Annotated in this window: 55 protein-coding genes and 1 pseudogene (2 of these 56 running past the window's edge); 25 read left to right on the forward strand and 31 right to left on the reverse strand. The window is 71.2% G+C overall.

All coding sequences use genetic code 11. From position 1 onward, the window contains the following. Both RTA_RS00770 and lplT read right to left on the reverse strand, forming a co-directional pair. Positions 1 to 173, reverse strand: the 5' portion of a protein-coding gene (locus tag RTA_RS00770) for an EamA family transporter (protein ID WP_013899456.1). It extends 772 nt beyond the left edge of the window; the window shows 173 of its 945 coding nt (coding positions 1-173); it begins with the start codon at positions 171 to 173; its stop codon lies off the left edge, out of view. Then, a complete protein-coding gene (gene lplT, locus RTA_RS00775; protein WP_013899457.1) occupies positions 166 to 1449 on the reverse strand; it encodes a lysophospholipid transporter LplT in 1284 nt (427 codons plus the stop codon). The genes RTA_RS00770 and lplT overlap by 8 nt, the downstream gene beginning before the upstream one ends. Positions 1450 to 1572: 123 nt before the next feature. On the opposite strand from lplT, the gene alr reads away from it, so the two are divergent. The 4 genes and pseudogenes from alr to RTA_RS00795 all read left to right on the forward strand — a co-directional run bounded on the left by alr (position 1573) and on the right by RTA_RS00795 (position 7393). Then, positions 1573 to 2667 carry an alanine racemase gene (gene alr, locus RTA_RS00780; RefSeq protein ID WP_041674929.1) on the forward strand — a complete coding sequence of 365 codons (1095 nt, stop codon included), beginning with the start codon at positions 1573 to 1575 and terminating at the stop codon, positions 2665 to 2667. Next, positions 2667 to 3080, forward strand: a pseudogene (locus RTA_RS00785) (GNAT family acetyltransferase); the annotation flags it as partial. The gene alr and the pseudogene RTA_RS00785, both read left to right, overlap by 1 nt. 33 nt (positions 3081 to 3113) lie before the next feature. Continuing rightward, the gene (locus RTA_RS00790; protein ID WP_041675850.1) at positions 3114 to 3467 is read left to right on the forward strand and encodes a glyoxalase superfamily protein; all 354 of its coding nucleotides are present in this window, start codon (positions 3114 to 3116) and stop codon (positions 3465 to 3467) included. Between the two features lie 179 nt (positions 3468 to 3646). Further along, the gene (locus RTA_RS00795) at positions 3647 to 7393 is read left to right on the forward strand and encodes a CHASE domain-containing hybrid sensor histidine kinase/response regulator family protein (RefSeq protein ID WP_041674930.1); all 3747 of its coding nucleotides are present in this window, start codon (positions 3647 to 3649) and stop codon (positions 7391 to 7393) included. Between the two features lie 13 nt (positions 7394 to 7406). On the opposite strand, the gene RTA_RS00800 is transcribed toward RTA_RS00795, so the two are convergent. Next, on the reverse strand, positions 7407 to 8990 hold the full coding sequence (locus tag RTA_RS00800; protein ID WP_013899461.1) for a hypothetical protein: 1584 nt from the start codon (positions 8988 to 8990) through the stop codon (positions 7407 to 7409). A gap of 146 nt (positions 8991 to 9136) precedes the next feature. Between RTA_RS00800 and RTA_RS20020 the strand changes: the two genes are divergently transcribed. Continuing rightward, positions 9137 to 9514 (forward strand): XRE family transcriptional regulator, encoded by a 378-nt coding sequence (locus tag RTA_RS20020; RefSeq protein ID WP_193384805.1) that lies wholly within the window; start codon positions 9137 to 9139, stop codon positions 9512 to 9514. Beyond that, positions 9511 to 10821, forward strand: coding sequence for a type II toxin-antitoxin system HipA family toxin (locus tag RTA_RS00810; protein ID WP_013899463.1), 1311 nt, complete (start codon positions 9511 to 9513; stop codon positions 10819 to 10821). The genes RTA_RS20020 and RTA_RS00810 overlap by 4 nt, the downstream gene beginning before the upstream one ends. On the opposite strand, the gene RTA_RS00815 is transcribed toward RTA_RS00810, so the two are convergent. The 17 genes from RTA_RS00815 to hpaR all read right to left on the reverse strand — a co-directional run bounded on the left by RTA_RS00815 (position 10818) and on the right by hpaR (position 25421). Next, positions 10818 to 11732 carry an EamA family transporter gene (locus tag RTA_RS00815; protein ID WP_013899464.1) on the reverse strand — a complete coding sequence of 305 codons (915 nt, stop codon included), beginning with the start codon at positions 11730 to 11732 and terminating at the stop codon, positions 10818 to 10820. The two genes, RTA_RS00810 and RTA_RS00815, sit on opposite strands and share 4 nt — an antisense overlap. Before the next feature lie 13 nt (positions 11733 to 11745). Continuing rightward, positions 11746 to 12180, reverse strand: coding sequence for a type II toxin-antitoxin system VapC family toxin (locus tag RTA_RS19575; RefSeq protein WP_049871193.1), 435 nt, complete (start codon positions 12178 to 12180; stop codon positions 11746 to 11748). Continuing rightward, positions 12177 to 12533 carry a FitA-like ribbon-helix-helix domain-containing protein gene (locus RTA_RS20515; RefSeq protein WP_013899466.1) on the reverse strand — a complete coding sequence of 119 codons (357 nt, stop codon included), beginning with the start codon at positions 12531 to 12533 and terminating at the stop codon, positions 12177 to 12179. Before RTA_RS20515 ends, RTA_RS19575 begins: the two co-directional genes overlap by 4 nt. Before the next feature lie 54 nt (positions 12534 to 12587). Continuing rightward, positions 12588 to 13562, reverse strand: coding sequence for a 2-dehydropantoate 2-reductase (locus RTA_RS00830; protein WP_013899467.1), 975 nt, complete (start codon positions 13560 to 13562; stop codon positions 12588 to 12590). A 13-nt stretch (positions 13563 to 13575) separates the two neighbouring features. Continuing rightward, a complete protein-coding gene (locus RTA_RS00835) occupies positions 13576 to 14319 on the reverse strand; it encodes a class II aldolase/adducin family protein (protein ID WP_049871349.1) in 744 nt (247 codons plus the stop codon). 42 nt (positions 14320 to 14361) lie between these two features. Then, positions 14362 to 15354: a Bug family tripartite tricarboxylate transporter substrate binding protein gene (locus RTA_RS00840; RefSeq protein ID WP_013899469.1), complete on the reverse strand. Its 993-nt coding sequence runs from the start codon at positions 15352 to 15354 to the stop codon at positions 14362 to 14364. A gap of 10 nt (positions 15355 to 15364) precedes the next feature. Further along, positions 15365 to 15592 (reverse strand): hypothetical protein, encoded by a 228-nt coding sequence (locus tag RTA_RS00845; RefSeq protein WP_013899470.1) that lies wholly within the window; start codon positions 15590 to 15592, stop codon positions 15365 to 15367. Then, positions 15579 to 17138 (reverse strand): FAD-dependent monooxygenase, encoded by a 1560-nt coding sequence (locus tag RTA_RS00850; RefSeq protein ID WP_013899471.1) that lies wholly within the window; start codon positions 17136 to 17138, stop codon positions 15579 to 15581. The genes RTA_RS00845 and RTA_RS00850 overlap by 14 nt, the downstream gene beginning before the upstream one ends. Positions 17139 to 17160: 22 nt before the next feature. Then, on the reverse strand, positions 17161 to 18861 hold the full coding sequence (ilvD, locus tag RTA_RS00855) for a dihydroxy-acid dehydratase (protein ID WP_013899472.1): 1701 nt from the start codon (positions 18859 to 18861) through the stop codon (positions 17161 to 17163). 6 nt (positions 18862 to 18867) lie between these two features. Beyond that, positions 18868 to 19683: an aldolase/citrate lyase family protein gene (locus tag RTA_RS00860; RefSeq protein WP_013899473.1), complete on the reverse strand. Its 816-nt coding sequence runs from the start codon at positions 19681 to 19683 to the stop codon at positions 18868 to 18870. Positions 19684 to 19692: 9 nt separating this feature from the next. Continuing rightward, the gene (hpaH, locus tag RTA_RS00865) at positions 19693 to 20493 is read right to left on the reverse strand and encodes a 2-oxo-hept-4-ene-1,7-dioate hydratase (RefSeq protein ID WP_013899474.1); all 801 of its coding nucleotides are present in this window, start codon (positions 20491 to 20493) and stop codon (positions 19693 to 19695) included. Between the two features lie 3 nt (positions 20494 to 20496). Continuing rightward, entirely contained in the window at positions 20497 to 20904 is a 408-nt protein-coding gene (locus RTA_RS00870; RefSeq protein WP_013899475.1) for a 5-carboxymethyl-2-hydroxymuconate Delta-isomerase, read from the reverse strand. An 8-nt stretch (positions 20905 to 20912) separates the two neighbouring features. After that, the gene (gene hpaD, locus RTA_RS00875) at positions 20913 to 21776 is read right to left on the reverse strand and encodes a 3,4-dihydroxyphenylacetate 2,3-dioxygenase (RefSeq protein WP_013899476.1); all 864 of its coding nucleotides are present in this window, start codon (positions 21774 to 21776) and stop codon (positions 20913 to 20915) included. Between the two features lie 328 nt (positions 21777 to 22104). After that, complete coding sequence (gene hpaE / locus RTA_RS00880) at positions 22105 to 23562, reverse strand: 5-carboxymethyl-2-hydroxymuconate semialdehyde dehydrogenase (protein ID WP_013899477.1); 1458 nt, start codon at positions 23560 to 23562, stop codon at positions 22105 to 22107. 10 nt (positions 23563 to 23572) lie between these two features. Continuing rightward, positions 23573 to 24319: a fumarylacetoacetate hydrolase family protein gene (locus tag RTA_RS00885; protein ID WP_013899478.1), complete on the reverse strand. Its 747-nt coding sequence runs from the start codon at positions 24317 to 24319 to the stop codon at positions 23573 to 23575. Continuing rightward, entirely contained in the window at positions 24316 to 24927 is a 612-nt protein-coding gene (locus tag RTA_RS00890) for a fumarylacetoacetate hydrolase family protein (protein WP_013899479.1), read from the reverse strand. The genes RTA_RS00885 and RTA_RS00890 overlap by 4 nt, the downstream gene beginning before the upstream one ends. Further along, entirely contained in the window at positions 24924 to 25421 is a 498-nt protein-coding gene (gene hpaR, locus RTA_RS00895; RefSeq protein WP_049871194.1) for a homoprotocatechuate degradation operon regulator HpaR, read from the reverse strand. Before hpaR ends, RTA_RS00890 begins: the two co-directional genes overlap by 4 nt. A 110-nt stretch (positions 25422 to 25531) precedes the next feature. Between hpaR and radA the strand changes: the two genes are divergently transcribed. The 6 genes from radA to waaF all read left to right on the forward strand — a co-directional run bounded on the left by radA (position 25532) and on the right by waaF (position 30196). After that, positions 25532 to 26911, forward strand: coding sequence for a DNA repair protein RadA (radA, locus tag RTA_RS00900; protein ID WP_041674933.1), 1380 nt, complete (start codon positions 25532 to 25534; stop codon positions 26909 to 26911). Positions 26912 to 26957: 46 nt separating this feature from the next. Continuing rightward, positions 26958 to 27428, forward strand: coding sequence for a L,D-transpeptidase (locus tag RTA_RS00905; protein WP_013899482.1), 471 nt, complete (start codon positions 26958 to 26960; stop codon positions 27426 to 27428). Between the two features lie 25 nt (positions 27429 to 27453). Further along, on the forward strand, positions 27454 to 27876 hold the full coding sequence (locus RTA_RS00910) for a hypothetical protein (protein WP_013899483.1): 423 nt from the start codon (positions 27454 to 27456) through the stop codon (positions 27874 to 27876). Positions 27877 to 27930: 54 nt separating this feature from the next. Continuing rightward, positions 27931 to 28866 carry a branched-chain amino acid transaminase gene (locus RTA_RS00915; protein ID WP_013899484.1) on the forward strand — a complete coding sequence of 312 codons (936 nt, stop codon included), beginning with the start codon at positions 27931 to 27933 and terminating at the stop codon, positions 28864 to 28866. A gap of 10 nt (positions 28867 to 28876) precedes the next feature. Further along, positions 28877 to 29092 carry a zinc-finger domain-containing protein gene (locus tag RTA_RS00920; protein WP_013899485.1) on the forward strand — a complete coding sequence of 72 codons (216 nt, stop codon included), beginning with the start codon at positions 28877 to 28879 and terminating at the stop codon, positions 29090 to 29092. 99 nt (positions 29093 to 29191) lie between these two features. Further along, complete coding sequence (gene waaF / locus RTA_RS00925; RefSeq protein WP_013899486.1) at positions 29192 to 30196, forward strand: lipopolysaccharide heptosyltransferase II; 1005 nt, start codon at positions 29192 to 29194, stop codon at positions 30194 to 30196. Here the strand turns inward: waaF and RTA_RS00930 are convergent. Next, on the reverse strand, positions 30175 to 31035 hold the full coding sequence (locus tag RTA_RS00930; RefSeq protein ID WP_041674935.1) for a LysR family transcriptional regulator: 861 nt from the start codon (positions 31033 to 31035) through the stop codon (positions 30175 to 30177). The two genes, waaF and RTA_RS00930, sit on opposite strands and share 22 nt — an antisense overlap. Before the next feature lie 66 nt (positions 31036 to 31101). On the opposite strand from RTA_RS00930, the gene RTA_RS00935 reads away from it, so the two are divergent. Both RTA_RS00935 and RTA_RS00940 read left to right on the forward strand, forming a co-directional pair. Continuing rightward, positions 31102 to 32325: a YbfB/YjiJ family MFS transporter gene (locus RTA_RS00935; protein ID WP_013899488.1), complete on the forward strand. Its 1224-nt coding sequence runs from the start codon at positions 31102 to 31104 to the stop codon at positions 32323 to 32325. After that, positions 32315 to 32929, forward strand: coding sequence for a carboxymuconolactone decarboxylase family protein (locus RTA_RS00940; RefSeq protein WP_013899489.1), 615 nt, complete (start codon positions 32315 to 32317; stop codon positions 32927 to 32929). Before RTA_RS00935 ends, RTA_RS00940 begins: the two co-directional genes overlap by 11 nt. A 15-nt stretch (positions 32930 to 32944) precedes the next feature. Here RTA_RS00940 and RTA_RS00945 read toward each other — a convergent pair whose 3' ends face one another. The 3 genes from RTA_RS00945 to RTA_RS00955 all read right to left on the reverse strand — a co-directional run bounded on the left by RTA_RS00945 (position 32945) and on the right by RTA_RS00955 (position 36342). Further along, positions 32945 to 34129, reverse strand: a complete 1185-nt coding sequence (locus RTA_RS00945) for a sensor histidine kinase (protein WP_013899490.1) — start codon at positions 34127 to 34129, stop codon at positions 32945 to 32947. A gap of 3 nt (positions 34130 to 34132) precedes the next feature. Continuing rightward, positions 34133 to 34858 (reverse strand): response regulator, encoded by a 726-nt coding sequence (locus RTA_RS00950; RefSeq protein WP_013899491.1) that lies wholly within the window; start codon positions 34856 to 34858, stop codon positions 34133 to 34135. Between the two features lie 119 nt (positions 34859 to 34977). Next, positions 34978 to 36342 carry an AmpG family muropeptide MFS transporter gene (locus RTA_RS00955; protein WP_013899492.1) on the reverse strand — a complete coding sequence of 455 codons (1365 nt, stop codon included), beginning with the start codon at positions 36340 to 36342 and terminating at the stop codon, positions 34978 to 34980. Positions 36343 to 36362: 20 nt separating this feature from the next. On the opposite strand from RTA_RS00955, the gene RTA_RS00960 reads away from it, so the two are divergent. Then, entirely contained in the window at positions 36363 to 37268 is a 906-nt protein-coding gene (locus RTA_RS00960) for a M48 family metallopeptidase (protein ID WP_013899493.1), read from the forward strand. A gap of 8 nt (positions 37269 to 37276) precedes the next feature. Here the strand turns inward: RTA_RS00960 and RTA_RS00965 are convergent, their stop codons facing one another. Then, on the reverse strand, positions 37277 to 38173 hold the full coding sequence (locus RTA_RS00965) for a DMT family transporter (protein ID WP_013899494.1): 897 nt from the start codon (positions 38171 to 38173) through the stop codon (positions 37277 to 37279). Positions 38174 to 38219: 46 nt separating this feature from the next. Here RTA_RS00965 and pyrF point away from each other — a divergent pair, with 46 nt between their 5' ends. Together pyrF and RTA_RS00975 are read left to right on the forward strand one after the other, a co-directional pair. Beyond that, positions 38220 to 39047: an orotidine-5'-phosphate decarboxylase gene (pyrF, locus tag RTA_RS00970; protein WP_193384806.1), complete on the forward strand. Its 828-nt coding sequence runs from the start codon at positions 38220 to 38222 to the stop codon at positions 39045 to 39047. A gap of 101 nt (positions 39048 to 39148) precedes the next feature. Then, positions 39149 to 40318, forward strand: a complete 1170-nt coding sequence (locus RTA_RS00975) for a DUF4382 domain-containing protein (protein ID WP_013899496.1) — start codon at positions 39149 to 39151, stop codon at positions 40316 to 40318. Between the two features lie 22 nt (positions 40319 to 40340). Here the strand turns inward: RTA_RS00975 and RTA_RS00980 are convergent, their stop codons facing one another. Then, positions 40341 to 41354, reverse strand: coding sequence for a metal-dependent hydrolase (locus RTA_RS00980; protein ID WP_013899497.1), 1014 nt, complete (start codon positions 41352 to 41354; stop codon positions 40341 to 40343). Positions 41355 to 41364: 10 nt separating this feature from the next. Further along, positions 41365 to 44334, reverse strand: a complete 2970-nt coding sequence (gene uvrA, locus RTA_RS00985; protein WP_013899498.1) for an excinuclease ABC subunit UvrA — start codon at positions 44332 to 44334, stop codon at positions 41365 to 41367. 152 nt (positions 44335 to 44486) lie between these two features. Here uvrA and RTA_RS00990 point away from each other — a divergent pair, with 152 nt between their 5' ends. From RTA_RS00990 to RTA_RS01000, 3 genes are read left to right on the forward strand one after another with little or no spacing between them, the layout of a single operon-like run. Next, positions 44487 to 45695 (forward strand): MFS transporter, encoded by a 1209-nt coding sequence (locus RTA_RS00990; protein ID WP_013899499.1) that lies wholly within the window; start codon positions 44487 to 44489, stop codon positions 45693 to 45695. Positions 45696 to 45725: 30 nt separating this feature from the next. Further along, complete coding sequence (gene ssb / locus RTA_RS00995; RefSeq protein WP_013899500.1) at positions 45726 to 46223, forward strand: single-stranded DNA-binding protein; 498 nt, start codon at positions 45726 to 45728, stop codon at positions 46221 to 46223. Positions 46224 to 46256: 33 nt separating this feature from the next. Then, positions 46257 to 47084: a YihY family inner membrane protein gene (locus RTA_RS01000; RefSeq protein WP_013899501.1), complete on the forward strand. Its 828-nt coding sequence runs from the start codon at positions 46257 to 46259 to the stop codon at positions 47082 to 47084. 1 nt (position 47085) lies between these two features. Here RTA_RS01000 and mnmA read toward each other — a convergent pair whose 3' ends face one another. Both mnmA and RTA_RS01010 read right to left on the reverse strand, forming a co-directional pair. Continuing rightward, positions 47086 to 48210, reverse strand: a complete 1125-nt coding sequence (gene mnmA, locus RTA_RS01005; RefSeq protein WP_013899502.1) for a tRNA 2-thiouridine(34) synthase MnmA — start codon at positions 48208 to 48210, stop codon at positions 47086 to 47088. Between the two features lie 8 nt (positions 48211 to 48218). Continuing rightward, on the reverse strand, positions 48219 to 48707 hold the full coding sequence (locus tag RTA_RS01010; protein ID WP_013899503.1) for an NUDIX hydrolase: 489 nt from the start codon (positions 48705 to 48707) through the stop codon (positions 48219 to 48221). A gap of 48 nt (positions 48708 to 48755) precedes the next feature. Here RTA_RS01010 and RTA_RS01015 point away from each other — a divergent pair, with 48 nt between their 5' ends. Further along, positions 48756 to 49307, forward strand: coding sequence for a hypothetical protein (locus RTA_RS01015; RefSeq protein WP_013899504.1), 552 nt, complete (start codon positions 48756 to 48758; stop codon positions 49305 to 49307). On the opposite strand, the gene RTA_RS01020 is transcribed toward RTA_RS01015, so the two are convergent. Further along, a complete protein-coding gene (locus RTA_RS01020) occupies positions 49270 to 49992 on the reverse strand; it encodes a hypothetical protein (RefSeq protein WP_013899505.1) in 723 nt (240 codons plus the stop codon). The genes RTA_RS01015 and RTA_RS01020 overlap by 38 nt on opposite strands. Positions 49993 to 50077: 85 nt before the next feature. Beyond that, entirely contained in the window at positions 50078 to 51223 is a 1146-nt protein-coding gene (locus RTA_RS01025) for a metallophosphoesterase (RefSeq protein WP_013899506.1), read from the reverse strand. A gap of 132 nt (positions 51224 to 51355) precedes the next feature. On the opposite strand from RTA_RS01025, the gene RTA_RS01030 reads away from it, so the two are divergent. The 4 genes from RTA_RS01030 to RTA_RS01045 all read left to right on the forward strand — a co-directional run. Then, the gene (locus tag RTA_RS01030) at positions 51356 to 52471 is read left to right on the forward strand and encodes a Re/Si-specific NAD(P)(+) transhydrogenase subunit alpha (protein ID WP_013899507.1); all 1116 of its coding nucleotides are present in this window, start codon (positions 51356 to 51358) and stop codon (positions 52469 to 52471) included. Further along, positions 52471 to 52785 (forward strand): NAD(P) transhydrogenase subunit alpha part 2, encoded by a 315-nt coding sequence (locus RTA_RS01035; protein ID WP_013899508.1) that lies wholly within the window; start codon positions 52471 to 52473, stop codon positions 52783 to 52785. The genes RTA_RS01030 and RTA_RS01035 overlap by 1 nt, the downstream gene beginning before the upstream one ends. After that, positions 52782 to 54206: an NAD(P)(+) transhydrogenase (Re/Si-specific) subunit beta gene (locus RTA_RS01040; RefSeq protein WP_013899509.1), complete on the forward strand. Its 1425-nt coding sequence runs from the start codon at positions 52782 to 52784 to the stop codon at positions 54204 to 54206. Before RTA_RS01035 ends, RTA_RS01040 begins: the two co-directional genes overlap by 4 nt. Before the next feature lie 92 nt (positions 54207 to 54298). Beyond that, a protein-coding gene (locus RTA_RS01045; protein ID WP_013899510.1) for a long-chain-fatty-acid--CoA ligase crosses the window boundary here: on the forward strand, positions 54299 to 54451 show its 5' portion. The gene runs 1524 nt beyond the window's last position; the window shows 153 of its 1677 coding nt (coding positions 1-153); its start codon is at positions 54299 to 54301; its stop codon lies off the right edge, out of view.

Here is a 54451-nt window from a genome sequence, read left to right on the forward strand (position 1 = left end):
AGGAACACCGCGGCCGTGCCCCACAGCGGGTGCACGCCGCGCGCGTGCAGTTCGCGCAACGGCCACCAGGCCACGCCCCAGACGAAGGCGTTGAACACCAGCGCCAGGACCGGGAACAGGACGGCGGGCTCGGGCGTGGCGGGTGCGTTGCGGGCGGGCGCGGGCCTAGCCATGCGCCTTGTCGTGACGCGCGATCGCCAGCAGGTGGTCCACCTCGTCCTTGTGGCGCACCAGGTTGCGTGCGTGCCAGCGCTGGATCAGCCACATCACGCCGGCCACCAGGACGCCGAAGGCGGTGATCGCGCCGAAGGCCGACATGCCGATGCCGGTGGACAGGCTGTAGAACGCGCCCAGTCCCAGGATGCAGGCCTGCTCGTTGAAGTTCTGCACGGCGATGGAGCGGCCCGCACCCATCAGGTTGTGGCCGCGGTGCTGCAGCAGCGCGTTCATCGGCACCACCAGGAAGCCGCCCAGCCCGCCCAGCAGGATCAGGAAGGGCGCCGCCAGCCAGACGTTGTCGATGAAGTTCATGAGGACCACCAGCAGGCCCATGGCGATGCCCAGCGGCATCACGCTGGTGGCCCGGTCCAGGCTCATCCGCATGGAGGCGACGATGGCGCCCACCGCGGTGCCCAGCGCCACCACGCCCGACAGCGCGGAAGCCTGGGTGGTGCTGTAGCCCAGGGCGGCGGCGCTCCAGGCCAGGATGATGTAGCGCAGGTTGCCCGACACGCCCCAGAACAGCGTGGTGGTGGCCAGCGAGATCTGCCCCAGCTTGTCGCGCCACAGGCGGGCGTTGCAGGTCCAGAAATCGGGCACCAGCTGCAGCAGGTTGCCCGGCATGGCCCGCATCTCCACGCCGGTGTGCGGGATGCGCGTGTTGAACCAGGCCGCGATGGCGTAGACGAAGATCAGCAGGAAGATGGCCGCCTCGGGCGCGGTGTCGATGCCGGTGTCCAGGAACGGGAAGTCCAGCCCCAGCATGCGGCCGGCGATGGCCTGGCCCACCAGCTGGCCGCCCAGCAGGATGCCCAGGATGATGGAGGCGATGGTCAGGCCCTCGATCCAGCCGTTGGCCTTGACCAGCTGCGAGGCCGGCAGCAGCTCGGTGAGGATGCCGTACTTGGCTGGCGAGTAGGCCGCCGCGCCCAGGCCCACCACGGCGTACGCCAGCAGCGGGTGCGCGCCGAACAGCATCATCAGGCAGCCCACCACCTTGATGGCGTTGCTGACGAACATGACGCGGCCCTTGGGCAGGGCGTCGGCGAAGGCGCCGACGAAGGGCGCCAGGATCACGTAGAACAGGGCGAACATCGGCACCAGCGCCGCCCGCTGCCATTCGGCGGCGCCGCCGGAACGGAGCAGTTCCACCGCGGCCACGAACAACGCGTTGTCGGCCAGCGACGAGAAGAACTGCGCCGACATGATGGTGTAAAAGCCGCGCTTCATTCGTGGGCGGCCGCGCGTCAGGCGGCCTGATGCGCGGCGAATCGGGTCATGTCTCCAAAACGACGCCGGGTTATATCACGCGGGGTAATGCCAAAATCGCCTCGCCACCCCCGCGACTACCCCATGCCCCGTCCCATCCAGGCCACCATCCACACCGAGTCCCTGCGCCACAACCTCGCCCGCATGCGCCGGGCCGCGCCGGACGCGCGGGCCTGGGGCGTTGTCAAGGCCAACGCCTACGGCCACGGCATCGAGCGGGCCTTCGAGGGGCTGCGCGGCGCCGACGGCTTCGCGCTGCTGGACCTGCAGGAGGCCGAGCGCGTGCGCGCCCTGGGCTGGCGCGGCCCCATCCTGCTGCTGGAAGGCGTGTTCGAGCCGCGCGACCTGGAGCTGTGCTCGCGCCTTTCGCTGTGGCATACGGTGCACTGCGACGAGCAGATCGACATGCTGGCCGCGCACAAGACGCAGCTGCCGCACCGCGTGTTCCTCAAGATGAACTCCGGCATGAACCGGCTGGGCTTCGCGCCGCACCGGTACCGCGCCGCCTGGGCCCGCCTGGACGCCCTGCCGCAGGTCGACGAGATCACGCTGATGACGCACTTCAGCGATGCCGACACGGCGCGCGGCATCGGGCACCAGGCGCGGGTGTTCGCCGAGACCACGCGCGACCTGCCGGGCGAGCGCACCCTGGGCAACAGCGCCGCGGCCCTGCGCTTCGGCCAGGAGGCGGCGGTGCGCGCCGACTGGGTGCGGCCCGGCATCGCGGTGTACGGCAGCGCGCCCGACTTCCCGGAGCACGACATCGCGCACTGGGGGCTGCAGCCCACCATGACGCTGGCCAGCCGCCTGATCGCGGTGCAGCAGCTGCGGCCCGGCGACACGGTGGGCTACGGCTCCAGCTTCACGGCCGAGGCGCCGCTGCGCATCGGCGTGGTGGCCTGCGGCTATGCCGACGGCTATCCGCGCCATGGCCCCACCGGCACGCCGGTGCTGGTGGACGGCGTGCGCACCCGGCTGGTGGGCCGCGTCAGCATGGACATGGTGACGGTGGACCTCACGCCCGTGCCCCAGGCCGGCTTCGGCAGCGAGGCCACGCTGTGGGGCCGTGCGGCCAATGGCGCCGTGCTGCCGATCGACGAGGTCGCGCGCGCCGCCGGCACGGTCGGCTACGAGCTTATGTGCGCCGTCGCACCGCGCGTGCCGTTCGCGGTGGACTGATGCAGGTCCGCCCGTTCCTCGAATCCGACGAGGCGGCGGTCATCGCCCTGTGGCAGGCCTGCGGCCTCACCCGTCCCTGGAACGACCCCGCCCGGGACATCGCCCGCAAGCTGGCCGTGCAGCGCGAGCTGTTCCTGGTGGGCGAGGCGGACGGAGAGCTGGTGGCCAGCGCCATGGCCGGCTGGGACGGCCACCGCGGCTGGGTCAACTACCTGGCCGTGGCGCCGTCCCGCCGCGGCCGGGGGCACGGCCGGCAGCTGATGCAGGAGGTCGAGTCGCGCCTGCGCGAGCGGGGCTGCCCCAAGCTCAACCTGCAGGTGCGCAGCACCAACGGCGAGGTGATCGCCTTCTACCGGCACCTGGGCTACCTGGAGGACGAGGCCCTGAGCCTGGGCAAGCGGCTGATCGAGGACGGGCCCAAGCCGGCGCAGGCGCCCGGCGGCGCGCTGCGGCCGCCCGTCCCCCTGCTGCGCATCTTCGACGAGGCCAGGGCGCGCCAGTTCTATGTGGACTTCCTGGGCTTTCGCGTCGACTGGGAGCACCGCTTCGGGCCGGGCCTGCCGCTGTACCTGCAGGTCTCGCGCGCGGCCTGCGTGCTGCACCTGTCGGAGCACCACGGCGACGCCACGCCGGGCAGCGCGCTGCGCATCGGGGTGGAGGACCTCGACGCCCTGCAGGCCCACCTGCTCGCGCAGCAGGTCTCCTTCGCCCGGCCCGCCGTCCAGGACCAGCCCTGGGGGCGCGACATGGCGCTGCACGACCCCTTCGGCAACCGGCTGGTGTTCACCGCGCGGTCGTAGCGCCAGCCACCGGCTGGCGCACGTGCCAAGGGGGTTGCGCGGACACCGCGTACGAAAAAGGCGTAGTCCACGGCCGCTTATCGCTGAATCGGATCGGCAACCTACGACGTAAGTTGTCCAAGTCCCGGTAATCCGGGCGCGCGGGTCCTGTGCCTGCGACTTCGTCGATCGGATTTTCCATGGATTTCTCGCGTTTCACCCGTTCCGCCGGCGCGGCCACCATCGCCGCGGCTGTCCTGCTGGCCGGCCTGGCCGTCACGGCCGTGGCCGTGTACCTCACCGAGGAGCAGGTGGTGGACGTCGAGGCCGAGGCGTACTTCAACGCGCACGTGGACCGGCTGCAGGCGGAAGTCACCAGCCGGGTGACCCACGCGGAGCATGGCCTGAAGGGCGCCAAGGGCGGCTACCGCATGAGCGGCTCCGTCGACCGCGCTAGTTTCCAGGCCTATGTCCAGGCGCGCGACCTGGAACGGGAGTTTCCGGGCCTGCGCGGCTTCGGCTTCGTCGAGCGGGTGCCGCGCGCCCGGCTGGGCGAGTTCGTCAGCAAGGCCCGGCGCGAGCTGGGCCACGAGTTCGGCGTGTCCACCTCCGGCGAGCAGGACGACCTGCTGGTGATCAAGTACATGGAGCCGGTCGCGCCGAACCGTGGGTCCCTGGGGTACGACATCGGCGCCGAAGCGGTCCGGCGCGAGGCGGCGCACCGCGCCGCCGACGAGGCCGATACGACCCTGAGTGGCATGGTCACGCTCCTGCAGGACGGGCGCCAGGGGCCGGGCTGGATCATGCTCGTGCCGGTGTTCGACCGTCCGGCGGCGTCGGTGCCGCCCCAGCGGCGCCGCGAGCACCTGGTCGGTTATTTCTACGCGCCGCTCATGGCCTCGGAGGTGCTCGGCGACCTGAAGGCGTTCGTGCAGCAGCAGGTCGACTTCCAGCTGTACGACGGCGCGCCCGCCGCGGGGCGCCTGCTGTACGACAGCGAGGTCCAGGCGGACCCGAACGGGCTGCTGCCTCGCCTGGGTTACAGGCACCGCGAACACATCACCGACCGCGGCTTCGTCATCGCGGGCCGCGCGCTCACCTTGCGCGTGGCCGGCACCCCGGAGCTGGAACAGGGCACGCGCAGGGCCCTGGGGATCGGCATCGGCGTCGGCGGCCTGCTGCTCAGCGTGCTGCTGGCGTCGCTGACCTGGCTGCTGCTGCACGGGCGCGTGCGCGCCCTGGCCATGGCCCGGGAGATGACGGCCGACCTGCAGCGGCTTGCCAGGGTGGTCGAGCACACCTCGCATGCGGTGGCCGGCCTGGACCCGCAGCTGCGCATCCAGTGGATCAACGGCGGGTTCACCCAGATCACCGGCTTCGGCATCGAGGAGGCGCTGGGCAGGACGGTTGATGAATTGCTGCACCACCCGCAAGCCGACCCGGATGCCCGCGCCCGGCAGCACGAGGCCGCAGGGCTGGAACAGGGCTGCAGGGTGGAGCTGATGAACCGCCACAAGAACGGCGGGGCGCTGTGGCTGGACGCGGAACTGCAGCCGGTGCGCGACGGGCTGGGGCGGCTGACGGGGTTCATCGAGATCGCGCAGGACATCACCCTGCGCAAGCAGGCCGAGCAGCGCCAGGAGGCCAACGAGCACCTCATGCGCGTGGTCACCGATAACGTCCCGGCGCGGGTGTCTTACTGGAACCGGGAGCGACGCTGCCAGTTTGCCAACCGGGTGACCTGCGAGTGGATGGGCCGGGAGCGTTCCCAGCTGATCGGCCGGGAGCTGTCCGCGGAGCTGGTGGGCGAGGCGACGTACGAGATAGTGGCTCCGCGGATCGACGCGGTGCTGCGCGGCGAGCAGCAGCAGTTCGAGCTGCAGGAAGGCAGCGCGCCGGGCCAGGTGACCACCCGGCTGGTGCACTACATCCCCGACCAGCGGGAGGGGGATGTGCAGGGGTTCTTCGTCCTGGCCCTCGACGTGAGCGAGCTGCGCCAGGCCCGCGACGCGGCGCTGGAGGCCAGCCAGTCCAAGACACGCTTCCTCTCCAGCATGAGCCACGAGCTGCGCACGCCGATGAACGCGGTGCTGGGCATGCTCACCCTGCTGCGCGGGACCGAGCTCAACACGCGCCAGCGCGACTACGTCGACAAGTCCGACAGTGCTGCCCGCTCCTTGCTGAGCCTGCTGAACGACATCCTCGACCTGGCCAAGATCGAGGCCGGCAAGATGACGCTGGACGCGCGCGCCTTCGCCGTCGAGGAGCTGATGCAGGACCTGGCCTTCATCCTGTCCGCCAACGTGGGGCGCAAGGAACTCGACGTGCTGTTCGACATCGACCCGGCGGTACCCGCGATCCTGGTGGGCGACGACATGCGGCTGCGCCAGATCCTGATCAACCTGGGCGGCAACGCGATCAAGTTCACGCAGCAGGGCGAGGTGGTGGTCGAACTGCGCCTGCTGGGCCAGGGCGGCGGCTTCGCCACGCTGGAGCTGGCGGTGCGCGACACCGGGATCGGGATCGCGCCCGGCGACCAGAAGCGATTGTTCGCCGACTTCAGCCAGGCCAAGGCGTCCACCAGCCGCGAGTTCGGCGGCACGGGCCTGGGCCTGAGCATCTGCCGGCGCCTAGCCGCGCTGATGGGTTCGGAGCTCAGGCTGGAGAGCGAACCCGGCCGCGGAAGCCGGTTCTCCATGCGGCTCGAGCTCCCCATCGCCCAGGACCTGCTGCCGCAGCTGCCTGCCGCGGACGGCGTGTCCAGGGTGCGCCGCGTGCTGATCGTGGACGACAACGAGGCGGCGCGCGCGCTGCTGTCCACGGCGGCGCAAGGCCAGGGCTGGCAGGTCGACACCGCCGGCAACGGGCAGGAGGCTCTGGCGCTGCTGGAGTCGGTGCGGCCGCAGGAGCCGCCCTACGACGCGATCTTCCTGGACTGGCGCATGCCCGGCATGGACGGGTGGGAGATGAGCCGGCGCATCCGCGCCGCGCCCCAGACCCATGGCGCCCCCTTGCTCGTGATGATCACCGCCTACGGTCGCGAAATGCTCAGCCAGCGCAGCAACGACGAGCAGGCGCTGCTGGACGGATTCCTCGTCAAGCCGGTGACGGGTGCGATGCTGGCGCAGGCCGTCGTCAAAGCGCGCGGCAGAACGCAGGCACCTCAGGCCGATCCGCAGGGCGCGGACAAGCCGCTGGCCGGGCTGCGGATCCTGCTGGTGGAGGACAACCACAACAACCAGCAGGTCGCCTGCGAGCTCCTGGAGCGCGAAGGCGCCACGGTGAGCGTGGCCGTGCATGGCCGCGAGGCGGTGGACATGGTGGCGGCCGCGCCGGGCGGCTTCCACGTGGCCCTGATGGACGTGCAGATGCCGGTGATGGATGGCCTGGAGGCCACCCGGGAGATCCGCCGCGGTCCGGCGGGGGGCGCGCTGCCCATCGTGGCCATGACGGCGAACGCGATGGACAGTGATCGCCAGGCCTGCCGCCAGGCCGGCATGGACGGCTATGTCGCCAAGCCTTTCCTCATCGACGACCTGGTCGCCGAACTGCTGCAGCACACCCGCCACCGCGCCGAGGTGCCGGCGACCGGCCCGAGAGGCAGGCCCGCTTCGGACCCCGGCATCTGGGACCGCGGCAAGGCACTGGCCTACCTGGGAGGCGAGGAAAAGCTGTTCGCCCGCATGATGCCGATGTTCCGGGAGCACCTGCGCCAGCTGGAGCGCGACCTGCCCGCGCTGCCGCGGTCGATGCCGCACCAGGACGCGCTGCGCCTGTTCCACACGCTCAAGAGCCGCGCCGCCACCATGGGCGCCGACCACCTGTCGGCGGTGACGGGCAAGGTGGAGGCGTCGGCGGCCGGCGTCCCGACGATCGATTCGAAGCTGCTGGAGCCGCTGCGGCAGGCGCTGCAGATCACGCTGGAGGCCATCGAGGACGCCGTGTGAGGCCCGGGCCGCGTCACTCCCGGTCGGCGGCCCGGTCCTTCAGCTTCAGGAACTCGCCGGCGATCACCTCCACCTGGTCCGAAAGACCCTGCCGCATCAGCGCGGCGCGCTTGAGGATCTTCTCGGCGGCATTGCGCGCCGTGTTGGCGCAGGTGTCGATCTCGGTGAAGTCTTCGGCGTGCCGGGCCAGGCGCTCGATCGCCTTGTCGATCTTGGCGAAGCTCGCCGCGTCCTGCTTGCCGTGGCTGGCCGCCCGGACCGACAGGGCCGTGGCCACCATCAGGGCGGCCTGCAGCCAGACGTCACCGCTTTCGCTCTCGGCGTCCCACTGCACCACCAGGTCGTGGCCGTAGCGCGCGAACGCCGGGATGCCGGCAGGGGCGGTCTTGGTCGAATGCACGAAGACGCCTACCCCCGCGCCGCGGTTGCGCCGGGCGAGGTCGGCCTCCTCCAGCGTCCTGGCCAGGTCGCAGGAGGCGCTTTCCTTGGCCTCCACCACGATGCGGGCGCCGGCGGCCACCTTCTCCGGCCCGATGGTGATGACGTGGTCGCCGACCTTGCAGCGATCGATCAGGCCCGTGGTGCTGCCCGTGTCCTCGACCACGTCGCCGGCGGCGGCCGCCAGGGACCGCAGGTGCTGGCCCAGCGCCTGCTCGAACTCCACGCCGTGGCGCGTGCCCCTGGCGGCCTCCTGCCTGCGCGCCTGCAGCGCCTGCACGGCGGCGTCCAGCGTGGCGGCCAGCTGGCGCTGGTTCTCCAGCATGGTGGCCTGGTGCTCCTGGAACATCTTGTACATCCGCTTGAGCGCGGAGTTCTCGTTGTCCAGCGACAGCTCGGAGGTCAGGCTGCGCTGGGCGGTTTCCACCCGGTGGACCAGGCGCGAGAGGGCCGAGTCCTCCTTGTCCAGGCTGAACTCGGCCACGACGGCCTGCATGTTGGCCGACAGCGCCTGGTTGAGGTCGCCGTGCTTGGCGGCGAGCTCGGAGAGGAACCGCACCAGCGCGCCCTCCTTGTTGTCCAGCGAGAACTGGTGGAGGATGGAGGCGTTCTGGGCCTGCACCACGCCGTCCAGGGTGCGCTGCAGGTTGGCGATCAGCTGGTTGTCGCCGCTGGGGTCCAGCGCCTTGAGCAGCTGGCTGTTCTCGCCGATGAACTGGTCGAACACCCTGGACAGGCTCTGCTCGGCGTCCTTGACCTGCTGGCGCACGACGGTGGCCAGCTCGCCGTCGGCCTTGGTCAGCCGGTCGACCCGCTCGACGAACAGGCCCTGCTTGGGGTCGAAGTAGTGGGACAGGGAGCCGGTGACGCGCTCCTCGAACTTGCCCCGCCAGGCGTTCAGGCGCTCGCCGAGCTGCTCCATCAGCCGGTCGCCCTCGCGGCGGACGGTGTCGGAGTCCAGCGTGCCGCGGGCGGCCTTGAGCGACAGCACGCCCACCTTGAGGGCCGTGACCAGGAAGTGGGTGCGCGCCGGGCCTTCCGGGTGCTCGGCCAGGGCGAGCAGCACCTTGGGGTCGTTGACGGCGAAGGTGACGATGGCCGGCTCGGAAACGCTGCCGGCGGGCCTGGTCTGGATGGGGGCGATGTCGGGGGTGCTCATGCGGGAGGTTGGTGTTGCTGGCCAGCATTGTGCGTCCGGAGGGTGCCTATGGCCCGAACGACGCTTTCCAAGCTGACGAGTCATTGCATGAGACATGAAATAAAATAGAATTTATCGTTAAACCGTATTTTGCTATAGTCTATTTGATGCCTAAGACCTCCAGAGCCATTGCGCAGATGCCGCCTTCGACGATGGCCGCCCTTGAGAAGCTGGGCGCTGACCTGGCCGTTGCCCGGCTGCGGCGGCACGAATCGCTGAAAACCTGGTCTCAGCGACTGGGGGTCACCGTACCCACGCTGCTACGGCTCGAGGCCGGAGACCCAGGTGTCGGGATTGGCATATTGGCTACCGCCCTTTGGCTGATCGGTCGCGATGCAGAGCTCAGCCAACTGGCCGCGCCAGAGCACGACCAGGGTGCGCTGGACAAGGACGTCCGGCAGGCTATCGCGCTTGGCAAGCAGCGGGCGCAGGCGTCTGCAGAAGCTCGCATGAACCGCCGGGACAAGGAAGGTGGCGAACAATGAAGTTCGACCTCCTCTATTTGTGGTTCCTCGGAAACCCCAAAGACCCGAGACATGTGGGCGTCCTGCGACTGGTGGAGGCCGGCAAGGGCGTGTCGCTTCAGTACGGCATCGACTGGCTGCGGAACGGATTTGCGCTGAGCGAGGACCTGCCGCTGGTCGACATGGAGCACCGACCGCGCGGCCGACTCGCCGCCGGAGCCGCGGTCGCCGCAGGCGCAGTGGACGATGCCCGGCCAGATCGCTGGGGTGAGCGCGTCATCCAGTACATCGACCGGCCCAAGCGACTGTCGCTCATGGAGTATCTCTACTTCGCAGGGGACGACCGCTTCGGTGCGCTGGGTGTGTCCACCTCCACAACCGAATACCTTCCTCGCCAAGGCGGTCCATTGCCGCGGCTCGAGCAGGCGCAGGAGCTGAGCGATGTCGTCGCCAAGGTGGCGGCGGCCGAGCCGATTTCGGACGTTGAACGCCGGGTGCTCACAGCCGGCGGCAGCCTCGGTGGCGCAAAGCCCAAGGCCCTCATTGAGATCGGTAGCGAGCAGTGGGTGGTGAAATTCTTCAACGGGGAGCCGGTCGACTCGCCGCTGGTCGAGCACGCAACCATGACGCTTGCCTCGAGAGCTGGCATTCGAGTTGCAGAAACCCAAGTGCTCCCGCTTCTTGGGCAGAACGCCGTCGCAGTGCGGCGCTTCGATCGCGCCGGCGAGCAGCGGATACACAGTCTCTCGGCTGCAACTGCCCTGCGTGCCGCGGCGCCCGCTGGTCAAGAGCCGGAGATGGGCTACCCGGCTCTCGCCCTATTGCTGCGCCGTGCAGGCGTGGCTGAGGGCAATGCCAACGCCCAGGACGCAGCAGAACTCTTCCGGCGCATGGTTTTCAACATCCTGGTCGACAACACCGACGATCACGAGAAGAACCATTCGATCCTTGTCGTCTCGCCGTGGAGCAATGGACGATTCCGGCTCGCGCCAGCGTATGACGTGCTGCCGTCGAACTCAGGCCAGGGCTTCCAGGAGTTCATCTGTGGAGACATGGGGAGGGATTCAACGCTCGAGAATGCGATGTCTCGGTGCCAGTCGTTCGGTTTGACGCCGCCACAAGCCGCCGCCCACGTGGATCAGGTCATCCGGGTGGTGGACACCTGGCGGGAGCACTTTGCTTCCTGTGGTGTTACCCCGGGCGATATCGCGCAACTGGCCGAGAGAATCGATGGTGAGGAACTGCTGCGCCAGCGTCGCACGTTCACTCCGGCCAACTACCCGGCCGCCCCCGCCCGGAGGCCGCGCCGTGGGCCTTTTGGCCGCTAGCGCTTGCGCATGCCCAGCCACATCACGGCGCCCACCACCACCAGCGCGCCCGCCACCTGCACCGGCGCGATGGCCTGGCCCAGCACCGCCCAGGCCAGCACCAGGGCGAACACCGGCTCCACGTTCATGATGGCCGAGTTGCCCACCACGCCCAGCCGGGGCAGCACGGTGAACATGATGGTGAAGGCCGTGCCGTAGAGGAAGGTGAGGGCCAGCAGCCCGCCCCAGCCGGCCGCCGCCTGCGGCAGGTGGAAGCCGCCCTGGCCCGCCACCATCACCAGCGCGACCAGCCCCGCCATCGCCATGGTGGTGGCGGTGCGCACCGCGCCATGGATGTCGGCGGCCTCGTGCTGCGTGACCACCAGCGCCAGGCCGAAGGTGGCGGCCGCCGCCAGCGCGAAGCCCACGCCGGCGCCGATGCGCGCCCACTGGCCGCCCGCGCCCAGGCCCGAGGCGGCGCCCAGCACGTCCAGCGCCAGCGCCAGCCCGGCCAGGATGACGGGCATGGCGATCACCAGGGAGCGCTCGGGCCGCTGCCGGTAGACCAGCCAGGCCCACAGCGCCGTCCACAGCGGGTAGGTGTTGAACGCCAGCAGCGCCAGCGCCACCGGCAGGCGGGCCACCGCGGAGTACAGGCACAGGCTCTGGACGCCCACCAGCAGGCCGATGGCCGGCAGCATGCGCCGGTGGCGCGCCGTGAAGCGCGGCCGCACCTTCTGCAGGGCCAGGATCAGCACGATCACGCTGGCCGTGACCAGGCTGCGGAACACCACGGCCGTGGCCACGTCGGCGCCGTGGTTGAAGGCGATGCGCGCCGCGACGTGGTTGGCGCCCATCATCAGGGCGATCAGCAGCAGGGTGGCGAAGGCGGCGCCGGACAGGGCGCGTGCGGGGGCGGCGGCGGTGGTCACAACGTGCGGTGCCTCATTCCAGGCTGGCCAGGTGGACCCGGGCCGCCTCGGCCAGCCGGTCGTCGAAGGTGGCCAGGGGGCACTTGAGGTCGGCGGCCAGCCAGAGGTAGGCGGCGTCGTAGGCGGAGAGCCGGTAGCGCTGGGCAAGGTCGACCGTGGCAGCCTCCTCGATGCGGTGGAAGCGGATGGCCATCTCCCGCAGCCGTTGCAAGCCTTCCGCGACCAGGTCGGCGGACCCCTGCCGGGTCTTCTTCAGGGCCACGTTCGCGATCTCGCACTGCAGCAGGAACGGAGCGTGGAGCTCACGCCCCATGAGCTGCAGGTCAGCCTGTTCCTGCCAGGGCTCACTGAAGAGGGTGCCGGCCACCAGGCTGCAATCCGCCACCAAGGGCGGACGGACCAGGTACTGCGGCGGTGGCTCCGCCAGGTGCAGCCGCGGCGCGCTCACCGGCTGTCGCGGTCTTCGCGAATGATGTCGCGGCCCAGGAGCTGTCCGCTCACCGGATGGGGGTACTTCTGGCGCAGCTCGGCGATGACCTGTTCGGGTGTCTTCCACCCTTGCCGGACGATGGGCCAGCCACGCTTGTCATAGCCGACGATGCGAGGACGACCAGGATCCGGGTCATCCACGCGCACCTCAGAGCTGGAACCCGGTGCCTGCGGCCCGGCTTGCGCACCGTGGACGGCCTGCTCGACCAGAGCCATCAGTTCGCCCTGCAGTGAGCGGTGGTTGCGGGCCGCACGCTGGCGCAAGGCTTCGGCCCAGGCTTCAGGAACATCTTTGATGGACAAGTTGGGCATGATTGGCTCCAAAATGGAAGAGCGGTTCCATTCTGGAGCCATTGCGCAGGACAGTCAATACAAGCCGCGCACCCGGGCATGCAGGCGCGACAGGCCCAGCAGCGCATCGGTGAACGGGGTAGCCACCCCGGTCAGCTCGCCCAGCTCCCGGACCACGGTCACCAGCGCATCCAGCTCCACCGGCTTGCCGGCCTCCACGTCCTGCAGCATCGAAGTCTTGAACGCGCCCAGCTTGCGCGTGACCTGGTGCCGGTCTTCAGGCTGCTGGGCGATCGGGATGTCGATGCGCGCGCCGATCTCGCGCGCTTCCAGCATCACGCGCGAGATGAAGTCGCGCACCAGCCCGTCGCCCAGGATCAGGTCGGTGGTGGCGCCGGTGATCGCGCTGACCGGGTTCACCGTCATGTTGCCCCACAGCTTGTACCAGGCGTCCTTCTGGATCTGCTCGGACAGCGCCGCCTCGTGCCCGGCCTGCTGCAGCAGCGCCGCCAGCGCCTGCACCCGCTCGGTCTGGCGGCCGGAAGGCTCGCCGATGATCAGCTTGTTGCCGAAATGGTGCTGCACGAACCCGGGCCCGCGCAGCGAGCAGCTGGCGTGCACCACGCAGCCGATGACGTGGTGGGCGGGAACGGCGCGCGCGATGGCCCCGTCGGGGTCCACCGACTTCAGCCGCGTGCCGGCGTAGGCCCCGCCGAACCCTTCGAAGAACCACCAGGGCACGCCGTTCATGGCGGTGAGCACGACCGTGGCAGGCCCCAGCAGCGGGCCGATGGCCTGGGCGACCTGGGCCATGGCCGGCGCCTTCACCGCCACCACCACCAGGTCCTGCACGCCCAGCTCGGCCGGCTGCTCGGCCGAGCGCACCGGCGCCGTCAGCACCTGACTGCCCTCCTGCAGCCGCAGCCCGTGCAGCTGCAGCGCGTCCAGCGTGGCGCCGCGCGCCACCACGCTCACCTGCGCGCCGGCGCGCGCCAGCTTCAGCCCCACCCAGCCGCCGATGGCGCCGGCCCCGTAGATGCAGACCTTCATGCCGCGCGGGGCTTTAGTTCTTGTAGCCGGGATCGATCCGGTCGATCCGGCGCACCAGGGCATCGAACACGTCCTGGCCGGCGCCGAACTGGGCGTCGAACTGCAGCGCGTCCTGGGTGGTCTTGCGCGCCACCGCCTCCGGCACGGCGATGGCCGGGCCCAGCGCGGCCTGCGCCACCTGGATGTCGCAGGCGCGCTGCAGCGTCCACAGCCGCACCAGCGTCAGCGGCAGTGTCGCGCCCCAGGCCAGCAGCCCGTGGTTGCGCAGGATCACCAGCGGCTTGTCCGCTATGGCTTGCAGCAGCCGTGGCGCCTCGTCGGCGTGGATGGTGATGCCCTCGAAGTCGTGGTAGGCCACCTGGTCGTGCAGCTGCGCCGAGTAGAAGTTGTTTTGCGCGAGCCCGCCCTGGCTGCAGGCCACCGCCAGCCCGGAGGTGGTGTGGGTGTGCATCACGCAGTGGGCGTCGGGGACGTGCTCGTGGATGGCCGAGTGCACGGTGAAGCCGGCCGGGTTGACCGGCCAGGGGCTGTCCTCCAGCTTGTTGCCCTGCAGGTCGATCTTGAGCAGGTTGCTGGCCGTGACCTCGCTGTAGTGCAGGCCGAAGGGGTTGATCAGGAACTGCTTGGCGCCGCCGGTCACGCTGTCCGGCAGGCGCAGCGTGATGTGGTTGTAGATCATCTCCGTCCAGCCCAGCAGGTCGAAGACGCGGTAGCAAGCGGCCAGCTGCACCCGCGCCTGCCATTCGTCGGGGTGCATGACGGGTTTGAGCACGGCATTCACGGGTACAGCTCCTGAGCGTCAGTTTTCAGCCGTGAAGCCGACCTGCTTGACGATGGGCGCCCACTTGGCGGTGTCGCGCTTGACCAGGTCGGCCAGCTCGGCGGGCGTGGACGACTGGGCTTCCAGGCCGAAGCCGTTCAGGCCATCGATCACGTCCTTCTGCGCCAGCGCGTTCTTCATCGACGCGTTCAGGCGGTTCACCAGGTCGGGCGCGGCCTTGGCCGGCAGGAAGAAGGCGAACCACTCGCTGTGGGTGGCGTTCTTGATGCCCTGCTCCTCGTAGGTGGGCACGTCGGGCGCGAAGCGGTTGCGCTTGGCGCCCGAGACACCCAGGATGCGGACCTTGCCCGTGGGCAGGTGCTGGGTGATGTCGCCGATCGGGCCGGAGACGGCCGAGATCTGGCCGCCCAGCAGGTCCAGCATGGCCGGCTGGGTGCCGCGGTAGGCCGCGTGCTTGAGCTCCACGCCGGCGTTCTTGCCCAGCAGCGCGCCGATGAAGTGCGGCGTGGAACCGGCCGCCGGCGAGCCGAAGTTGGCGCCCAGGGGGTTGGCCTTGGCCCAGGCCAGGAACTGCGGCACGGTCTTGACCTCGGCCGGCACGGCCGGGCCGACCGCGAAGCCGAAGTCGAACACGCAGCCCAGGGTCACCGGCGTCAGGTCCACCAGCGGCTCGTACTGCAGCTTCTTGTAGATGTGCGGGTAGATGGTGAGGATGGAGGTGGGCGTCTGCAGGATGGTCTGGCCGTCGGGCGCGGCGGCCTTGACGGTCTGCACGGCGATCTGGCCGCCGGCGCCGGTCCGGTTCTCCACCACGGCGGCCCGGGCGTAGTCGCCCTGGAGCTTCTGCGCGACGCGGCGGCAGATGGTGTCGGAGGTGCCGCCGGCGGCGAAGCCGGTGATGATGCGGGCGGTCTCGATCTGCCCGGCCTGGGCCCAGGCGCGCTGGCCCAGGCTGGCCAGCAGGGTGGCGGCGCCCGCGGTGTGCAGCAGGTGGCGGCGTTGCAAGCTCATGTCATGTCTCCTAAGGGTTGTCGGGAAGAGAGGTCGCTGTCGCCGGCGTGGCGATGTCGCCATGCGCCGCCAGCTCGTCGATTGTCTGCCGGATCGCGTCCATCGCAACGGGCGCGTCCTGCAGCCGGGCCACCAGCCGCAGGCTCAGCATCGCGAGGAACAGCTCGCTGCGCGGGCCCGCGGCCTGCACGGCCTGCGCCAGCGCGGTGTAGACGGCATCCAGGTCAGTGGTGGGCATGGTAGGACATCCTGCGCAGGCACGCCTGCAGCGCCGCCGCGCCGGGCGCTTCCCGCCAGCGCGCGGCAACGTAGCCGTCGGGCCGCACCAGCCAGGCGCTGCCGGGGCACGCGCCGTAGCGCTCCAGTGCCTCGCCGTTGCGGCCGTCGTGCGGGTCGAGCGCCACGGCTTGCACGCCTTCCACGGCGGGCAGCGGGCCGAAGCCCAGCAGCACCCAGCCGGCACCGAACAGTTCGGTCAGGTGGCGCTGCCGTCCCTGCAGCCAGGCGCGCGCCTCCGGCGCCACGCGCCCGGGCGCGCCCTGGTCGTGCGGCAAGCCTTCATCCGTCCCGGTCAGCCGGGTGGCGGGGTAGGGCACGGGCGCGCTCTGGCGCGGGTTGATCAAATGGCGGATGGCCGGCTCGGCCGCGGCCAGGCGCAGCACCGCCTCGCGCATCAGCGCGAAGCCGCGGTGCGGCGGCGCCATGAACTCGGTGCTGCGGCTGCCGAACTCGATGTTCAGCAGCGCGGCGGCGCGGCGCTCGGTATCGTAGGTGTCCAGCAGCGCGTCGGCGGCGCTGCCGCCCACCGCCGCCGCCAGCTTCCAGGCCAGGTTGCCGGCGTCGTCCAGGCCCGAGTTCAGCCCGCGCACGCCGAAGATGGGCACCAGGTGCGCCGCGTCGCCGGCGAACAGCACGCGGCCGTGCCGGTAGCGCGCCAGGCTCAGGCACTTGGCGTTGTAGATGGAGATCCACAGCGGCTCCCAGGGCTCGCGCTCGCCCATCCATTCCAGGTGAGCGCGCACCCGCGGAAGCACGTTCTGCGGCAGCACGGCGGCCTGCGGGTCCTCGTCCTCGCGCAGCTGGTAGTCGATGCGCCACACGTCGTCGGGCTGGCGGTGCATCAGCACGGTGGAGCCCGGGTTGGACGGCGGGTCGAACCAGGCCAGGCGCTCGGTCGGCCGGACCGACTTCTGCCGGATGTCGACGATGACGTAGCGGCCTTCGTAGGTCGTGCCTTCCAGGGCCAGGCCCAGCTGCTCGCGCACCGTGCTGCGGCCGCCGTCGCAGGCCACCAGCCAGTCGGCGGTGAAACGCTGCGTGCCCTCGGGCGTGCGGCACTGCACGGCAACGCCCTGCGGCTGCGCATCCACCGCTTCCACGGCAGTCGCCCAGTGCACCTCGGCCATGCCGGGCCACGCGGCCATGGCGCGGTGCAGGTACTCCTCCACGTAGAACTGCTGGATGTTGGTCATGGGCGCGAAGCGGTCGCCCGGGGCGTGCGGCATGTCGAAGGCCAGCACCTCGCGCTCGCGGAAATGGCTGCGCCCGCGCGTCCAGCCCAGGCCCTTGGCCTGCACCGCCTCGGCTGCGCCGGCCCAGCCCAGGATCTCCAGCGAGCGGCGCGACAGGCAGATGGCGCGGCTGCCGCTGCAGTAGCCGCCGTCCTGCTCGATCACGCGCGAGCGCACGCCCAGGCGCGCCAGCAGCGCCGCCAGCGCCAGGCCCACCGGCCCGCCGCCGGCGATCAGCACCGGGGTGTGCAGCGCTTTGTCGTCGTGCACCATGGAATCAGGACTCGTCGCGCAGTCACACCACGCCGCCGGAGTGCGTGACCGCGCCCTGGTGGCTGGGACGCACTGTGGCGGCGTACTTCTCCAGCAGGCCGCCGCGCGGCGCCGGGCGCTCGGGCCGCGCGGCCAGGCGGGCGGCGATCTCGGCACCGCCCAGTTCCACCGTGATGCTGCGCGCCTGCGGCCGGGCGTCGATGGCGATGAGGTCGCCGTCGCGCAGCGCGGCGATCGGCCCGCCGGCGGCGGCCTCGGGACCGGCATAGCCGATGCACAGGCCGCGCGTGGCGCCGGAGAAGCGGCCGTCGGTCAGCAGGGCCACCTGGTCGCCCATGCCCTGGCCGTACAGCAGCGCCGTGAGGCCCAGCATCTCGCGCATGCCCGGGCTGCCGCGCGGGCCCTCGTTGCGGATCACCAGCACCTCGCCGGCCTGGTAGCGCCGGTTCTGCACGGCGGCCTGGGCTTCCTCCTCGCACTCGAACACGCGGGCCGGCCCACGGTGCACCAGGGTGGCCAGGCCCGCGGTCTTGAGCAGGGCGCCGTCCGGGCACAGGTTGCCCTTGAGCACCGCCACGCCGCCGTCGCGCGAGCGGGCATCCGCTATCCGGCGCACCACCTGGCCGTCGGGTGCGGGCGCGCCCTCCAGCTCCTCTCCCAGCGTGCGGCCGGTCACCGTGAGCGCGTCGCCCTGCAGGAAGCCGCCGCGCAGCAGCTCGGCCAGGATCACGGCCGTGCCGCCGGCGTCGTACACGTCGCGCGCATGGAAGCGCCCGCCGGGGCTGAGGTCGGCTATCAGCGGCGTGCGGGCGAACACCTCGGCCACGTCATCCAGGTGGAACCGGATGCCGGCCTCGTGCGCGATGGCCGGCAGGTGCAGCGCCGCGTTGGTCGAGCCGCCGGTGGCCGAGACCACGGCGCAGGCGTTCTCCAGCGCCTGGCGGGTGACGATGTCGCGCGGCAGCGGGGCCTCGCCCATTACCGCGGCCATCAGCGTGCGCGCGGCGCGGCGCATCAGCGGCGCCCGCTCGCTGAACACGGCCGGCACCATGGACGAGCCCAGCGGCGCCAGGCCCAGGGCCTCGGACACCATGCCCATGGTGTTGGCGGTGAACTGGCCGGCGCAGGCGCCGGCGGTGGGCAGGCAGGCGTGGCTGACCGCCTCCAGCTCGGCCACCGTGGCCTGGCCGGCGAGCACCTGGCCGATGGCCTCGTAGCCGTGCACCACGTTGATGTCGCGGCCGTCCATCCGGCCCGGCAGCGCGGCCCCGCCGTGCAGGAAGATGGCCGGCACGTTGCAGCGCACCATGCCCATCATCAGGCCCGGCAGGTTCTTGTCGCAGGCGCCGATGGCGAAGATGCCGTCCCACTGGTGGGCGCGGGTGGAGGCCTCCACGCTGTCGGCGATCAGCTCGCGCGAGATCAGCGAGAAGCGCATGCCCGAGTGCGCCATCGACAGGCCGTCGGACACCGAGACCACCGGGCATTCGTGCGGCATGCCGCCGGCGGCATAGATGCCGGTCTTGGCGTGCTGGGCCTGCTCGCGCAGGTTCATGTTGCACGGGCTCATCTCGCCGCCGGTGTGGAACACGCCGATGTGCGGCCGGGCGATGTCCTCGTCGTCCTGGCCCAGCGCGCGCAGGAAGCTGCGCGTGTTGGAGCGGATCAGCCCCTCGTGGATCGTGGCCGAGCGGAACCTGCGCGGCGGCTTGGCTGGGCTCATCGCGCCTCAGTAGGTCTGGCCGCCGGCCGCAGCCTGCGGCGCGGCCGCCGACTTGAACCGCGCCGCCAGGGCGCTGGTGCCGCGCGCCAGCAGGTTGGTGTCCAGCCCCACCGCGACGAAGGTGGCGCCCAGCTGCAGGTAGTGCCGCGCCAGGGCCTCGTCGGGCGTGAGGATGCCGGCCGCCTTGCCGGCCCGGGTGATGCGCTGGATCGCGTCCTCGATGGCGGCCTGCACCTCGGGGTGGCCGGGGTTGCCCACATGGCCCAGCGAGGCCGACAGGTCGGCCGGGCCGATGAACACGCCGTCCACGCCGTCGACGGCGGCGATCGCGTCCAGCTCGTCCAGCGCCAGGCGGGATTCGGCCTGCACCAGCAGGCAGACCTGGTCGTTGGCCTCCTGGGGGTAGGCGGTGTAGCGGCCCCAGCGCGAGGCGCGCGCGCCGCCCATGCCGCGCACGCCCAGCGGCGGGTAGCGCAGGCTGCGCACCACCTCGGCCGCCTGGGCCGGGGTGTCCACCATGGGCACCAGCAGGGTCTGCACGCCCAGGTCCAGGTACTGCTTGATCAGCTGCTGGCCGGCGTTGCCGTGGCCCATGGGCACGCGGGCGATGGCATGCGTGCCGGGATAGCCGGCGATGGCCTGGGCCTGCCGCAGGATGCTGCGCAGGTCGTTCGGCGCGTGCTCGCCGTCGATCAGCAGCCAGTCGAAGCCGGCGCCGGCGCAGATCTCGGCCGCCACGGTGTCGGCCAGGCCCAGCCACAGGCCGATCTGCGGACGCTTCTCGGCCAGGGCCTGCTTGAAGGGGTTGATGGGGGTGCGCATGGCGCCTTTTTACGCGAAATGGAACGCGAAGCGGCCCAGCGGGCCGTAGTCGGCCTCGAAGCGGTCGCCCTGCCGGGCGGCGACGGGCCGGGTGAAGGAGCCGGCCAGCACCACCTCGCCGGCTTCCAGGCACTCGCCCCAGGGCGCCAGCTTCATCGCCAGCCAGGCCACGCCGATGGCTGGATGGCCCTGCACGCCGGCGGCCAGGCCGGTCTCCTCGACCACGCCGTTGCACCGCAGGATGGCGCCGCACCAGGGCAGGTCGACCTCGTGCGGATGCACCGGGCGGCCGCCCAGCACGATGCCGGCATTGGCCGCGTTGTCGCTGATGGTGTCCTGCACCTTGCGCATGGCCTTGCTGTGGCGGTCGAACTGCTCGATGCGCGCATCGATGATCTCGACGGCCGGCCGCACGTGGTCGGTGGCGGCCAGCACGTCGTCCACCGTGACGCGGTCGCCCTGCAGCCGGTGCTTGAGCACGAAGGCCAGCTCGACCTCGACCCGGGGTGCGATGAAGCGCCGGGTGGGGAGGGCGCCGGGCTCGAAGAACATGTCGTCCAGCAGGGTGCCGTAATCGGGCTCGTCGATCTGGCTGGCCTGCTGCATGGCGCGCGAGGTCAGGCCGATCTTGTGGCCGCGCACGGTGCGGCCCTCGGCGCGCTTGAGCTGCATCCAGGCGCGCGAGATGGCGTAGCCGTCCTCGATGGTCATGCCGGGAAAGCGCTTGGAGAAATGCTCGACCTGCGTGCGCGATTGCTCGCTGCGGTGCAGTTCGGCCGCGAGCTGGGCGATGAGGTCTTGCGGGAGCATGCGTCAGGCCTTGTTGAATAGCGGGTGCAGGTTGCCGAACTTGCCGTCGTAGACCTGGCCGGGGCTTTCGTCGATCTGCAGGGTCAGGCCCAGCGGGCGGCGCTCGAGCAGCGGGGCGAAGTGGTCCCGGGCTCGCGCCAGCAGCGCATCGCCGGCCTGCTCCCGGGTGGCGTCGGAGCGCCCGGCGCCCATGCGCAGGTTCAGGTAGGCGAAGGCGTAGTCGGCCTTGCCGTCGGCCACCGCATGGTGCGCCGCCGGGTAGGCCAGCACCCGGATGCCGCCGGTGGGGAAGACCTGGCGGCCTTCCTCGTCGCGCACCGCGAGCATGGTGTCGGCCAGCGCGCGGCACAGCGCCGTCATGTCGGTCTCGGCCTCGAGGTTGGGCGTGTAGAGGATGACCAGGTGCGGCATGGCGGTGCTCAGGCCGGCAGAGGCGTCACGGGGAAGATGGCGTTGATCTGCCCCGTGCCCGAGCTGCCGAAGTAGGGCGTGACCACCTCCACCGGCGCCTGGTAGCGGTCCCAGCCCAGCAGGCCCAGCAGCATGGCGGTGTCGTGCATGTCGCCCTCGCCCCAGCACTTGTCGGCGTACATGGGCAGCATGCCGACGAAGGTCTTCCAGTCGCCGGCTTCCCAGAGCGCCACGACGCGGCGGTCGACCTGTTCCAGGAAGGGGTCGTAGACCTTGTGCATGAACTCCGGCGCGTGGCCGTTGTCGGCGAAGTGGTGCGAGAGGGACCCGCTGGCGAACACCGCGACCGTGCCCTCGTACCGCTCCTCGATGGCGCGGCGCACCGCCAGGCCGAAGCGGCCGGACTCGTGAAGGTCGTGCCAGTCGCACCAGCCGCTGACGCTGATCACCTGGTAGTGCCGGTCGCCGTTCATGTAGCGCATCGGCACCAGCGTGCCGTACTCCAGCTCCAGCGTGGTGTCGGAGTGGGCCCGGCTCTTCACGCCCATCTCGTTGGCCATGTCCGCGATCAGGTGCCCCAGCTTGGGGTTGCCCGGGTAGGCGAAGGGCATGTTCTTGATGAAGTGCGGCAGCTCGTTGCTGGTGTACACCCCCTCGAACTTCGGTCCGCAGTTGATGTGGTACTCGCTGTTGACCTGCCAGTGCACGTCGAACACCACGATGGTGTCCACGCCGAGCTGGCGGCAGCGGCGGTCGATCTCGCGGTGGCCCTCGATGGCGGCGGCGCGGCAGCCGAAGTTCGGGCCGGGTTGCTCGCTCAGGTACATCGACGGCACGTGGGTGATCTTGGCGGCGAGGGCTAGGGTTCCCATGTGTCGGCTCCTGTCGCGGTTGTTTGTGGCGCTCCGCGGGTCGGCGTCACGGGGCGCCCGCCTCCGCTCATGTCCCCCGGAATGGGCTTCGCCCATTCCTCCTCCTTTACTTCGCTGCGGCGGACGCCCCGCGCCGCCAACCCGCTCCGAGCGGCTGGCAGGGCGGCATGCCACGCGCGCACCGCAGGATTCGGTGGTTGGGGTGCCCTGCGCAGCGAAGTAAAGGAGGAGGATAGGGCACAGCCCTGTCCGGGGGACATGAGCGGAGCAGGGCACCCCAGCCGCCGGATCCCGCCACCGTGCCGGAACGCGTGCGCCACTTTCACCATCAGACCCCCCACCGCGGAATGTGGTGCGACCCCAGCGACACCGCCACGTTCTTCGGCTCCAGGAACACCTCGTAGCTCCAGGTGCCGCCCTCGCGTCCCGTGCCCGAGGCCTTGGTGCCGCCGAAAGGCTGGCGCAAGTCTCTTACGTTCTGGCTGTTGACGAAGCACATGCCGGCCTCGACGGCGGCGGCCACCCGGTGCGCGCGGCCGATGTTCTCGGTCCAGACGTAGCTGGACAGGCCGTAGGCGATGTCGTTGGCGATGCGGATGGCGTCGGGCTCGTCCCGGAACGGGATCAGGCAGGCCACCGGGCCGAAGATCTCGTCCTGGGCGATCCTCATGCGGTTGTCCACGTCGGCGAACACGGTGGGCATGACGTAGTTGCCCTTCTTCACCCGGTCGGGCAGCAGCGGCGCATCGAGCCCGCCGCACAGCAGCATGGCGCCTTCCTTCGGCCCCAGCTCGATGTAGCTGCGCACCTTGGCCAGGTGGGCCTGCGAGATCATGGGACCGATGATGGTCTTCTCGTCCAGCGGGTCGCCCACGGTGATGCGCCCGGCCCGCTCCACGAACTTCTGCACGAAGTCGGCGTAGATGGACTGCTGCACCAGGATGCGGCTGCCGGCCGTGCAGCGCTCGCCGTTGTTGGAGAAGATCATGAAGACGGCGGCATCCAGCGCGCGCGCCAGGTCGGCGTCGTCGAAAACGACGAAGGGCGACTTGCCGCCCAGCTCCATGCTGAACTTCTTCAGGCCCGCCTGCTGGACGATGCGGTTGCCGGTGGCCGTGGAGCCGGTGAAGGAGATGGCGCGCACGTCCGGGTGCCGCACCAGCGGCTCGCCCGCCTCCCTGCCCCAGCCGTGCACGATGTTGAGCACGCCCGGCGGGATGCCGGCCTCCAGCGCCAGCTCGCCCAGGCGCGCGGCGGTCAGCGGCGACAGCTCGCTCATCTTCAGCACCGCCGTGTTGCCGAAGGCCAGGCAGGGCGCGACCTTCCAGGTGGCCGTCATGAAAGGCACGTTCCAGGGCGAGATCAGCGCGCACACGCCCACCGGGTGGAACAGCGTGTAGTTGAGGTGCGTCTCGGTCGGGTAGGTGTGGCCGTCCACCCGCGTGCACATCTCGGCGAAGTAGTGGAAGTTGTCGGCCGCGCGCGGCACCAGCTGCTTGCCGGTCTGGGCGATCACCTGGCCGGTGTCGTCGGTCTCGGTGCGGGCGATCGCGGGCACGTGGGCGGCGACCAAGTCGCCCAGCCTGCGGATCAGCCTGGCGCGCTGCGGCGCGGGCATTCCCGCCCAGGCAGGGAAGGCGGCCTTGGCGGCCGCGACGGCGGCCTGCACCTCGGCCTCGCCGCCCGACGCCACCTCGGCCAGCACCTCCTGCGTGGCCGGGTTCACGGTGGGGAAGTAGTCGCGGCCGGCCTGCGCCTTGCCGCCGATCAGGTGGTCGATCTTCATGGAGGCGGGTTCATTCGATGGTGTTCTCGAGGGCGCCCAGGCCCTCGATCTCGGTGACGACCACGTCGCCGGGCCGGCAGTCCACCACGCCGTCGGGCGTGCCGGTGAGGATCAGGTCGCCGGGCTGCAGGGTCATGAAGCTGGAGAAGTACTCGACGAGGAAGGGCACGTCGAAGATCATGTCCCGGGTATGGCCGGACTGCGTGAGCTTGCCGTTCACCGTGGTGCGCAGGGCCAGGTTCATCGGGTCCGGCACGTCCGCGCGATCCACCAGGAAGGGCCCCAGCGGCGTGGCGCCGTCGCGGTTCTTCACCCGCAGGTTGGGCCGGTACCAGTTCTCCAGGTAGTCGCGGATGGCGTAGTCGTTGGCCACCGTGTAGCCGGCGATGAAGTCGTAGGCGTCGCCGCGGCGCACCTTTTTGGCCGTGCGGCCGATCACCACCGTGAGCTCGCACTCGTAGTGCATGAACCGGACGTCGGGCGGGCGGCGGGTGCGCTGGCGGTGGCCATTGAGCGCGCGCTCGCCCTTGAGGAAGACCAGCGGCTCCTCGGGTGCCTTGAAGGCCAGCTCCTTGGCGTGGTCGGCGTAGTTCAGGCCCAGGGCCAGGATGGTGCGCGGCTGCGGCACCGGCGCCACCGGCGGCAGCCAGGTGACGGCATCGAAGCCCACGCTGCGACCGTCGGCCAGCAGCAGCCGGCCGTCCCGCTCGACGGCGGGCTGGACGCGGCCTTCATGCACGACACGGGCTTGCTTCATGAGGCCTGCGCCACCAGGGTGTTGGACAGGGTGCCCAGCGCCGGCGAGTGCAGCTCGACGCGGTCGCCGGCGCGGGCGCGCGGACGCGGCGCGTCGCAGCCCAGCAGCAGCACGTCGCCCTCGCCCAGGGTCATGAAGCCGGCCACGTCCGCCAGCAGGTTGGCCGGCGCGCGCACCAGCGCGTCGAAGCGCACCGTCTGGCGCAGCTCGCCGTTGATGCGCACCTCGATCCGCAGGGTCGCCGGGTCGGCCGGGCGCACCTGCAGCCCGACGCCCAGGAAGCCGTCCAGGCACTTGAACTTCACGGGCGGGCGGAAGAAGCTGGCGTGCGGGAGGGACAGGTCGTTCATCAGCACGCAGCCGGCGACCTCGGTCGCGTTCTTCATCACCATGCCGAGCGTGGCGCCGATCTCGACGTCCGCCACCCCGGGCGGCAGCGCGATCGCCGCGCCATGCGGGCTGAAGGTGTTGGCCGTCTTGACGTACAGCACCGGCGCCCGGGGCGGCGCCTTGTAGGGCGCCTGGTCCATCTGCGGGCGCAGGGCCTCGAACTCGCTGCGGAAGTTCAGCAGCGTGCCGTACACCGTGCCGCGGGGTAGATAGCTCATGCCGGTGCCTCCGCCTGCGGCGCCGCGCCATTGCGCCGCGAAGGACGCCCCGGGCCGGCGCCGGGCTGCTCCAGCTCGATCAGCTCGTCCAACAGCCGGTAGAGCTGCTGGAGCTTGGCCTTGCCCAGGGTGGCTTCCATCCACTGGTAGTGCGCCTCGACGGCGTGCGAGAGCTTGTCCACCAGCTTGCGGCCCTTGGCCGTGGCCTCCACCACGGTGCGCCGCTGGTCGGCCGGGTCGCGCTCGCGCCGGATCAGGCCGTCGCGCTCCATGCGCGCCAGCACGCCGGTGAGGCTGGGCCCCAGGATGAACGCCTCGCGCGCCACCCGGCCGGTCTCCACCGTGCCGTGCTCGCCCAGCACCCGCAGCACCCGCCACTGCTGGTCCGACAGCCCGTGCTCGCGCAGGCGCGGCCGGTTGTGGGCCATGACGGCTTCGCGCGCCTGCAGCAGCAGGCGGGGGAGGTTGCGGTGGGCGAAGGGGGTGGTGCTCATGGCTAATTGATTAACATATTAAATGTTTCCGCGGCGCCGGGCAAATCCGCGCAAACCGCGCGGGCGGTGCGGCTCGGTTGAATCGGCACGGGCTGCCTACACTTGCGGTCATGGCCAAGGACAAGACGATCTACAGCTGCACCGAATGCGGCGGCAGCACCCCCAAGTGGCAGGGCAAATGCCCGCACTGCAACGCCTGGAACACGCTGGTGGAGACGGTGCCGGAGGGCGCGGCGGGGCCGGGCCGCAACCGCTTCGCCGCGCTGGCGTCGACTTCCGAGCTCGCGGTGCTGGCCGACATCGAGGCCGCCGACGTGGCGCGCACGCCCACCGGCATAGCCGAGCTGGACCGGGTGCTGGGCGGCGGCATCGTCGAGGGCGGCGTGGTGCTGATCGGCGGCGACCCCGGCATCGGCAAGTCCACGCTGCTGCTGCAGGCGCTGGACGGGCTGCAAAGGGCCGACGTGCCCTCGCTGTACGTCACCGGCGAGGAGTCGGGCGCACAGGTGGCGCTGCGCTCGCGCCGGCTCGGGCTGGACAACTCGCAGGTGAAGGTGCTGGCCGAGATCCAGCTGGAGAAGATCCTGGCGACGCTCAACGCCGCCCGGCCTGCGGTGGCCGTGATCGACTCCATCCAGACCGTCTACTCCGACCAGCTCACCTCGGCGCCTGGCTCGGTGGCGCAGGTGCGCGAATGCGCGGCGCACCTCACGCGCGCCGCCAAGGCCAGCGGCACCAGCGTGGTGCTGGTGGGCCACGTGACCAAGGAAGGCGCCCTGGCCGGCCCGCGCGTGCTGGAGCACATGGTGGACACCGTGCTGTACTTCGAGGGCGACACCCATTCCAGCTTCCGCCTGGTGCGCGCCATCAAGAACCGCTTCGGCGCCGTCAACGAGATCGGCGTGTTCGCCATGACGGAAAAGGGCCTCAAGGGCGTCGCCAACCCCAGCGCGATCTTTTTGTCGCAGCACGCCGAGCCGGTGCCGGGCAGCTGCGTGCTGGTCACGCTGGAGGGCACGCGCCCCATGCTGGTGGAGATCCAGGCCCTGGTGGACAGCGGCGGCCCCAGCCCGCGCCGCCTGTCGGTGGGCCTGGAGCGCGACCGCCTGGCCATGCTGCTGGCGGTGCTGCACCGCCACGCCGGCGTGGCCTGCATGGACCAGGACGTGTTCGTCAACGCGGTGGGCGGGGTGCGCATCAGCGAGCCGGCGGCCGACCTGGCGGTCATGCTGGCCATCACCTCGTCCTTGCGCGGCAAGCCCCTGCCCAAGGGCTTCATCGCCTTCGGCGAGGTCGGCCTGGCCGGCGAGGTGCGCCCCGCGCCGCGCGGCCAGGAGCGGCTGCGCGAGGCGGCCAAGCTCGGTTTTTCCGTCGCCGTGGTGCCCAAGGCCAACGCGCCCAAGAAAGGCAGCCGCGAGTTGGAAGGGCTGACCATCCACCCGGTGGAACGCATCGAGCAGGCGATGGACGTGGTGCGGGGTTTGGCATGAGGAGCTGGGCCAAGGTGGGAGGCGGCTTGCTATGGGTGGTTTGAGGATGTTGATCTCCATAGCGGATCAGAGCTTGCGACTGGTCGGGCCGGATGGAACTGATCGCATCTATCGGGTGTCCACGGCTGCGAATGGCGCCGGCTGCCGCTCAGGCAGTTTCTGCACGCCCATCGGCCGCCATCGTGTCCGGCTCAAGATCGGCGACGGCTGCCCCGTCGGCACCGTGTTCCGGCGCCGCCGCGCCACCGGGGAAATCTATGACGGCGAGCTGGGGCGGCGCTTTCCGGGCCGCGACTGGGTGCTCACGCGCATCCTGTGGCTGGACGGCCTGGAGCAGGGCGTGAACCGCGGCGGCGAGGTCGACACCCTGCGCCGCTTCATCTACCTCCACGGCACCCCCTACGAGCAGGACATCGGACAGCCCGTGTCGCATGGCTGCATCCGGGTCGGCGCCGCCGACCTGGTGGAGATCTTCGACGCGGTGACGGTGGGCGCCGAAGTCCTCATCAGCCCCTGAGGCCGCGTGCATCGACAATCGCTCCATGAACCTGCGCAAGATCGTCCTGCCCATCGCCGGCGCGGCCATCGTCTTCGGCGCCTGGCGTGCCTACGGCTGGCAAGGTGTGGCCTTCGCCGTCAGCGTCCTGGTGCTGTGGGTGCTGCTGCATTTCACCCGGCTGATGGCGGTGCTCAAGCGCGCCGCCGACCGGCCGGTGGGCTGGGTCGCCAGCGCGGTGATGCTCAATGCCAAGCTGCGCCCCGGCGTGAACCTGCTGCACGTGGTGGCGCTGACGCGTTCGCTGGGCCAGCAGCTCTCGCCCAAGGACCAGCAGCCCGAGGTGTTCCGCTGGACAGACAACGGCGGCTCGCACGTGACCTGCGAATTCACCGGCGGCAAGCTGGCGAGCTGGTCGCTGTACCGCCCGCCGGCCGAGGCCGGCGATGTACCGGCGGACGCCCGGTAAAATCTCGCGTTTGCTGCCGCTGTTGCTGCTGACCCCGAGCAAAGGACGAGAGACATGAGCGTTGTACCTTCCCTGGCCGACCGAGACGGCAAGATCTGGATGGACGGTGAGATGGTCGACTGGCGCAACGCCAAGATCCACGTCCTGACCCACACCCTGCACTACGGCTGCGGCGCCTTCGAGGGCGTGCGCGCCTACAAGACCGCCAAGGGCACGGCCATCTTCCGCCTGCAGGAGCACACCGAGCGCCTGTTCAACAGCGCCAAGATCCTGCGCATGCAGCTGCCCTTTTCCAAGGAGGAGGTCAACGAGGCGCAGAAGGCCGTGGTGCGCGCCAACAAGCTGGACAGCTGCTACCTGCGGCCGCTGGCCTGGATCGGCTCCGAAAAGCTGGGCGTCAGCCCCAAGGGCAACCAGATCCACCTGATGGTGGCCGCCTGGGCCTGGGGCGCCTACCTGGGCGAGGAAGGCCTCAAGCGCGGCATCCGGGTCAAGACCTCCAGCTACACCCGGCACCACGTCAACATCACCATGACCCAGGCCAAGGCGGTGTCCAACTACACCAACTCCATCCTGGCCAACATGGAGGCGGTGGACGACGGCTACGACGAGGCGCTGCTGCTGGACAGCTCGGGCTTCGTCAGCGAAGGTGCCGGCGAGAACGTCTTCGTCATCAAGGGCGGCGTGGTCTACACGCCCGACCTGTCGGCCGGCGCGCTCAACGGCATCACGCGCAACACCGTGTTCCACATCTGCAAGGACCTCGGCATCGAGATCGTGCAGAAGCGCATCACCCGCGACGAGGTCTACATCGCCGACGAGGCCTTCTTCACCGGCACCGCCGCCGAGGTCACGCCCATCCGCGAGCTGGACCGGGTGCCGATCGGCGCCGGCTCGCGCGGCCCGGTGACCGAGAAGATCCAGTCGGCCTTCTTCGACATCGTGAACGGCCGCAATCCCCAGTACGCCCACTGGCTGACCGCCGTCTGAACTCCCTGCCATGACCACTGCCGCCCCCAAGAAGAAGGAAGCCGTCGTCGAGCTGCTGGCCAAGGACCTGAACGCCAACGGCGGCATCTTCTGCCCCAGCCCCAGGGCCGACATGAAGCTGTGGAACAGCCACCCGCGCATCTACCTGGACGTGGCGCGCAGCGGCGAGGCCAAGTGCGCGTACTGCGGCACGGTCTACAAGCTGAAAGCCGGCGAAAGGCTTTGACCCCCCCGAAGCGGCCTGCGGCCGCCTCCCCCCGAGGGGGCGCCACCAGCGGCCCGGCAAAGCCGGTTCCGCGGTGGCCGCTTGAACAGGCAGGCTTCCATGGCTGAATCACTTGTCATCGCGCCGCAGTGGATCGGCGACGCGGTGATGACCGAACCGCTGCTGCGGCGCCTGCAGGCTCGCGGCGAGCGGCTCACCGTCGGCGCCGTGCCCTGGGTGGCGCCGGTGTACCGGGCCATGCCGCAGGTGGCCGAGGTCATCGAGTTCCCGTTCCAGCACGGCGGCCTGCAGCTCGGCGCGCGGCGCCGGCTGGCGCGGCAGTTCCAGGGGCGTTTCGACACCGCCTACGTGCTGCCCAATTCGCTCAAGAGCGCGCTGCTGCCCTTCCTGGCCGGCATCCCGCAGCGCGTGGGCTACCTGGGCGAGGCCCGGGTGGGGCTGCTCACGCACCGGCTGAAGAACCCGGGGAACAAGCCGCCCATGGTGGCCTTCTATTCGGCGCTCAGCGGGCAGACGGAGGGCCTGGCCCAGGACCGTCCGGCGTTGCGGCTGCCGCCGCAGGCCATGGAGGCCGTGCTGGCGGCCCATGGCCTGGCGCCGCGGTCCTACCTGGTGTTCGCGCCGGGGGCCGAGTTCGGGCCGTCCAAGCGCTGGCCCGAGCGCCATTACGCCGCGCTGGCCGCGGACCAGCCACTGCCGGTGCTGCTGCTCGGCTCCGGCAAGGACGCAGCCGTGTGCGAGGCCATCGCGCGGGACGGCGGCGCGCACTGCCGAAACCTGGCCGGCCGGACCTCGCTGGCCGACGCGTTCGCGCTGATCGCGGGCGCGCGCGCCATGGTCAGCAACGACTCGGGACTGATGCACGTGGCGGCGGCATTCGGCATCCCGCAGGTCGCGCTGTTCGGCTCCTCCAGCCCGCTGCACACGCCGCCGCTGAACGACAGCGCCCGGGTGGTCTGGCTCAAGGACGACCCGCACTACCAGCCGCCGCTGGAGTGCGCGCCCTGCTTCCAGCGCGAGTGCCCACTGGGCCATCACCGCTGCCTGGAGGACGTGGCCCCCGCGCGCGTGGCCGGGCTGCTTCAGGCGGCCAGCAGGTCCTGAAGCCGCTGCAAGGCGGTGGACGGATCGCCGTGCCACACCAGATGGGTGCGGTTGCGCCGCACCCGGGCAGGCAGCTCGTGCTGCCGCACGTCGCTGGCGGCGCGCAGCGCCAGCAGCAACGACCGGGGCACGATGGCGAAGCCGGTGCCGGCCGCCACGCAGGCGATCATCGCCTGGTAGGACGCGAACTCCAGGGTGCGCGCCGGCATCACGGCCGAGGCGCCCAGCCAGTCCTCCAGCCGCTTGCGATAGGAGCAGCCGGAGGCGAAGGCGATCAGCGTCAGCCCGGCCAGGTCGCGCGCCTGGCGCACGGCAGCCACGTCCTTGCCGGTCACCAGCACCAGTTCCTCCTCGAACACCGGCAGGGCCTGCAGTCCGGGCGCGGTGAACGGCTCCGAGACGAAGGCCGCCTCCAGCTCGAAGTTCGCGACCCGCTGCAGCAGCGCGCCGGTGGTGCCGGTGGCCAGCTCGACCACCACGCCGGGGTACAGCTGGTGGAAGCGCGACAGCAGCGGCGCCAGGCGGCTGCCGGCGGTGCTCTCCAGGGAGCCCACGCGCAGCACGCCCCTGGGCCGGCCGGTGCGCAGCTCGCTCTCGGCCTCGTCGGCCAGGCGGAACAGGCGCTGGGCGTACGACAGCAGCAACTCGCCCTCGGGCGAGAGCACCAGCGAGCGGCCCTGCCGGCGGAACAGCGGCCGGCCCAGGCGCTGCTCCAGCTGCTTGATGCGCGTGGTCACGTTGGACTGCACGCGGCCGAGCTTGCCGGCCGCGCGCACCACGCCGCCTTCCTGCACCACGGTGCGGAAGATCTCCAGCGAGTCCAGATCGATGCTTCTCACAGCGAGAACGGAAGACCAGATTTATTCATTTGTGCGCTGCGCCGATTCTGGATGTAATGCCGGGCCATGGCAAACAAGGACGACGCCCCCTCTGCCGCGCTGCCCGGCGCCGCCGCCATCGGCCTGGCCGGCGCCCTGTCGCTGGCGGTGGCCATGGGCATCGGCCGCTTCGCCTTCACGCCGCAGCTGCCGCTGATGATCCAGGGCGGCCAGCTCGACGTGGCCGGCGGCGGCTGGCTGGCCGCCGCCAACTACGCCGGCTACCTGGCCGGCGCGCTGACGGCCTCGCGCCTGCCGCTGCGGCCGGCGCGGCTGGCGGTGGCGGCGCTGATGCTGACGGTGGTGCTGACCGCCGCCATGGCCTTGCCGCTGCCGGTGCCAGCCTGGGCCGCGTTGCGCCTGGCCGCGGGCGTGGCCAGCGCCTGGGCCTTCGTCGCCACCAGCGTCTGGTGCCTCAATGCGCTGGCGCGGCACGGCTCCACCGGCTGGGCCAGCGCGCTGTACGCGGGCGTGGGCAGCGGCATCGCGCTGGCCGGGCTGTACTGCCTGGCGGGCGGTGTGCTGCAGGTCGGCGCGGCGGCGCTGTGGTGGCAGCTGGGCCTGCTGGCCCTGGTGCTGACCGTGCCGGTGCTGGCTGTGCTGCGGCGCCTGCCGGCGGCGCCCGCGGCCGCGCCGATCGCCGGTCCGACCGCCGGCGGCACGGCGCCGGTACGCACCGGTGGCCTGGTGCTGAGCTATGGCCTGTTCGGCTTCGGCTACATCCTGCCCGCCACCTTCCTGCCGGTGCTGGCGCGCGGCGTGGTCGACGACCCGCGGCTGTTCGGGCTGGCCTGGCCGGTGTTCGGCCTGACCGCCGCCGTGTCGGCGCCGCTGGCCGGCTGGTGGCTGCGGCGCGCCTCGCGGCTGCAGGTCTGGGCCGTGTCGCAGGCGCTGATGGGCCTGGGCGTGCTGCTGCCCAGCCTGTGGCTGGCCGGCTGGTCCATCGCCTTGTCGGCCCTGCTGGTGGGCGGCACCTTCATGGTCGCCACGCTGGCCGGGGTGCAGGAGATCCGCGTCCGCGCCGGCGCCGACGCGGCGCGCGCCGTGGCCCGCATGACCACCGCCTTCGCCCTGGGGCAGATCGCCGGGCCGGTGGTGTCCAACCTGCTGCTGCGCTGGTCCGGCCCGGGCGCCGCCGGCAGCCTCGACCTGGCGCTGCAGCTGGGCGCCGCCGGCCTGCTGGGCAGCGCCTTCTGGCTGTGGCGCGCCCACGCCCCACCCCTTACCAAGGAGATGACCCATGTCCACTGACTTTCCGCCGCGCGTGGCGCAAGGCTCGACCCAGCCCTGGCGCGAGCGCCTGCCCCTGCCTGCGGCCGACCGCATGGACGAAGCCCAGCGCCGCGCCGCCCAGGCCCTGATCGATGGCCCGCGCAAGGGCGTGTACGGCCCCTTCCTGCCGCTGCTGCGCAGCCCCGAGCTGATGGACCGCGTGGCCCGGGTCGGCGAGTACCTGCGCTTCGACGGCGTGCTGGCGCCGCGCATCCGCGAGCTGGTGACCTGCGCCGCGGCGCGCCACGTGAGCAACCAGTTCGAGTGGCTGATGCATGCACCGCTGGCGCGCCAGGCCGGCGTGGCCGAGGCCACCCTGGAGGCGCTGCGCCAGGGCGCCCGCCCGCGCGGCCTGCCGGCCGACGAGGAGGCGGCGCTGGACTTCGTGCAGGAGATGCTGCGCCAGCACGGCAGCAGCGAGCCGGCCTACGCGGCCGCGCTCCAGGCCTTTGGCGAGCAGGGCGTGGTGGAGCTGGCCACGCTGGCCGGCTACTTCGTCATGGTCTCCTGGGTGATGAACGTGGCCCACACCCCGCCGCTGGCCGGCGCCCAGGGCGAGCCGCTGCCGGCGTTCCCGCTCTAGGACAGACCCTAGGCCTCAGGGCTGCCGGCGCGGCAGGCGCAGCACGAAGCAGGCGCCGCCGCCGGGCGCGTCCTCGCACACCGCCCGACCGTGGTGGCGCTGGGCGATGGAGCGCACCAGGGCCAGCCCCAGGCCGACGCCGCCTTCGCGTTCGCTGGCGCCCGGCAGGCGGTAGAACGGCTCGAAGATGCGCTCGCGCTGGTCCGGCGGCACGCCCGGCCCCTGGTCGCGCACGCGCACCACCATGTCGCCGCCGGCCGGCGCCACCTCGACCTGCACCGGACCGTCGGCATAGCGCCGCGCGTTCTCCAGCAGGTTGCGGATGGCCCGGCGCAGCAGCTTGGCCACCCCCTCGACCACGAAGGGGCCGCTGCCCTCGGTGACCAGCTCGGCGCCGGCACGCGCCGACTCCTCGGCCGCCAGGCCGGCCAGGTCCACCGGCTCCGGCGTGCCGACGTCGGTGGCCCGGGCATCGAGCCGGCTGGCCAGCAGGATCTCGTCGATCAGCTGGTCGAGCTCGGCGATGTTGCGGGTGATCTCGGCCTTGGCGGCCGGCGAGTCGCCGCCCATCAGCTCGATGCCCATGCGGATGCGCGCCAGCGGCGAGCGCAGCTCGTGCGAGGCGTTGGCCAGCAGCGACTTGTGGCTCTTGATCAGGGTCTCCAGCCGCTCGGCCGCGTGGTTGAAGCGGCGCGCCAGGAAGGCCGCCTCGTCCGAGCCCGACTCGTCCACCCGCACGGCCAGGTCGCCCTCGCCCCAGCGTTCGACGCCGCGGCGCAGCGACTCCAGCCGCTGGGTCAGCCGGCGGATGATGGGGTAGCTGCCGATCACCACCGCCAGCGCCATGATGCCCAGCATCCACAGCAGGCCCGAGGTGCCGCGCGCCCAGGGGCGCGAGGGCGGGCCCTCGCCGGGCGAGCGGGTGCGCGGCGGGATCTGGACCACCAGCGTGCGGCCGTCGTTCATCGCGACCTCGAACTCCACGCCCTGGCCGGGCGTGCGCACCGGCCGCGTGCGGGCCTGGCCCAGCACCTGGCCCGAGGCGTCGTCGCGGATGATCACGTCGCGCATGGGCGCCTGCTGGTTGTTCATGCGCCAGAGCCAGCCGAAGGCCACGGTGATGATCGCGACCGCCGCGATCACCGCCAGCCACAGGCGCAGGTAGAGCGGAAAGCGCCAGCTTCCTTGCCAGGCGGCCATCGGTCAGTCTTGCTGCTTGGCGAACACGTAGCCCACGCCGCGCACGGTGAGGATGCGCTTGGGGTTCTTGGGGTCGGCCTCGATGGCGGCGCGGATGCGGCCCATGTGCACGTCGATCGAGCGGTCGAAGGCCTCCAGCTCGCGGCCGCGCACCGCCTCCATGATCTGGTCGCGCGTGAGCACCCGGCCGGCGCGCTCGGCCAGCGCCACCAGCAGGTCGAACTGGTAGGAGGTCAGGTCGCAGGGCTGCTCCATCACGGAGACCATGCGGGCGTCGCGGTCGATCTCCAGCGTGCCGAAGCGCATCACCTTGGCCGCCGGCGGCGTGCCCTCGCCACCACGCCGGCGCAGGATGGCGCGGATGCGCGCCAGCAGCTCGCGCGGCTCGAACGGCTTGGGCAGGTAGTCGTCGGCGCCGATCTCCAGGCCGACGATGCGGTCCATGGGGTCGCCCTTGGCGGTGAGCATCAGCACCGGCACGCTGCCCAGTTCGCCCGGCAGGGCGCGCACCCGGCGGCACACCTCTAGGCCGTCCATGTCGGGCAGCATCAGGTCCAGCAGGACCAGGTCGGTGCGGCCGGCCGGGCCGGGCTCCTGCAGCAGCGCCAGGCCCGCCTTGGCATCGATGGCATGGGTCACGCGAAAGCCCGAGCGCTCGAGGTATTCGCCCACCATCTGCGCAAGGCGGGCATCGTCTTCGATCATCAGGATGTGCTGCATGGCTGCCATGGTACTGAGTCGTCCCGCGAGCGGTAAGACCGGTGCCGCCATGGTGGGCGCGGCGCATCACGGCCGCGCCAAGCGCCGGTAAAAGTTCGGTAAACGCCGCGCCGGCGCGACGCCGGCGCTCAGCGCGGGCCGGCCGCGGGCCGGGCCTGGACGCGGCTGGCCAGGGCCACCAGCAGCAGCACCGGCACGCCCAGCGCCGCCGTCCAGGTGAAGAAGCTGGGGTAGCCGAAGGCGTCCACGAAGGCGCCGGAATAGCCCGCCAGGAATTTGGGCAGCAGCAGCATGATGGAGCTGAACAAGGCGTACTGGGTGGCCGAGTAGCTGATGTTGGTCAGGCTGGACAGGTAGGCGATGAAGGCGGCCGAGGCGATGCCCGAAGCCAGGTTGTCGGCGGAGATCACGAAGACCAGGCCGGTGAGGTCGTGCCCGCGCGAACCCAGCCAGGCGAACAGCAGGTTGCTGCCGGCGCTGAGCACGGCGCCCAGCATCAGCACCCGCATCACGCCCAGGCGCAGCGCCAGCACGCCACCGAGGAAGGCGCCTGCCAGCGTCATCACCACGCCGTAGACCTTGGTCACGGCCGCGACCTCGTCCTTGGTGTAGCCCATGTCCACGTAGAACGGGTTGGCCATGATGCCCATCACCACGTCGCTGATGCGGTAGACGGCGATCAGCGCCAGGATCAGGGCGGCCTGCCAGCGGTAGCGGCGCACGAAGTCGGCGAAGGGCTCCACCACGGCGGAGCGCAGCCACTCGGCCGCGTTGCGGGCCGGCGGCAGCTCGCGCCGCGCCGGCTCGGGCGACAGCAGCACCGTGAAGATGCCCACCGCCATCGAGGCCGCCATCACCAGGTAGGCCGCCTGCCAGGCGCCGTGCTGGTAGGCGAGGGCGCCGGGCATGGCGGCCGGCACCTCGGCCCGCGCGGCGATCCACAGCACGCCGGCGCCCGACCAGATCATCGCCAGCCGGTAGCCGGTCTGGTAGGCCGCGGCCAGCGCGGCCTGACGCTCGGTGCCGGCCGACTCGATGCGGAAGGCGTCCAGCGCGATGTCCTGCGTCGCCGAGCCGAAGGCCACCACCAGGGCGCACAGCACCACCGCCTGCAGCGCGGTGCGCGGATCGTTCAGCGCCATGCCCAGCAGGCCGGCCACGATGGCGGCCTGCGACAGCAGCAGCCAGCCGCGCCGGCGCCCCAGCCGCCGCGTGAGCAGGGGCAGGGGCAGCCGGTCCACCAGCGGCGCCCAGGCCCACTTGAAGCCGTAGGCCAGGCCCACCCAGGACAGGTAGCCGATGGTGGTGCGGTCGATGCCGGCCTCGCGCAGGCGGAAGCTCAAGGTGCCCAGCACCAGCAGCAGCGGCAGCCCGGCCGAGAAGCCCAGGAAGAGCATGCGCAGGCTGGCGGGCTCCAGGTAGACCCGCAGCGACTGGCCCCAGCTGGCGGCGGGGCGTATGGTCCGAGTCGGGGATATGGTGTTGTCTGACATGGCCGAGGTGTGGCCTCATTATGATTGGCGGCATGTGCCAGCTCTGCTACGCAGCCGCCAACGGAGACGCATCCTTGCATGCGCCGGCGCACGCGCCGGCCAAATCCTCGCCCTGGCAGCCGCGCCGCGCCTTCCTGCTGGCCGCGGGAACCGCTGCAGCTGCTCCGGTGCTGGGCCAGGTGAGGGTGGACGATCCGTCCCGCCTGCGCACCCTGATCCCGGCCGAGGAGCTGGAGCAGGCGGCCACCAAGGAATACGCCCAGATGCTGGCGCAGGCGCGCCAGCAGGGCGCCCTGGCGCCGGAGAACCATCCGCAGCTGCAGCGGCTGCGCGCCATCGCCGCGCGCATCATCCCGAACAGCACCCAGTGGAACAGCCGGGCCCGGCAGTGGCGCTGGGAGGTCAACCTGATCGGCAGCAAGCAGATCAACGCCTTCTGCATGCCCGGCGGCAAGATCGCCTTTTTCACCGGCATCCTGGACCGGCTGCAGCTGTCCGACGACGAGGCCGCCATGGTCATGGGCCACGAGGCGGCGCATGCACTGCGCGAGCACGCGCGCGAGCGCATCGCCAAGACCCAGGGCACGGGCATCGGCCTGTCGGTGATCGGCCAGCTGCTGGGGCTGGGCCAGCTGGGCGAGGTGGCGGCCAACCTGGGCACGCAGCTGCTGTCGCTGCGCTTCTCGCGCGAGGACGAGATCGAGGCCGACCTGGTCGGCCTGGAGCTGGCCGCCCGCTCGGCCTTCCAGCCACAGGCGGCGGTGAGCCTGTGGCAGAAGATGGGCCAGGCCTCTGGCGGCGGCAACGGCGGGCCGGCTTTCCTGTCCACCCACCCCACCGGGCCCGACCGCATCCGGCGCCTGCAGGAGAACATCCCGCGGGTGCAGGGGCTGTACCAACAGGCGGCGGCGCAGGTGCGGCGGTAGCGGTTGCTTCAGCCGGAGCTGGCAAGAGCCGGCCGCGCCGGCCACAACACCGACCCGATCGCCACCACCATCAGCCCCACGGCCGCCCAGTCCTGCCAGTGCAGGCGCTCGCCCAGCCACAGCGCGCCGCTGAACACGCCCAGCACCGGGATGAACATCACGCTCAGGGTCGAGGCCACCGGCGGCAGGCCGCGCGCCAGGGTGAACCAGGCGGCCTGTGCGAAGCCGAAGATCAGCACCGCGTTGTAGGCGATGGCCCAGGCGGCGGGCGCATTGGGCCTGCGCCACCGCGTGCCCTCGAACACCAGCGCGAGCACGGTGATGGCCACGGCGGTCAGCACGGTCATCCAGAAGGCCAAGGCCAGCGTGGGCACGGGCAGGCGCGTACGGCGCAGCAACTGCGTGCCCAGCGCCCAGGTCGCGGCGGCCACCAGCGCCAGCCCCACGCCCGCGGGCCGGCCGGCCAGGCCGGTCAGCTCGTGCCACAGCAGCAGCACCACGCCGAGCGCGGCGGCGCCCACGCCCAGCCAGGCGCGGCCGGACAGGCGCGTCGAGAACAGCAACGCGCCGATCACCGCCGAGAAGATGGGCATGGTGTAGCCCAGGATCGCCGCGCGCCCGCCGGACAGGGTGCGCAGCGCCAGGATGATGCAGACGTGCCAGACCAGCATGTTGGCGGCCGTCAGCCACAGCAGCTCGGGCCAGTGCCGGCGCGGCAGGCCGAACGGCACCTTGAGCACCACCAGGGCCAGGGCCAGCAGCGGTAGCCCCAGCCACATGGACATCGCGCGAAAACCCAGGGGCGGGTACTCGGTGACGCCCAGCTTCATCACCGGCCAGTTCAGGCCCCAGGCCAGGGTGAGCAGCACCAGGAGGACGGCTTGTTGGCGGCTGAGCGTGGGCATGGCGGCGATTGTCCCTGGGGCAGGACCGGTTCTTACAATCGCCGCCATGACCTTCACCGAGATGCTGCTGGCGGCGCAGCGGCGCAACGGCTCGCTGTTGTGCGTGGGCCTGGACCCGGAGCCCGCCCGGTTCCCGGGCGCCTTGCGCGGCGATGCCGGCCGCATCTACGACTTCTGCGCGCGCATCGTCGATGCCACGGCCGACCTGGCGATCGCCTTCAAGCCGCAGATCGCCTACTTCGCGGCGCACCGGGCCGAGGCGCAGCTGGAGCGCCTGATGGAACACCTGCGCCGCACGGCGCCCCAGGTGCCGGTGATCCTGGACGCCAAGCGCGGCGACATCGGCTCGACCGCCGAACAGTACGCCAGGGAAGCCTTCGAGCGCTACGGCGCCGACGCGGTGACCCTGTCGCCCTTCATGGGCTGGGATTCGGTGCAGCCCTACCTGAAGTACGAAGGCAAGGGCGCCTTCCTGCTGTGCCGCACCTCCAACCCGGGCGGCGACGACCTGCAGAACCAGCGCCTGTCCTCCGTGCCGGGCGAGCCGCTGCTGTACGAGCACGTGGCGCGGCTGGCCCAGGGCCCCTGGAACCTCAATGGCCAGCTGGGCCTGGTGGTGGGCGCCACCTACCCGCAGGAGATCGAGCGGGTGCGCCAGGTCGCGCCCACCGTGCCGCTGCTGATCCCGGGCGTGGGTGCCCAGGGCGGCGACGCGTCGGCGACGGTGAGAGCCGGCTGGCGCCAGGACGGTCCCATCGTGGTGAACTCGTCGCGCGCCATCCTGTATGCGAGCCCGGGGGACGACTTCGTGGCGGCGGCCCGCCGTGTCGCCAGCGCCACGCGCGAGACGCTGGCCGCGGCCTTGCCTGAGTAGCTTGGACCTAAGCTGTAACTAAACCGTAGCGTCAGAGACGCTTGGTTACTGGATGGGAAATCGTCCCACCTACATTGAAGAGCTTCCAAGAGGAGGCTCTGATGAACAACAAGTCCTTGAAGCTCCGCGGCGGCGCTGCAGCCGTCGTGCTGGCAGCCCTGGCCGCCTGCGGCGGCAGTGACGATGGCGCCACCGGCACGCTGCTGCTGTCGTTGACCGACGCGCCGGCCTGCGGCTACGACAAGGTCCACGTCACGGTGGAGAAGATCCGGGTCCACCGGTCGGGTTCGGCGGCCGAAGGCGAAGGCGGCTGGTCCGAGATCACACTGGCCGCGCCCAAGCGCATCGACCTGCTGTCGCTGACCAATGGCGCGCTGGAAGACCTGGGCCAGGTGTCGCTGCCGGCCGGCAGGTACACCCAGCTGCGCCTGGTGCTGGCCGAGAACCGGGGCGCGACGCCGCTGGCCAATGCCGTGCTGCCCAGCGGCAGCACCACCGAGGTGCCGCTGGCCACGCCCAGCGCCCAGCAGTCCGGGCTGAAGGTCAAGGTCGACATGGACGTGGCCGCGGGCCGGACCTCCGGCTTCGTGATCGATTTCGACGCCTGCAAGTCCATCGTCGCCACCGGTGCCGGGGGCTACCTCCTCAAGCCGGTGCTGCGCGTGATGGCGCGCACCGCCAACGGCGTGTCGGGCGTGGTGGAGCCGGCCATCGCCAACGGCAGCACCACCGTGTCGCTGCAGAAGGACGGCGTGGCCGTGCGGTCCACGGTGCCCGCCGCCGACGGCAGGTTCCTGCTGCAGCCGGTGGAGCCGGGGACCTACACCCTGGTGCTCACGGCGCCGGACCGCGCCACCGCCGTGGTTCGCAACGTGGTGGTGACGGCCGATGCGGTGGTCACCCTGAACAACTCGGCGCCCCTGGCGCTGGACACCTCGGCCAGCGGCACGCTGTCGGGCACGGTTACTACCGGCACGACCCCGGTGGACGCCACGGTCCGCGCCCTGCAGGCGCTGACCGGCGGCCCCCGCATCGAGCTCGTGTCCAGGCCGGCCGACGGCGCCACCGGCGCTTTCAGCTACCGCGTGCCGGTGGCCGCGCCCCAGGTCGCCAGCTATGCCGCCGGCGGCAGCACGCTGACCTTCGCCGCGGACAGCGGCGCGGCCGGCCGGTACGGCCTGGAGGCGACGAGCGGCACCAGCAGCAAGGCCGCCGGGCCGTTCACCCTGGGCGCCAACGGCGCGGCGACGGCCAGCTTCACCTTCCCCTGAGGTGATGCGGTGCGCCGCCGCCTCAGCGCGGCGGCGGCACGTCCTGCCCGCGCAGGCGCTGCCACAGCCAGGCCAGGCCGCGCGGCAGGTCGCCGCGCGAGCCGATGTTCTCGGGCGTGACCGGTACCCAGCGCCCGTCGTCACCGCGGCGCGCCACCTCGAAGGTGAAGATGTAGCTCGGCTCCTGGCCCATGCGCAGGTCCACGATCAGCGCTGAGCCCCCCTGCTCCTGCATCTTGTAGAAGCCGTGCGAGAACCAGGCGATGCGCTGCACCGCCCAAAGGTCGTCCAGGGCCGCCTTCAGCGCCGGCTGCCGGTCGTGGCGCTGGAAGCGGATGGTGCGTTCCGGGTCGAGCAGCGAGTAGTAGCCCTCCTCGAAGCCGTCCTCGCGCATCGCCACCACGCGCCACAGCACGGTGTTGAAGGCGGTGGGCGTGACCAGCAGCTGCCGGGCGGGCGTGCCGCGCGCCGCCAGCGTCTGCTCGGCGATGCCGCGCACGTGCCACTGCGCCAGCGCGGTCCAGGCCAGGTAGGCGGTCGACAGGAACAGGCCCCAACGGTTCCAGTTCAGGCCGGCCGCATCGCCGCGCCACGCCAGCGCCGCGACCACGCCCGCCAGCAGCGGCAGCGTGTACAGCGGGTCGATGATGAAGATGCTGCCCACGCCGAAGGGATGGTCCGAGAACGGCTGCAGCAGCTGCGTGCCGTACACCGTCATGGTGTCCAGCAGCGGATGGGTCACCAGCGCCAGCCACATCGCCAGCCACCAGCGCCTGAAGTGCTGGCGTTCGCCGTGCAGCCGGCTGGCCAGCGCGGCCAGCAGCGGCGCCCCCAGCGTCAGCCAGAACAGGCTGTGGCTCGCCGCGCGGTGCAGCGTCATGTTGCGCACCGCGTCGCCATGGTCGATCAGCGCGTCCAGGTCGGGCAGGGTGCCGGCGATGCCGCCCCACAGCGCGGCTTTCCATACGGCCGTGCGGCGGCCCATGACGGCGACGCCGACGGCGGCACCGAGGGCGAGTTGTGACAGCGAGTCCATGCGCCGGAGGCTACAGCAGCCGGCTGAGGTAGCGGCCCGTGTGGCTTTGGGGATGGGCGGCCACCTGCTCCGGCGTGCCGGCCGCCACCACGGTGCCGCCGCCGGCGCCGCCCTCCGGGCCCATGTCGATCACCCAGTCGGCCGTCTTGATCACGTCCAGGTTGTGCTCGATCACCACGATGGTGTTGCCGGCGTCGCGCAGCTGGTGCAGCACGCGCAGCAGCAGCTCGGTGTCGGCGAAGTGCAGGCCGGTGGTGGGCTCGTCCAGGATGTAGAGCGTGCGCCCGGTGTCGCGCTTGGACAGCTCCAGCGCCAGCTTGACCCGCTGCGCCTCGCCGCCCGACAGCGTGGTGGCCGCCTGGCCGAGCTTGACGTACGACAGCCCCACGTCCAGCAGCGTCTGCAGCTTGCGCGCGATGGCGGGCACGGGCTTGAGGAACTCGTGGGCGTCCTCCACCGTCATGTCCAGCAGCTGGGCGATGTTGCGCCCCTTCCACTGCACCTCCAGCGTCTCGCGGTTGTAGCGCTGACCGCGGCAGACGTCGCAGGGCACGTAGACGTCGGGCAGGAAGTGCATCTCCACCTTGACCACGCCGTCGCCCTGGCAGGCCTCGCAGCGCCCGCCGGCCACGTTGAACGAGAAGCGCCCCGGCCCGTAGCCGCGCTCCTTGGCCGTGGTGGTGTCGGCCATCAGCTCGCGGATGGGCGTGAACAGCCCGGTGTAGGTGGCCGGGTTGCTGCGCGGCGTGCGGCCGATCGGCGACTGGTCGACGTTGATCACCTTGTCGAAGTGCTCGATGCCGTCGATCTCGTCGTGCGGCGCCGGCTCGTCGTGGGCGCGGTACAGCTGGCGCGCCACCGCCGCGTACAGCGTGTCGTTGACCAGGGTGGACTTGCCCGAGCCCGAGACGCCGGTCACGCAGGTGAGCAGGCCCACCGGGATGTCGACGTCCACGCCCCGGAGGTTGTTGCCGTGCGCGCCGGCGATGCGCAGCCGCTGCACCTCGCCCGGCTTGCCGCCCGGCGCCGGCAGCCAGGGCGTGCGCCGCGGCGGCACCGCGATCTTCAGCGTGCCGGCCAGGTAGCGGCCGGTGAGCGAGGCCTCGCTGGCCTGCACCTCGTCCGGCGTGCCCTGGGCCATCACCTGGCCGCCGTGCACGCCGGCGCCCGGGCCCATGTCGACCACGTGGTCGGCGGCGCGGATCATGTCCTCGTCGTGCTCGACCACCAGCACGCTGTTGCCCAGGTCGCGCAGGTGCTTGAGCGTGGCGATCAGCCGGTCGTTGTCGCGCTGGTGCAGGCCGATGCTGGGCTCGTCCAGCACGTACATCACGCCGGTCAGGCCCGAGCCGATCTGGGACGCCAGGCGGATGCGCTGGGCCTCGCCGCCGGACAGGGTGTCGGCGCTGCGGTCCAGGCTCAGGTAGTTCAGGCCCACGTCGTTGAGGAAGCGCAGGCGGTTGCCGATCTCGCGCACCACCTTGTCGGCGATCCCGGCCTTGGCGCCCTGCAGCCGCAGGCCATGGAAATACGCCAGGCATTCGCGCAGCGTGGCGCGGCCGATCTCGTAGATGGCGCGGGCCTGGTCGCCCTCGCCGATCTTCACGTGCCGCGCCTCGGTGCGCAGCCGGGTGCCGGCGCATTCGGGGCAGGGCTGCAGGCTGCGATAGCGCGCCAGTTCCTCGCGCACCGCCGGCGAGTCGGTCTCCCGGTACCGCCGCGCCATGTTGGGCAGGATGCCCTCGAAAGGATGCTTCTTGCTGACCTTGCGGCCGGCCGACGCGCCCGACTCCATGACGTAGCTGAACTTGATCTCCTCCTCGCCCGAGCCCTGCAGGATGGCCTGCTGCACCGCCGGCTTGAGGTTCTCGAAGGGCTCGTCCACGCTGAAGCCGTAGTGCCGGGCCAGGCTCTCGACCAGGCTGAAGTAGTAGGCGTTGCGGCGGTCCCAGCCCTTGATGGCGCCGGAGGCCAGCGACAGCGAGGGGAAGGCCACCACGCGCTGCGGGTCGAAGAACTCCAGCTGTCCCAGGCCGTCGCAGGACGGGCAGGCACCCACCGGCGAGTTGAAGGAGAACAGGCGCGGCTCCAGCTCGCTGATCGACCAGTGGCAGACCGGGCAGGCGAAGCGGGCGTTGAACAGGTGCTCGGTGCCGCCGTCCATCTCCAGCGCCATGGCCCGGCCCTCGGCCAGGCGCAGCGCGGCCTCGAAGCTCTCGGCCAGGCGCTGCTGCGCCTCCGGGCGCACCTTCAGGCGGTCGATCACCACGTCGATGTCGTGCTTCTCCGTCTTCTTGAGCTTGGGCAGGGCGTCGGCCTCGACGACCTGGCCGTTGACCCGGAAGCGCACGTAGCCCTGGGCCTGCATCTGCGCGAACACGTCGCCGAACTCGCCCTTGCGCTCGCGCGCCACCGGCGCCAGCACCATGAGCTTCGTGTCCGAGGGCAGCGCCAGGACCGTGTCGACCATCTGCGAAACGGTCTGGGACGACAGCGGGATGTCGTGGTTGGGACAGTACGGTGTGCCGGCCCGCGCGAACAGCAGGCGCAGGTAGTCGTGGATCTCGGTCACCGTGCCGACGGTGGAGCGCGGGTTGTGGCTGGTGGCCTTCTGCTCGATCGAGATGGCTGGCGACAGGCCCTCGATCAGGTCCACGTCCGGCTTGTCCATCAGCTGCAGGAACTGCCGGGCATAGGCCGACAGGCTTTCCACGTAGCGGCGCTGCCCCTCGGCATACAGCGTGTCGAAGGCCAGCGAGGACTTGCCCGAGCCCGACAGCCCGGTGATCACCACCAGCTGGTTGCGCGGCAGGTCGAGGTCGACGTTCTTGAGGTTGTGCGTGCGCGCGCCGCGGATGGCGATGCGCTGCTGCTGCAGGGCCGCGGCCAGGTAGGTGCCGCCTTCGCTGCGCTGCAGGTGGTGGCTGTCGGCGGAAGAGTTCAAGCGGGTGCGGGGCTCGGCAGGGAAACCCGCCATCATAGGTCGGCCGCACCGGCGCCCGGAAGGGCCGGCTCGGGCAATCCCCGACAATGCGGCGTTTGCCAGGCTTTTCAAGCGGCCCGCCCTTGCCGCGTCCTTCCGTGACCTCCCGCCCCATCCCCCATCCCCGCGCCGCCGCCCAGGCCCACCGCATGACCGCTGCCGAGCGGCGCGCCAGCGGCTCGCTGGCCGCCGTGTTCGCCGCCCGCATCCTGGGCTTGTTCCTGGTGCTGCCCGTGTTCGCGCTGGAGGCGGCGCGCTACCCCGGCGGCAGCGACCCGTCCCTGGTGGGCCTGGCCATGGGCATCTACGGCCTGACCCAGGGGCTGCTGCAGATCCCCTTCGGCATCGCCTCCGACCGGCTGGGACGCAAGCGCGTCATCGTGGTCGGCCTGCTGGTGTTCGCCGCCGGCAGCTTCGTGGCGGCGGCCGCCGACAGCCTGCTGGGCCTGCTCGTCGGGCGATCGCTGCAGGGGGCCGGCGCCGTGTCGGCCGCCGTCACCGCCCTGCTGGCCGACCAGACGCGCGACGCCGTGCGCACCAAGGCCATGGCCCTGGTGGGCGCCAGCATCGGGCTGATGTTCGCCCTGTCCCTGGTGGCGGCGCCGCTGCTGTCGGCGGCGGTGGGGCTGGCCGGGCTGTTCGCCCTGACCGGCGTGCTGGCCCTGGGCTGCATCGCCGTGGTCGTGTGGTGGACGCCGCCGGCGCCGGCCGAGCAGAAGAACGCGCCGCGCGGGCGGCTGGCCGAGGTGCTGACCCACCCGGGGCTGCTGCGCCTGGACGTGGGCGTGTTCGTGCTGCATGCCGTCCAGCTGGCCATGTGGGTGGCCATCCCGGGCCTGCTGGTCGAGGCCGGCCTGGCCCAGCAGGACCACTGGAAGGTCTACCTGCCGGCGATCCTGGCCTCCTTCGTGGTGATGGCCGCCACCTTGTTCCCGCTGGAGCGGCGCGGCTACCTGCGGGCCGTGTTCCTGGCCTCGGTCGGCCTGGTCGCCCTGGTCCAGCTCGGCCTGCTGGCCGCAGCCGCGCGGCCAGGCCTGGCGCTGCTGGCCGTGCTGCTGTTCGCCTTCTTCTGCGGCTTCAACGTGCTGGAGGCCACGCAGCCGAGCATGGCCTCGCGGGTGGCGCCGGCCCATGCCCGGGGCGCCGCCCTGGGCGTCTACAACACCCTGCAATCCCTGGGTTTCTTCGCGGGCGGCGCGGTCGGCGGCTGGCTGGCCAAGAACGTTGGGATGCAGGGGCTGTTCGCCGCCTGCGCCGGGCTGATGCTGCTGTGGCTGGCCGTGGCCTGGCCGATGCGCGCGCCGGCGGCCCCGCCGTCGCCGGAAGAGGTGTTGGCCGACGAGGCCCAGGCGACATAATCCTGAACGAACTCACGGAGGAAAACCGTCATGGCATCCGTCAACAAAGTCATCCTGGTCGGCAACTGCGGCCGCGACCCCGAGATCCGTTACCTGCCCTCCGGCGCCGCGGTGGCCAACGTCACCCTGGCCACGTCCAGCCGGCGCAAGGACAAGAGCAGCGGCGAGACCATCGAAGAGACCCAGTGGCACCGCATCACCTTCTACGACCGCCTGGCCGAGATCGCCGGCGAGTACGTCAAGAAGGGCCGTCCCATCTACGTGGAAGGCCGCCTGAAGTACGGCAAGTACACCGGCCAGGACGGCGTCGAGAAGAACACGGTGGACATCATCGCCACCGAGCTGCAGCTGCTGGGCGGCCGCGAGGGCATGGGCGGCCCGTCCGGCGGCGGTGACGAGGAGGGCGGCGGCGCGCCGCAGCGCCGCGCCCCGGCCCCCGCCGCGCGCGCACCGGCCCCGGCCCCGCGCCCGGCCGCGCAGAAGCCGTCGTCGGGCTTCGACGACATGGATGACGACATCCCCTTCTAAGCAAGCCGCCCAGCCCGGCGCCGTCCGCCAGGGATGATCAACCTGCTTCAACTGACGGTCCGGCGCGCCCGCGAGGAGCGCCTGGCCCAGGCCGCCGGCAGCCTGACCCTCACGACGGTGCTTTCCGTCGTGCCGCTGCTGGCGGTGAGCTTCGCGCTGTTCTCGCGCATCCCGGCCTTCCAGGCCACCGGGCTGGCCATCCGGCAGCATCTGCTGCAGGGGGTGCTGCCGCCCGACATCGCGCGCACCGTCCTCAAGCACCTGTCGCAGTTCACCGCCAACACCGGGGGCCTGACCTGGGTGGGCGCGCTGTTCGTGGTGGGCTCGGCCCTGGTGATGCTGTTCAGCGTGGAGAACGTCCTCAACCGCCTCTGGCAGGTCAAGAAGAACCGGCCCGTCCACCAGCGGCTGGGGCTGTACGCGGTGATGCTGGCGCTGGGTCCGCCCCTGCTGGGCGCGAGCCTGTGGGCGACCTCTTACGTGCTCACCGCCTCGGCCGGCCTGATCGGCACCCGGTCCCCGCAGGCGCGCCTGCTGCTCAACCTGGTGCCGGTCCTGCTCGGTACCCTCGGCCTGGCCAGCCTGTTCTACTTCGTGCCCAACGCCAAGGTGCGCCGGCGCGACGCGATCGTCGGCGGGCTGCTCGCCAGCATCGCCTTCGAGCTCGGCAAGCGGGGCTTCGCGGTCTACCTGCTCAAGATCCCCACCTACAAGACGGTGTACGGCGCGTTCGCGCCGGTGCTGCTGTTCCTGGTCTGGGTGTACTTCTCCTGGCTGGTCACCCTGGCCGCGGCGCTGGTGAGCGCCACCCTGCCGCGGGCCGGCAGGCAGCCGGCCGGGCGCCGGCTCTCGCGGGCCTAGATCAGGCGACCGCCGCCTCCACGCCCACCGCCGCGGCGATGACCCCGCCGCCCAAGCAGACCTCGCCGTCGTACAGCACCGCCGACTGCCCGGGGGTGACCGCCCACTGCGGATCGGGGAAGGCGAGCCGCAAGCGCCCGTCCGGGTGCTCCAGCACGCAGGGCGCGTCGGCCTGGCGGTAGCGCGTCTTGGAACCGTAGCGGCCGGCCGCGGGCGGCTCGCCGGCGATCCAGCTCAGGTCGTCCGCCTCCAGGGCGGATGACAGCAGCCAGGGATGGTCATGGCCCTGCACCACCCACAGCGTGTTCCGGGCGATGTCCTTGCGCGCCACGAACCAGGGCGCGTGCTCGCCGCCGCCGCGCCGGGCTCCCTTGTCCTTGACCCCACCGATGCCCAGCCCCTGGCGCTGCCCCAGCGTGTAGAAGGACAGGCCCTGGTGTTGGCCGATGGTGCGGCCGCCCGGGTCCTTGATCGGCCCGGGTTCCTGGCTGATATAGCGGTTGAGGAAGTCGCGGAAGGGCCGCTCGCCGATGAAGCAGATGCCGGTGGAGTCCTTCTTCCTGGCGTTGGGCAAGGCCATGGCCTCGGCGATGCGCCGCACCTCGGTCTTGCGCAGCTCGCCCACCGGGAACAAAGTCTTGCCCAGCTGGGCCTGGTTCAGGCGGTGCAGGAAGTAGCTCTGGTCCTTGGTCTCGTCCAGGCCCTTGAGCAACTCGAAGCGGCCGTCCCGCTCGCGGACCCTCGCGTAATGACCGGTGGCGATCTTGTTGGCGCCCAGCCGCATGGCATGGTCGAGGAAGGCCTTGAACTTGATCTCGGCGTTGCACAGCACGTCCGGGTTGGGCGTGCGGCCGGCCTGGTACTCGCGCAGGAACTCGGCGAACACCCGGTCCTTGTACTCGGCGGCGAAATTGACGTGCTCGATCTCGATGCCCAGCACGTCGGCCACGCTGGCCGCGTCCACGAAGTCCTCGTTGGACGAGCAGTATTGGCCGTCGTCGTCGTCCTCCCAGTTCTTCATGAAGATGCCGACCACCTCGTGGCCCTGCGCCTTGAGCAGGTGCGCCGACACCGCGGAGTCCACGCCTCCGCTCAGGCCGACGACGACACGGGACTTGCGCTGCATGGCCGCGATTATCCCGGCGGGCCGGCGAGCACGCTGGGGTCGGTGTAGACCGCCTCCAGCGGGTAGCGCCGGCCGGCCAGGTAGTCCTCCATGCACCGCAGCAGCAGCGGGCTGCGGTGGCGTCCGGCGCTGGCGCGGATCTCGTCGGGCGTCATCCACAGCGTGCGCACGATGCCCTGGTCGAGCGCGCGGCCCGGCAGGGGCTCGCCGACCTCGCCGCAGAAGGCGAAGCGCAGGTAGGTCACGTCCTCGCCGGTGGCCGGCCGCTGGAAGCGCGCCAGGTACACGCCCACCAGCGCCGTCGGCCGGAACGGGTGGGCGGTCTCCTCCAGCGCCTCGCGGGCGCAGCCTTGCGCCGGCGACTCGCCGGGGTCCAGGTGGCCGGCGGGGTTGTTGAGCTTGAGGCCTTCGGCGGTTTCCTCTTCCACCAGCAGGAAGCGGCCGCCGCGCTCGATGAGGGCGGCGACCGTGACGCTGGGTTTCCATCGCGCTTGCATGGCGGCGGATTATCGGGCCCGCGCCTTGCCGGTGCGACACTGCACGCCATGGCCGATACCGCCCGACTGCTGCTGATGTACGCCGTCTTCCCGCTGTGGGTGCTGGCCGGCCTGCTGGACTGGGCCTGCCACCGCCGCACCCGCATCGAGCACACGGCCGGCCTGCCGGAGAACCTGCTGCACTGGCTGCTGTACGGGCAGATCGGGGTGGGGCTGCTGGCGGTGGCCTTCCTGGAGATCAACGGCGCCGTGCTGCTGATCGTCGCCGCGGTGTTCGTGGTGCACGAGCTCACCGTGTACCTGGAGCTGCGCTACGCCGCGCCGCAGCGGCCGGTGCGCCCGTTCGAGCAGATGGTGCACAGCTTCATGGAGATCCTGCCGCTGGTCTCGCTGGCGCTGCTGGCCGTGATGGCCGGCGAGCAGTGGCGGGAGCTGGCGCTGGTCCGCAAGCGCGAGCCCTGGCCCGCGGCCTACCTGGCCGGCGGGCTGGCGGCCAGTCTGCTGCTGAACGTCCTGCCGCTGGCCGAGGAAGGCTGGCGCTGCCTGCGCGCCGGTGCGGGGCTCAGGCGTCGTACTCCTGCGACCCCTGCACCCAGATGAAGGACTGCACGTCGATCATGTCGCGCGGCTTGAAGCCCACGCGCCGTTCCAGGTCGCGCCGGATGATGGCCGCGAAGGTCAGCAGGCCCTCGTAGCCGCGCCAGGTGGGCTCGCTCTGGTAGGGCAGGTCGAAGCCGTAGCAGCGGGCCGCGGCGCGGGTGACGCGCGGCTTGAGGAACAGGTGGCGGTCGGGCCGGGCCAGGAAGCCGAACACGGTGACCACCGGCCAAGTCAGCACCCGGGTCTGGCGCCGCGGCAGTTCGGCCACGGCCTGGGTCCAGTCCTCGAACTTGCGCTGCGGCGAGCCGCGGCCCCACAGGAAGGCGTAGAGCTCGTGCGCGAACAGGCGCGCGCCCGCCGGCGACTTGAGCGCGTCGCGCAGGGCCATCTTCTCGAAGGAGAACAGCAGGTTGGTGCGCGACTCGATGCGGATGGCGGCGTCGGCGATCTGCCGGTATTCGCCGCGCGCCAGCAGCTTGCGGAACGGCTGCGGCCCCAGCTCGGCCTGCCATTCCAGGTGGGCGCGCTCCTTGTACGAGCGCTCGGCGATCAGGTAGGTCTCGTCGGTGAATCCGTCGGGGTAGTACAGCTCGAACTTGCGGCGGCAACGCGCCGCGCCGAGGTAGTTGACGTTGCTGGCGCGGGCACCGCTGAGGGGGGACGACAGGTAGGCTGGACGTGGCATGCATGCAGTTTTTGGCCTCGCCCCAGCTCAGCCATGTGGGACGCGACCTTGGGTGGTTGTAGGACCCAGGCGTAGGGCTGGCAGCTCAGCCTTGAATGCCCTGCAGTCGCACCCGGGTGATCTCCGACGGCGCGCCCAGGCGCTTGGGCGGGCCCCAGTAGTAGCTGCCACGGCTGACGTAGACCCACATGCGGCCGACCCGGTGCAGCCCGGCCGTGAACGGCTGCTGGAAGCGCACGAAGAACATCCAGGGCGCGAACTGCCCGCCATGCGTGTGGCCCGACAGCTGCAGGTCGAAGCCCGCCGCCGCGGCCGCCGGCGCGCTGCGCGGCTGGTGGGCCAGCAGCACCCGCGCGCCCGCGTCGGCAGGCGCACCCGCCAGCGCCGCCTGCGGGTCGCTGCGGTGGCCCGGATCGAAGTGGTGGGCCATGAAGTCGGTCACGCCGGCCAGCACCAGGCGGGCACCGGCGTGCTCGATCACCACATGCCGGTTGAGCAGCACCTGCAGGCCCAGCCGCTCCACCTCCGCCAGCCAGGGCGCGGCGCCGGCGTAGTACTCGTGGTTGCCGGTCACGAAGTAGCTGCCGTGGCGCCCGTCCAGTCCCGCCAGCGGCGCGACGTGCGGCGCCAGCTCGTGCACCGGCCCGTCGACCAGGTCGCCGGTGACGGCCACCACGTCGGGCCGCAGGCGGTTGACCGCGTCCACCAGCCGCCGCACCTGGCGCGCGCGGATGGTCGGTCCCACGTGGATGTCCGAGATCTGGGCGATGGTGAAGCCTTGCAGCGCGGCGGGCAGCCCCGCGATGGGGATGTCCACCGTCACCACCCGGGGCGTGCGGCGCGCGTTCAGGAAGCCCAGCAGCGAACTGCCCAGGGCGAGCAGCGCAACCGCCTGCCCGGTCAGGCGCCACCAGCGGGCGAAGTCCAGGGTGGCGGGCGACGCCTGCGAGGCCAGCCAGGCCGGCGCCAGCACCAGCTCGCGCGCCAGGCTGAGCACGAACATCGAAGAAAACCAGCCCAGGCACAGCAGGCCGGCAAACGCCAGGCGGTCGGACGCCGGAGGACGGGCGAAGCGGCGGGCCGCCAGGCCCAGGGGCACCAGCACGGCCGAGGCCAGCAAGGCCAGGCCGAGCACGGCCCCCACCCAGGGCTGGGGCCACACCGGCGCCAGCCGCAGGCCCAGGTACAGGTGCAGCGCGGCGCTGAGGAGGACGAGGGTGGGAAAACGCATGGCCGCCTGCATCCTAGGCGTCCGCCGCGATCCGGTGTCGCGGTTGCGCGTTTTGGGCCTGCGGCGCGATGGCTTCATGTAAGCTCGCGTTCAGCCAAAGTTACAAACGTCACCAGACGAGGAGACCGCCCCATGCTCATTGGCGTGCCCGCCGAAACCACGGCGGGTGAAACCCGTGTCGCCGTCACGCCCGAGACGGCCAAGAAACTGAAGGGGCAGGGGCACACCCTCCGCGTCGCCTCCGGTGCGGGGCTCGCCGCCAGCGCCACGGACGAGGCCTACCGGGCCGTCGGCGCGGACATCACCGACCAGGCCGGCGCGCTGGGCTGCGACCTGGTGCTGAAGGTGCGGCCGCCGCAGGAGAACGAGCTGCCGGCCTTCCGGCGCGGCGCCACCGTCGTCGGCATGCTCAACCCCTTCGATGCGGCCGGCCTGCAGCGGCTGGCGGCCGCCGGACTCACCGGCTTCGCGCTGGAGGCGGCCCCGCGCACCACCCGCGCCCAGAGCATGGACGTGCTGTCCTCGCAGGCCAACATCGCCGGCTACAAGGCCGTGATGATCGCGGCCAGCGCCTACCAGCGCTTCTTCCCCATGCTGATGACCGCCGCCGGCACGGTGAAGGCCGCGCGCGTGGTCATCCTGGGCGTGGGCGTGGCCGGCCTGCAGGCCATCGCCACGGCCAAGCGGCTGGGCGCGGTGATCGAGGCCTCCGACGTGCGGCCTTCGGTGAAGGAGCAGGTCGAGTCCCTGGGCGCCAAGTTCATCGACGTGCCCTACGAGACGCAGGAGGAAAAGGAAGCGGCCGAGGGCGTGGGCGGCTACGCCCGGCCGATGCCGCCCGGCTGGCTGGAGCGGCAGAAGCTGGAAGTGGCCAAGCGCGTGGCCCAGGCCGACGTGGTCATCACCACCGCGCTGATCCCGGGCCGGCCGGCGCCGGTGCTGGTGACCGAGGAGATGGTGCGCGCCATGAAGCCGGGCTCGGTGATCGTGGACCTGGCGGCGCCGCAGGGCGGCAACTGCCCGCTGACCGAGCCGGGCAGGACCGTGGCCCGGCACGGCGTGACCATCGTCGGCGAGACCAACCTGCCGGCGCTGGTGGCGGCGGACGCGTCCGCCCTGTACGCGCGCAACGTGCTGGACTTCCTCAAGCTCATCCTGCCCAAGGAGGGCGGGCTGAAGATCGACCTGGAGGACGACATCGTGGCGGCCTGCCTGGTTGCCCAGAACGGCGAAGTACGGAGGAAATAATGGAAGTCGGCCACACCGTCATCAACCTCATCATCTTCGTGCTGGCGATCTACGTCGGCTACCACGTGGTCTGGACCGTCACGCCGGCGCTGCACACGCCGCTGATGGCCGTGACCAACGCGATCTCGGCCATCGTGATCGTCGGTGCCATGCTGGCGGCGGCGCTGACCGAGACCGGCCTGGGCAAGACCATGGGCGTGCTGGCGGTGGCGCTGGCGGCCGTGAACGTGTTCGGCGGCTTCCTGGTGACCCGTCGCATGCTCGAGATGTTCCGCAAGAAAGAGAAGAAGCCGGCCGCGGAGGGCTCCCAATGAGCATGAACCTCGTCACGCTGCTGTACCTGGCGGCGTCGGTCTGCTTCATCCAGGCGCTCAAGGGCCTGTCGCATCCCACCACCTCGATCCGGGGCAACCTGTTCGGCATGGCGGGCATGGCCATCGCGGTGCTGACCACGGCGGCGCTGATCGTGCAACTGGCCGGTGGCCGGGCCTTGGGCCTGGGCTGGGTGCTGCTGGGGCTGCTGGTGGGCGGCACGGCCGGCACCATCATGGCCCGGCGCGTGGAGATGACCAAGATGCCGGAACTGGTCGCCTTCATGCACAGCATGATCGGCCTAGCCGCGGTCTTCATCGGGGTCGCGGCGGTGGCCGAGCCGCATGCCTTCGGCATCGCCGCGCGCGGCGAGCCCATCCCCGCGGGCAACCGGCTCGAGCTGTTCCTGGGCGCGGCCATCGGCGCCATCACCTTCAGCGGCTCGGTCATCGCCTTCGGCAAGCTCTCGGGCAAGTACAAGTTCCGCCTGTTCCAGGGCGCGCCGGTGGTGTTCGCCGGGCAGCACAAGCTGAACCTGGTGCTGGGCCTGCTCACCATCGCCCTGGGCCTGCTGTTCATGGCCACCGAGAACTGGGCCGCCTTCTTCGCCATGCTGGCCCTGGCCTTCGTGATGGGCGTGCTGATCATCATCCCCATCGGCGGTGCCGACATGCCGGTGGTGGTGTCCATGCTCAACTCCTACTCCGGCTGGGCGGCGGCGGGCATCGGCTTCTCGCTGAACAACAGCATGCTGATCATCGCCGGCTCGCTGGTCGGCAGCTCGGGCGCGATCCTCTCCTACATCATGTGCAAGGCGATGAACCGCAGTTTCTTCAACGTGATCCTGGGCGGGTTCGGCGGTGACGCCGGTGCCGCGGTGTCACAGTCGGCGGTTCAAAGGAGCGTCAAGAGCGGCAGCGCAGACGACGCGGCCTTCGTGCTGTCCAACGCCGAGACCGTGGTCATCGTGCCGGGCTACGGCCTGGCGGTGGCGCGGGCCCAGCATGCGGTCAAGGAGCTGGCCGCCAAGCTCACCGAGAAGGGCGTCACCGTCAAGTACGCCATCCACCCGGTGGCCGGCCGCATGCCCGGCCACATGAACGTGCTGCTGGCCGAGGCCGAGGTGCCCTACGACCAGGTGTTCGAGATGGAGGACATCAACGGCGAGTTCGGCCAGGCCGACGTGGCCATCGTCCTGGGCGCCAACGACGTGGTGAACCCGGCGGCCCTGCAGAAGGGCAGCCCGATCTACGGCATGCCCATCCTGGAGGCCTACAAGGCCAAGACCGTGATCGTGAACAAGCGCTCCATGGCCGCCGGCTACGCCGGCCTGGACAACGAGCTGTTCTACATGGACAAGACCATGATGGTCTTCGGCGACGCCAAGAAGGTGGTCGAGGAGATGGTCAGGGCCGTGGAGTGAGGCCGGCCTAGGGAAAAACAGGCGGCGCGGTCGCCCGGGCCGGGACACAATGCGCGCCAGCTGAACAATCAACGGACATGGAGAAGACAACGATGGACAAGCGTCCCTGGCTGAGCGCCTATCCCGCGGGCGTGCCCGCCGACATCGACGCCTCGCAGTACGGCTCGCTGGTGGCCCTGATGGAGGAGAGCTTCCGCAAGTACGCCGACCGCCCCGCCTACAGCTTCATGGGCAAGGAGGTCAGC

Source organism: Ramlibacter tataouinensis TTB310 (assembly GCF_000215705.1).
GTDB lineage: Bacteria > Pseudomonadota > Gammaproteobacteria > Burkholderiales > Burkholderiaceae_C > Ramlibacter > Ramlibacter tataouinensis.

Excerpts from the sequence above, each read along its gene's own strand:
- lplT (WP_013899457.1), bottom strand. The coding sequence starts at position 1,449 with ATGAAGCGCGGCTTTTACACCATCATGTCGGCGCAGTTCTTCTCGTCG.
- alr (WP_041674929.1), top strand. The coding sequence starts at position 1,573 with ATGCCCCGTCCCATCCAGGCCACCATCCACACCGAGTCCCTGCGCCAC.
- RTA_RS00795 (WP_041674930.1), top strand. The coding sequence starts at position 3,647 with ATGGATTTCTCGCGTTTCACCCGTTCCGCCGGCGCGGCCACCATCGCC.
- RTA_RS00800 (WP_013899461.1), bottom strand. The coding sequence starts at position 8,990 with ATGAGCACCCCCGACATCGCCCCCATCCAGACCAGGCCCGCCGGCAGC.
- RTA_RS20020 (WP_193384805.1), top strand. The coding sequence starts at position 9,137 with ATGCCTAAGACCTCCAGAGCCATTGCGCAGATGCCGCCTTCGACGATG.
- RTA_RS00810 (WP_013899463.1), top strand. The coding sequence starts at position 9,511 with ATGAAGTTCGACCTCCTCTATTTGTGGTTCCTCGGAAACCCCAAAGAC.
- RTA_RS20515 (WP_013899466.1), bottom strand. The coding sequence starts at position 12,533 with ATGCCCAACTTGTCCATCAAAGATGTTCCTGAAGCCTGGGCCGAAGCC.
- RTA_RS00830 (WP_013899467.1), bottom strand. The coding sequence starts at position 13,562 with ATGAAGGTCTGCATCTACGGGGCCGGCGCCATCGGCGGCTGGGTGGGG.
- RTA_RS00835 (WP_049871349.1), bottom strand. The coding sequence starts at position 14,319 with ATGCACCCCGACGAATGGCAGGCGCGGGTGCAGCTGGCCGCTTGCTAC.
- RTA_RS00840 (WP_013899469.1), bottom strand. The coding sequence starts at position 15,354 with ATGAGCTTGCAACGCCGCCACCTGCTGCACACCGCGGGCGCCGCCACC.
- RTA_RS00845 (WP_013899470.1), bottom strand. The coding sequence starts at position 15,592 with ATGCCCACCACTGACCTGGATGCCGTCTACACCGCGCTGGCGCAGGCC.
- RTA_RS00850 (WP_013899471.1), bottom strand. The coding sequence starts at position 17,138 with ATGGTGCACGACGACAAAGCGCTGCACACCCCGGTGCTGATCGCCGGC.
- ilvD (WP_013899472.1), bottom strand. The coding sequence starts at position 18,861 with ATGAGCCCAGCCAAGCCGCCGCGCAGGTTCCGCTCGGCCACGATCCAC.
- RTA_RS00860 (WP_013899473.1), bottom strand. The coding sequence starts at position 19,683 with ATGCGCACCCCCATCAACCCCTTCAAGCAGGCCCTGGCCGAGAAGCGT.
- hpaH (WP_013899474.1), bottom strand. The coding sequence starts at position 20,493 with ATGCTCCCGCAAGACCTCATCGCCCAGCTCGCGGCCGAACTGCACCGC.
- RTA_RS00870 (WP_013899475.1), bottom strand. The coding sequence starts at position 20,904 with ATGCCGCACCTGGTCATCCTCTACACGCCCAACCTCGAGGCCGAGACC.
- hpaD (WP_013899476.1), bottom strand. The coding sequence starts at position 21,776 with ATGGGAACCCTAGCCCTCGCCGCCAAGATCACCCACGTGCCGTCGATG.
- hpaE (WP_013899477.1), bottom strand. The coding sequence starts at position 23,562 with ATGAAGATCGACCACCTGATCGGCGGCAAGGCGCAGGCCGGCCGCGAC.
- RTA_RS00885 (WP_013899478.1), bottom strand. The coding sequence starts at position 24,319 with ATGAAGCAAGCCCGTGTCGTGCATGAAGGCCGCGTCCAGCCCGCCGTC.
- RTA_RS00890 (WP_013899479.1), bottom strand. The coding sequence starts at position 24,927 with ATGAGCTATCTACCCCGCGGCACGGTGTACGGCACGCTGCTGAACTTC.
- hpaR (WP_049871194.1), bottom strand. The coding sequence starts at position 25,421 with ATGAGCACCACCCCCTTCGCCCACCGCAACCTCCCCCGCCTGCTGCTG.
- radA (WP_041674933.1), top strand. The coding sequence starts at position 25,532 with ATGGCCAAGGACAAGACGATCTACAGCTGCACCGAATGCGGCGGCAGC.
- RTA_RS00905 (WP_013899482.1), top strand. The coding sequence starts at position 26,958 with ATGTTGATCTCCATAGCGGATCAGAGCTTGCGACTGGTCGGGCCGGAT.
- RTA_RS00910 (WP_013899483.1), top strand. The coding sequence starts at position 27,454 with ATGAACCTGCGCAAGATCGTCCTGCCCATCGCCGGCGCGGCCATCGTC.
- RTA_RS00915 (WP_013899484.1), top strand. The coding sequence starts at position 27,931 with ATGAGCGTTGTACCTTCCCTGGCCGACCGAGACGGCAAGATCTGGATG.
- RTA_RS00920 (WP_013899485.1), top strand. The coding sequence starts at position 28,877 with ATGACCACTGCCGCCCCCAAGAAGAAGGAAGCCGTCGTCGAGCTGCTG.
- waaF (WP_013899486.1), top strand. The coding sequence starts at position 29,192 with ATGGCTGAATCACTTGTCATCGCGCCGCAGTGGATCGGCGACGCGGTG.
- RTA_RS00935 (WP_013899488.1), top strand. The coding sequence starts at position 31,102 with ATGGCAAACAAGGACGACGCCCCCTCTGCCGCGCTGCCCGGCGCCGCC.
- RTA_RS00940 (WP_013899489.1), top strand. The coding sequence starts at position 32,315 with ATGTCCACTGACTTTCCGCCGCGCGTGGCGCAAGGCTCGACCCAGCCC.
- RTA_RS00945 (WP_013899490.1), bottom strand. The coding sequence starts at position 34,129 with ATGGCCGCCTGGCAAGGAAGCTGGCGCTTTCCGCTCTACCTGCGCCTG.
- RTA_RS00950 (WP_013899491.1), bottom strand. The coding sequence starts at position 34,858 with ATGGCAGCCATGCAGCACATCCTGATGATCGAAGACGATGCCCGCCTT.
- RTA_RS00955 (WP_013899492.1), bottom strand. The coding sequence starts at position 36,342 with ATGTCAGACAACACCATATCCCCGACTCGGACCATACGCCCCGCCGCC.
- RTA_RS00960 (WP_013899493.1), top strand. The coding sequence starts at position 36,363 with ATGATTGGCGGCATGTGCCAGCTCTGCTACGCAGCCGCCAACGGAGAC.
- RTA_RS00965 (WP_013899494.1), bottom strand. The coding sequence starts at position 38,173 with ATGCCCACGCTCAGCCGCCAACAAGCCGTCCTCCTGGTGCTGCTCACC.
- pyrF (WP_193384806.1), top strand. The coding sequence starts at position 38,220 with ATGACCTTCACCGAGATGCTGCTGGCGGCGCAGCGGCGCAACGGCTCG.
- RTA_RS00975 (WP_013899496.1), top strand. The coding sequence starts at position 39,149 with ATGAACAACAAGTCCTTGAAGCTCCGCGGCGGCGCTGCAGCCGTCGTG.
- RTA_RS00980 (WP_013899497.1), bottom strand. The coding sequence starts at position 41,354 with ATGGACTCGCTGTCACAACTCGCCCTCGGTGCCGCCGTCGGCGTCGCC.
- uvrA (WP_013899498.1), bottom strand. The coding sequence starts at position 44,334 with ATGATGGCGGGTTTCCCTGCCGAGCCCCGCACCCGCTTGAACTCTTCC.
- RTA_RS00990 (WP_013899499.1), top strand. The coding sequence starts at position 44,487 with ATGACCGCTGCCGAGCGGCGCGCCAGCGGCTCGCTGGCCGCCGTGTTC.
- ssb (WP_013899500.1), top strand. The coding sequence starts at position 45,726 with ATGGCATCCGTCAACAAAGTCATCCTGGTCGGCAACTGCGGCCGCGAC.
- RTA_RS01000 (WP_013899501.1), top strand. The coding sequence starts at position 46,257 with ATGATCAACCTGCTTCAACTGACGGTCCGGCGCGCCCGCGAGGAGCGC.
- mnmA (WP_013899502.1), bottom strand. The coding sequence starts at position 48,210 with ATGCAGCGCAAGTCCCGTGTCGTCGTCGGCCTGAGCGGAGGCGTGGAC.
- RTA_RS01010 (WP_013899503.1), bottom strand. The coding sequence starts at position 48,707 with ATGCAAGCGCGATGGAAACCCAGCGTCACGGTCGCCGCCCTCATCGAG.
- RTA_RS01015 (WP_013899504.1), top strand. The coding sequence starts at position 48,756 with ATGGCCGATACCGCCCGACTGCTGCTGATGTACGCCGTCTTCCCGCTG.
- RTA_RS01020 (WP_013899505.1), bottom strand. The coding sequence starts at position 49,992 with ATGCCACGTCCAGCCTACCTGTCGTCCCCCCTCAGCGGTGCCCGCGCC.
- RTA_RS01025 (WP_013899506.1), bottom strand. The coding sequence starts at position 51,223 with ATGCGTTTTCCCACCCTCGTCCTCCTCAGCGCCGCGCTGCACCTGTAC.
- RTA_RS01030 (WP_013899507.1), top strand. The coding sequence starts at position 51,356 with ATGCTCATTGGCGTGCCCGCCGAAACCACGGCGGGTGAAACCCGTGTC.
- RTA_RS01035 (WP_013899508.1), top strand. The coding sequence starts at position 52,471 with ATGGAAGTCGGCCACACCGTCATCAACCTCATCATCTTCGTGCTGGCG.
- RTA_RS01040 (WP_013899509.1), top strand. The coding sequence starts at position 52,782 with ATGAGCATGAACCTCGTCACGCTGCTGTACCTGGCGGCGTCGGTCTGC.